General features: G+C 69.3%; 54 protein-coding genes and 1 riboswitch (1 of these 55 running past the window's edge). Of the genes, 22 read left to right on the top strand and 32 right to left on the bottom strand.

The window, feature by feature from the left end; genetic code table 11:
• Positions 1-195, top strand: partial view of an aldo/keto reductase gene (locus tag B141_RS0125850; RefSeq protein WP_020578090.1) — the 3' portion only. Its footprint begins 774 nt before the window's first position; 195 of the gene's 969 nt are visible here — the last part of the coding sequence; its start codon lies beyond the left edge, outside the window; its stop codon occupies positions 193-195.
• Entirely contained in the window at positions 192-911 is a 720-nt protein-coding gene (locus tag B141_RS0125845) for a 3-keto-5-aminohexanoate cleavage protein (protein WP_020578089.1), read from the top strand. The genes B141_RS0125850 and B141_RS0125845 overlap by 4 nt, the downstream gene beginning before the upstream one ends.
• 188 nt (positions 912-1,099) lie before the next feature.
• Here B141_RS0125845 and B141_RS42750 read toward each other — a convergent pair whose 3' ends face one another.
• Positions 1,100-1,435, bottom strand: a complete 336-nt coding sequence (locus B141_RS42750; RefSeq protein ID WP_051114185.1) for a helix-turn-helix domain-containing protein — start codon at positions 1,433-1,435, stop codon at positions 1,100-1,102.
• Positions 1,436-1,586: 151 nt separating this feature from the next.
• Between B141_RS42750 and map the strand changes: the two genes are divergently transcribed.
• Together map and B141_RS0125830 are read left to right on the top strand one after the other, a co-directional pair.
• Positions 1,587-2,354, top strand: a complete 768-nt coding sequence (gene map / locus B141_RS0125835; RefSeq protein ID WP_020578087.1) for a type I methionyl aminopeptidase — start codon at positions 1,587-1,589, stop codon at positions 2,352-2,354.
• A 267-nt stretch (positions 2,355-2,621) separates the two neighbouring features.
• Positions 2,622-3,365 carry an SDR family NAD(P)-dependent oxidoreductase gene (locus B141_RS0125830; protein WP_020578086.1) on the top strand — a complete coding sequence of 248 codons (744 nt, stop codon included), beginning with the start codon at positions 2,622-2,624 and terminating at the stop codon, positions 3,363-3,365.
• A 69-nt stretch (positions 3,366-3,434) separates the two neighbouring features.
• Here B141_RS0125830 and B141_RS0125825 read toward each other — a convergent pair whose 3' ends face one another.
• The 3 genes from B141_RS0125825 to B141_RS0125810 all read right to left on the bottom strand — a co-directional run bounded on the left by B141_RS0125825 (position 3,435) and on the right by B141_RS0125810 (position 6,116).
• Complete coding sequence (locus B141_RS0125825; protein ID WP_026257586.1) at positions 3,435-4,964, bottom strand: molybdopterin-dependent oxidoreductase; 1,530 nt, start codon at positions 4,962-4,964, stop codon at positions 3,435-3,437.
• A gap of 234 nt (positions 4,965-5,198) precedes the next feature.
• Entirely contained in the window at positions 5,199-5,858 is a 660-nt protein-coding gene (locus B141_RS0125815) for a TetR/AcrR family transcriptional regulator (RefSeq protein ID WP_020578083.1), read from the bottom strand.
• Positions 5,859-5,918: 60 nt separating this feature from the next.
• Positions 5,919-6,116, bottom strand: coding sequence for a hypothetical protein (locus tag B141_RS0125810; RefSeq protein WP_020578082.1), 198 nt, complete (start codon positions 6,114-6,116; stop codon positions 5,919-5,921).
• 200 nt (positions 6,117-6,316) lie between these two features.
• On the opposite strand from B141_RS0125810, the gene B141_RS0125805 reads away from it, so the two are divergent.
• Positions 6,317-7,051, top strand: a complete 735-nt coding sequence (locus B141_RS0125805; RefSeq protein ID WP_020578081.1) for a MerR family transcriptional regulator — start codon at positions 6,317-6,319, stop codon at positions 7,049-7,051.
• A gap of 5 nt (positions 7,052-7,056) precedes the next feature.
• Here the strand turns inward: B141_RS0125805 and thpR are convergent, their stop codons facing one another.
• The 5 genes from thpR to B141_RS0125780 all read right to left on the bottom strand — a co-directional run bounded on the left by thpR (position 7,057) and on the right by B141_RS0125780 (position 12,703).
• On the bottom strand, positions 7,057-7,680 hold the full coding sequence (gene thpR / locus B141_RS0125800; RefSeq protein ID WP_020578080.1) for an RNA 2',3'-cyclic phosphodiesterase: 624 nt from the start codon (positions 7,678-7,680) through the stop codon (positions 7,057-7,059).
• A gap of 19 nt (positions 7,681-7,699) precedes the next feature.
• The gene (locus tag B141_RS42745; protein ID WP_084678518.1) at positions 7,700-9,397 is read right to left on the bottom strand and encodes an MFS transporter; all 1,698 of its coding nucleotides are present in this window, start codon (positions 9,395-9,397) and stop codon (positions 7,700-7,702) included.
• Between the two features lie 5 nt (positions 9,398-9,402).
• Entirely contained in the window at positions 9,403-9,783 is a 381-nt protein-coding gene (locus B141_RS51690) for a MarR family winged helix-turn-helix transcriptional regulator (RefSeq protein WP_272944107.1), read from the bottom strand.
• A gap of 626 nt (positions 9,784-10,409) precedes the next feature.
• On the bottom strand, positions 10,410-11,216 hold the full coding sequence (locus B141_RS0125785) for an SDR family NAD(P)-dependent oxidoreductase (RefSeq protein ID WP_020578077.1): 807 nt from the start codon (positions 11,214-11,216) through the stop codon (positions 10,410-10,412).
• A gap of 11 nt (positions 11,217-11,227) precedes the next feature.
• On the bottom strand, positions 11,228-12,703 hold the full coding sequence (locus B141_RS0125780; RefSeq protein WP_051114187.1) for an NCS2 family permease: 1,476 nt from the start codon (positions 12,701-12,703) through the stop codon (positions 11,228-11,230).
• 204 nt (positions 12,704-12,907) lie between these two features.
• Between B141_RS0125780 and B141_RS0125775 the strand changes: the two genes are divergently transcribed.
• A complete protein-coding gene (locus B141_RS0125775; RefSeq protein ID WP_237742805.1) occupies positions 12,908-13,174 on the top strand; it encodes a DUF2530 domain-containing protein in 267 nt (88 codons plus the stop codon).
• A gap of 27 nt (positions 13,175-13,201) precedes the next feature.
• Here the strand turns inward: B141_RS0125775 and B141_RS42740 are convergent, their stop codons facing one another.
• Positions 13,202-14,002: a DUF3027 domain-containing protein gene (locus B141_RS42740; protein WP_237742804.1), complete on the bottom strand. Its 801-nt coding sequence runs from the start codon at positions 14,000-14,002 to the stop codon at positions 13,202-13,204.
• Between the two features lie 273 nt (positions 14,003-14,275).
• Between B141_RS42740 and B141_RS0125765 the strand changes: the two genes are divergently transcribed.
• Positions 14,276-15,952 carry an MFS transporter gene (locus tag B141_RS0125765; protein WP_202805913.1) on the top strand — a complete coding sequence of 559 codons (1,677 nt, stop codon included), beginning with the start codon at positions 14,276-14,278 and terminating at the stop codon, positions 15,950-15,952.
• A 112-nt stretch (positions 15,953-16,064) separates the two neighbouring features.
• On the opposite strand, the gene B141_RS0125760 is transcribed toward B141_RS0125765, so the two are convergent.
• The 3 genes from B141_RS0125760 to B141_RS0125750 all read right to left on the bottom strand — a co-directional run bounded on the left by B141_RS0125760 (position 16,065) and on the right by B141_RS0125750 (position 19,188).
• Positions 16,065-16,448 carry a cold-shock protein gene (locus tag B141_RS0125760; RefSeq protein ID WP_020578072.1) on the bottom strand — a complete coding sequence of 128 codons (384 nt, stop codon included), beginning with the start codon at positions 16,446-16,448 and terminating at the stop codon, positions 16,065-16,067.
• Between the two features lie 166 nt (positions 16,449-16,614).
• The gene (gene larE, locus B141_RS0125755; protein WP_026257582.1) at positions 16,615-18,057 is read right to left on the bottom strand and encodes an ATP-dependent sacrificial sulfur transferase LarE; all 1,443 of its coding nucleotides are present in this window, start codon (positions 18,055-18,057) and stop codon (positions 16,615-16,617) included.
• A gap of 102 nt (positions 18,058-18,159) precedes the next feature.
• Positions 18,160-19,188 carry a helix-turn-helix domain-containing protein gene (locus B141_RS0125750; RefSeq protein WP_020578070.1) on the bottom strand — a complete coding sequence of 343 codons (1,029 nt, stop codon included), beginning with the start codon at positions 19,186-19,188 and terminating at the stop codon, positions 18,160-18,162.
• Positions 19,189-19,294: 106 nt separating this feature from the next.
• Here B141_RS0125750 and B141_RS0125745 point away from each other — a divergent pair, with 106 nt between their 5' ends.
• A complete protein-coding gene (locus B141_RS0125745; protein WP_020578069.1) occupies positions 19,295-23,188 on the top strand; it encodes a S8 family serine peptidase in 3,894 nt (1,297 codons plus the stop codon).
• Here B141_RS0125745 and B141_RS42735 read toward each other — a convergent pair.
• From B141_RS42735 to B141_RS46090, 4 genes are all read right to left on the bottom strand, one after another.
• Positions 23,152-23,874, bottom strand: a complete 723-nt coding sequence (locus tag B141_RS42735; RefSeq protein ID WP_169512972.1) for an META domain-containing protein — start codon at positions 23,872-23,874, stop codon at positions 23,152-23,154. The genes B141_RS0125745 and B141_RS42735 overlap by 37 nt on opposite strands.
• A 346-nt stretch (positions 23,875-24,220) precedes the next feature.
• On the bottom strand, positions 24,221-24,727 hold the full coding sequence (locus B141_RS0125735) for a type 1 glutamine amidotransferase domain-containing protein (RefSeq protein WP_020578067.1): 507 nt from the start codon (positions 24,725-24,727) through the stop codon (positions 24,221-24,223).
• A 136-nt stretch (positions 24,728-24,863) separates the two neighbouring features.
• The gene (locus B141_RS0125730) at positions 24,864-26,039 is read right to left on the bottom strand and encodes a lysylphosphatidylglycerol synthase transmembrane domain-containing protein (protein ID WP_020578066.1); all 1,176 of its coding nucleotides are present in this window, start codon (positions 26,037-26,039) and stop codon (positions 24,864-24,866) included.
• Positions 26,036-26,815: a DedA family protein gene (locus B141_RS46090; protein ID WP_157181277.1), complete on the bottom strand. Its 780-nt coding sequence runs from the start codon at positions 26,813-26,815 to the stop codon at positions 26,036-26,038. Before B141_RS46090 ends, B141_RS0125730 begins: the two co-directional genes overlap by 4 nt.
• A gap of 214 nt (positions 26,816-27,029) precedes the next feature.
• On the opposite strand from B141_RS46090, the gene B141_RS0125720 reads away from it, so the two are divergent.
• Together B141_RS0125720 and B141_RS46860 are read left to right on the top strand one after the other, a co-directional pair.
• Entirely contained in the window at positions 27,030-29,279 is a 2,250-nt protein-coding gene (locus tag B141_RS0125720; RefSeq protein WP_020578064.1) for a helicase-associated domain-containing protein, read from the top strand.
• A gap of 49 nt (positions 29,280-29,328) precedes the next feature.
• Positions 29,329-30,204: a DUF3152 domain-containing protein gene (locus B141_RS46860; RefSeq protein WP_020578063.1), complete on the top strand. Its 876-nt coding sequence runs from the start codon at positions 29,329-29,331 to the stop codon at positions 30,202-30,204.
• Between the two features lie 496 nt (positions 30,205-30,700).
• Here the strand turns inward: B141_RS46860 and B141_RS0125710 are convergent, their stop codons facing one another.
• The 3 genes from B141_RS0125710 to B141_RS0125700 form a co-directional block, all read right to left on the bottom strand.
• Positions 30,701-31,495: an HAD-IIA family hydrolase gene (locus B141_RS0125710; RefSeq protein ID WP_020578062.1), complete on the bottom strand. Its 795-nt coding sequence runs from the start codon at positions 31,493-31,495 to the stop codon at positions 30,701-30,703.
• A gap of 114 nt (positions 31,496-31,609) precedes the next feature.
• Positions 31,610-32,893 (bottom strand): ArsB/NhaD family transporter, encoded by a 1,284-nt coding sequence (locus tag B141_RS0125705; protein WP_020578061.1) that lies wholly within the window; start codon positions 32,891-32,893, stop codon positions 31,610-31,612.
• Positions 32,890-33,336 carry a CBS domain-containing protein gene (locus B141_RS0125700; protein WP_020578060.1) on the bottom strand — a complete coding sequence of 149 codons (447 nt, stop codon included), beginning with the start codon at positions 33,334-33,336 and terminating at the stop codon, positions 32,890-32,892. Before B141_RS0125700 ends, B141_RS0125705 begins: the two co-directional genes overlap by 4 nt.
• A gap of 99 nt (positions 33,337-33,435) precedes the next feature.
• Between B141_RS0125700 and B141_RS0125695 the strand changes: the two genes are divergently transcribed.
• The 4 genes from B141_RS0125695 to B141_RS0125680 all read left to right on the top strand — a co-directional run bounded on the left by B141_RS0125695 (position 33,436) and on the right by B141_RS0125680 (position 36,630).
• A complete protein-coding gene (locus B141_RS0125695) occupies positions 33,436-33,819 on the top strand; it encodes an ArsR/SmtB family transcription factor (protein WP_020578059.1) in 384 nt (127 codons plus the stop codon).
• Positions 33,812-34,261 (top strand): SRPBCC family protein, encoded by a 450-nt coding sequence (locus B141_RS0125690; protein ID WP_020578058.1) that lies wholly within the window; start codon positions 33,812-33,814, stop codon positions 34,259-34,261. Before B141_RS0125695 ends, B141_RS0125690 begins: the two co-directional genes overlap by 8 nt.
• Positions 34,262-34,300: 39 nt before the next feature.
• Positions 34,301-34,726 (top strand): YybH family protein, encoded by a 426-nt coding sequence (locus tag B141_RS42720; protein ID WP_020578057.1) that lies wholly within the window; start codon positions 34,301-34,303, stop codon positions 34,724-34,726.
• A gap of 242 nt (positions 34,727-34,968) precedes the next feature.
• Positions 34,969-36,630, top strand: coding sequence for a DNA repair helicase XPB (locus B141_RS0125680; RefSeq protein ID WP_020578056.1), 1,662 nt, complete (start codon positions 34,969-34,971; stop codon positions 36,628-36,630).
• A 69-nt stretch (positions 36,631-36,699) separates the two neighbouring features.
• Here the strand turns inward: B141_RS0125680 and B141_RS42715 are convergent, their stop codons facing one another.
• A complete protein-coding gene (locus tag B141_RS42715) occupies positions 36,700-38,586 on the bottom strand; it encodes a glycoside hydrolase domain-containing protein (RefSeq protein WP_084678513.1) in 1,887 nt (628 codons plus the stop codon).
• Between the two features lie 375 nt (positions 38,587-38,961).
• Between B141_RS42715 and B141_RS0125670 the strand changes: the two genes are divergently transcribed.
• From B141_RS0125670 to B141_RS0125655, 4 genes are all read left to right on the top strand, one after another.
• A complete protein-coding gene (locus B141_RS0125670) occupies positions 38,962-41,136 on the top strand; it encodes a HelD family protein (RefSeq protein ID WP_020578054.1) in 2,175 nt (724 codons plus the stop codon).
• Positions 41,137-41,209: 73 nt separating this feature from the next.
• The gene (locus B141_RS0125665) at positions 41,210-41,899 is read left to right on the top strand and encodes a maleylpyruvate isomerase N-terminal domain-containing protein (RefSeq protein WP_040422299.1); all 690 of its coding nucleotides are present in this window, start codon (positions 41,210-41,212) and stop codon (positions 41,897-41,899) included.
• Positions 41,900-41,985: 86 nt separating this feature from the next.
• Complete coding sequence (locus tag B141_RS0125660) at positions 41,986-42,660, top strand: HD domain-containing protein (RefSeq protein ID WP_020578052.1); 675 nt, start codon at positions 41,986-41,988, stop codon at positions 42,658-42,660.
• A 170-nt stretch (positions 42,661-42,830) separates the two neighbouring features.
• Positions 42,831-44,381, top strand: coding sequence for a beta-N-acetylhexosaminidase (locus B141_RS0125655; RefSeq protein ID WP_020578051.1), 1,551 nt, complete (start codon positions 42,831-42,833; stop codon positions 44,379-44,381).
• 113 nt (positions 44,382-44,494) lie between these two features.
• Here the strand turns inward: B141_RS0125655 and B141_RS0125650 are convergent, their stop codons facing one another.
• Positions 44,495-44,758, bottom strand: coding sequence for a DUF4031 domain-containing protein (locus B141_RS0125650; protein ID WP_020578050.1), 264 nt, complete (start codon positions 44,756-44,758; stop codon positions 44,495-44,497).
• Between the two features lie 7 nt (positions 44,759-44,765).
• Positions 44,766-45,491, bottom strand: a complete 726-nt coding sequence (locus B141_RS0125645) for a copper homeostasis protein CutC (RefSeq protein ID WP_020578049.1) — start codon at positions 45,489-45,491, stop codon at positions 44,766-44,768.
• Between the two features lie 101 nt (positions 45,492-45,592).
• Between B141_RS0125645 and B141_RS0125640 the strand changes: the two genes are divergently transcribed.
• From B141_RS0125640 to B141_RS0125630, 3 genes are read left to right on the top strand one after another with little or no spacing between them, the layout of a single operon-like run.
• Positions 45,593-45,928 (top strand): hypothetical protein, encoded by a 336-nt coding sequence (locus B141_RS0125640; protein WP_026257579.1) that lies wholly within the window; start codon positions 45,593-45,595, stop codon positions 45,926-45,928.
• Positions 45,929-45,988: 60 nt separating this feature from the next.
• The gene (locus B141_RS42710) at positions 45,989-46,423 is read left to right on the top strand and encodes a helix-turn-helix domain-containing protein (RefSeq protein ID WP_020578047.1); all 435 of its coding nucleotides are present in this window, start codon (positions 45,989-45,991) and stop codon (positions 46,421-46,423) included.
• Between the two features lie 10 nt (positions 46,424-46,433).
• On the top strand, positions 46,434-46,943 hold the full coding sequence (locus B141_RS0125630; protein ID WP_020578046.1) for a VOC family protein: 510 nt from the start codon (positions 46,434-46,436) through the stop codon (positions 46,941-46,943).
• A 63-nt stretch (positions 46,944-47,006) separates the two neighbouring features.
• On the opposite strand, the gene B141_RS0125625 is transcribed toward B141_RS0125630, so the two are convergent.
• The 9 genes from B141_RS0125625 to B141_RS0125585 form a co-directional block, all read right to left on the bottom strand.
• A complete protein-coding gene (locus B141_RS0125625; RefSeq protein WP_020578045.1) occupies positions 47,007-48,203 on the bottom strand; it encodes a dipeptidase in 1,197 nt (398 codons plus the stop codon).
• Positions 48,204-48,303: 100 nt separating this feature from the next.
• Positions 48,304-49,929, bottom strand: a complete 1,626-nt coding sequence (gene groL / locus B141_RS0125620; RefSeq protein ID WP_020578044.1) for a chaperonin GroEL — start codon at positions 49,927-49,929, stop codon at positions 48,304-48,306.
• A 323-nt stretch (positions 49,930-50,252) separates the two neighbouring features.
• Positions 50,253-50,453, bottom strand: a complete 201-nt coding sequence (locus B141_RS0125615; protein WP_020578043.1) for a cold-shock protein — start codon at positions 50,451-50,453, stop codon at positions 50,253-50,255.
• A 728-nt stretch (positions 50,454-51,181) separates the two neighbouring features.
• Positions 51,182-52,675, bottom strand: coding sequence for an alpha-amylase family protein (locus B141_RS0125610; RefSeq protein ID WP_020578042.1), 1,494 nt, complete (start codon positions 52,673-52,675; stop codon positions 51,182-51,184).
• A gap of 101 nt (positions 52,676-52,776) precedes the next feature.
• On the bottom strand, positions 52,777-53,052 hold the full coding sequence (locus B141_RS0125605) for a MoaD/ThiS family protein (RefSeq protein WP_020578041.1): 276 nt from the start codon (positions 53,050-53,052) through the stop codon (positions 52,777-52,779).
• Between the two features lie 43 nt (positions 53,053-53,095).
• The gene (gene thrC / locus B141_RS0125600; RefSeq protein WP_020578040.1) at positions 53,096-54,376 is read right to left on the bottom strand and encodes a threonine synthase; all 1,281 of its coding nucleotides are present in this window, start codon (positions 54,374-54,376) and stop codon (positions 53,096-53,098) included.
• Positions 54,377-54,387: 11 nt separating this feature from the next.
• Positions 54,388-54,566: riboswitch (SAM riboswitch) on the bottom strand.
• 39 nt (positions 54,567-54,605) lie between these two features.
• Entirely contained in the window at positions 54,606-55,856 is a 1,251-nt protein-coding gene (locus tag B141_RS42705; RefSeq protein ID WP_020578039.1) for a serine hydrolase domain-containing protein, read from the bottom strand.
• Between the two features lie 57 nt (positions 55,857-55,913).
• Positions 55,914-56,324: a DUF2178 domain-containing protein gene (locus tag B141_RS0125590; RefSeq protein WP_084678512.1), complete on the bottom strand. Its 411-nt coding sequence runs from the start codon at positions 56,322-56,324 to the stop codon at positions 55,914-55,916.
• On the bottom strand, positions 56,308-56,505 hold the full coding sequence (locus B141_RS0125585; protein WP_020578037.1) for a helix-turn-helix transcriptional regulator: 198 nt from the start codon (positions 56,503-56,505) through the stop codon (positions 56,308-56,310). The genes B141_RS0125590 and B141_RS0125585 overlap by 17 nt, the downstream gene beginning before the upstream one ends.
• A gap of 276 nt (positions 56,506-56,781) precedes the next feature.
• Here B141_RS0125585 and B141_RS42700 point away from each other — a divergent pair.
• Positions 56,782-57,272: DUF222 domain-containing protein (locus tag B141_RS42700; RefSeq protein ID WP_020578036.1), on the top strand; the 491-nt coding region annotated here is incomplete at its 3' end.

The following is a 57,272-nucleotide window of genomic DNA, read 5'->3' as shown; positions in this document are numbered from 1 at the left end:
CCCGCGAACCTCGCGCTCGCCTGGCTTCTCCATCAACCCGGGGTGACGGCGCCGATCATCGGGCCGCGAACGATGGACCAGCTCACCGGCGCCCTCGCGGCAGTCGACCTCACCCTCGACGAGAAGGTTCTCGAACGTCTCGACGAGTTGTTCCCGGGCCCGGGTGGCCCAGCCCCTGAGGCGTACGCCTGGTGACGCGGCTCCTGGTCGCCGCACTCAACGGCGGGCACTCCAATGTCGTGTACGCCAGTGTGCCCGTCACCCCGGCCGAGCTGGCCGGAGAGACCGCGCGGGTGGTCGCCGCAGGTGCCACTGAGGTGCACGTCCACCCGCGGCGCGGCGACGGCGAGGAGTCCCTCGAACCCGCCGACGTCGCCGCTGCCATCGAGGCGATTCGGGCGTCGGTGCCCGGCGCTCCGATCAGCGTCACGACCGGTGCGTGGATCGAGCCGGACCCGCACCGGCGGGCCGTCACCATCTCCCGCTGGCGGGTACTCCCCAACTCCGCCTCGGTGAACGCCCACGAGGACGGCGCGCTCGACGTGGCCCGCGTGCTGCGGGATCGCGGCGTCGCCGTCGAGGTCGGGTTGTTCACCATCACAGCGGCGGAGGAGTTCGTCCGCGGACCACTGCGAACGCTGGCCGCCCGCATCCTCATCGAACCCATCGACCGGCCGAGCATGCTCGCGTTGTACGACGCCCGCAGCATCCTCGAACTCCTCGACCGCCACGGTGTCGACCAGCCGCGCCTGCTGCACGGCGACGGTGCCAACACCTGGCCGGTCCTACGCCGGGCCCGCCAGTTGGGTATCTCCTGCCGGGTGGGGTTCGAGGACACCTTCCACCTCCCCGACGGCACGCCCGCGCCGCACAACGCGGCCCTCATCCAGGCCGCCCAGTCGGCGTCCTGACAACCAGGGCGCCTCGACAGGCCAGGCTCGCGCTTCGCCGCGATCAGCTGGCGACTTCTTCCCTTCTGCATCGGGCGTCGACCACGCTGCGACCGCCTTGTCGAGATGCACGGCGTATTCCTCCGCCCATCCCGCCGTGGCGGTGAAGTCGAAGGAGAGTAGGGATTCGCCTGTCAAGGAGCAACCAGTCAGCTGGTACGCCGTAAAGCAGCGGGTACAGCACTGGCGGCCGCGCCGACATCGGCTCCGGCGTCGGCGCCCACGTCCGGCCGGCCCTCGACGTCGTCGGCGACGATCCGGCACAGCTCGGAGACCGGGAGCCCGACGGCGTCGGCCAGCGCCACGACGGTGAAGAACGCCGGGGTCGGCACCCGACCGCGTTCGATCTTGCGGACGGTCTCGACCGAGATCCCGGCCCGCGCGGCGACCTCAACCATGCTGCGCCGACCGCGCGCGTCCCGTAGCGCGGCGCCCAGCCTGAGGCCACGCTGCCGGTCGGCCGGCCCCAAGGGTTGTCGGACCATGACCGTGATACTAATACCGGTATAACTATTGGCGCAGCGGCCGCGCGACGACGCGGGCTTCCGCCCGCAGGGAAACCAAGGGCCCGAACGCCACCGACCCATCCAGAACAAACTGAACCAGAACCCACCAGAACCGACGAGGAGTGCCGGCATGGTCGAGCTCAAGACGGCCAACGAGATCATGGCCATGCGGGAGGCCGGACGCATCGTCGCCCAGGCTCTCGACGCCTGCGCGAAGCATGCTCGCATCGGCACCTCGCTGCGTGAGCTGGACGAACTGGCGCACACGATCATCAGGGACGCCGGGGCGCGGTCGTCGTTCCTCCACTACCACCCGCGGTTCGCTCCGACGCCGTTCCCAGCGGTGATCTGCGCGTCGGTCAACGACGTCGTCGTCCACGGGATCCCTGACGACTACCGGCTCCAGGACGGCGACCTGCTCAGCATCGACTGCGGCGCGCAGATCGGCGGCTTCCACGGTGATTCGGCGATCAGCCTGATCGTCGGCACACCCGATCCCGCCGACGAACAGCTGATCAGCATCACCCAGGAGGCGCTCGACGCGGGCATCGCCGCCGCTCGACCAGGCGGCCGGCTCAGCGACATCTCCCACGCCGTCGGCGCGATCGGTCGGCGCGCCGGCTACGGCATACCGGCCGACTTCGGCGGTCACGGAATCGGGCGGAAGATGCACGAGGATCCCTCCGTTCCCAACACCGGCAAGCCGGGTCGGGGGTTCCCGTTGAAGCCGGGACTGGTGATCGCGATCGAGCCGATGTTCATGGCCGGCGGGCGGGACAAGTATGTCGTCGCCGACGATGGCTGGGCGCTCCGCACCAGCGACGGCAGCCGCGCCGCCCACGTCGAACACAGTGTCGCCATCACTGAGGGCGGCCCGCTGGTGCTCACCGCGCTCTGATCTTGACCTGCGTCGAGAGTTGCTCGCTCTGCGAGATCGCCTCCCGAAGTTGCGATGAAGTGGCGGAGAAGTTTCGGCAAAGAAGCCGCGACACCTCCACCAACGCGGCTCCCGCTCCCCTTCACGATGCCGCGATCTGTCGGCGTGAGGGGTTTCGAATAGGCCTCATCCCGCCCCGTACCCCGTCCCCCGACCGGGCGCTCGGCGCTGCGCGGCGTACGCCAGACTGGCGACGGCACCCGCAGTCTGGCAGGAGGAGGACAGGGCATGAGCGAGCGAGCGGTTCTTGTCACCGGCGCGTCACGGGGCATCGGGGCAGCGGTAGCGGCGGCGTTCGCGGCGGCGGGTGACCGGGTGGCGCTCCACTACCGCGGCTCAACGGAACTCGCCGAGAAGGTCCGCGCCGCGCTGCCCGGCGACGGTCACCTGACTGTGCAGGGCGACCTCGCCGACCCGACGGCCGTCGCGTCGATCATCGAGACGGTGGTGAAGGAGTTCGGGCGGATCGACGTCCTCGTCAACAACGCCGGCATCTACGTCGAGCACCGGATCGAGGACGTGTCGTACGACGAGTGGCAGGAGAGTTGGCAGCGGACGCTCGCGGTCAACCTGCTCGGCCCGGCCAACCTGGCCTGGTGCGCGGTGCGGCACATGCCGCGCGGCGGGCGGATCGTCAACGTGTCGTCGCGGGGCGCCTTCCGCGGTGAGCCACGCCAACCGGCGTACGGCGCCAGCAAGGCGGGCCTCAACTCCCTCGGACAGTCGCTGGCCCGAGCGCTCGGCCCGCGCGGCATCGCGGTCTCGACGGTGGCACCTGGATACGTCGAGACCGACATGGCCGCCGACGTCCTGGCCGGGCCGCAGGGAGACACGATCCGCGCCCAGAGTCCGCTCGGCCGGGTCGCCACACCCGCGGATGTGGCCGCGGCGGTGCTCTATCTCGCGTCCGCCCAGGCCGAACTCGCCAGCGGCACCATCATCGACCTCAACGGCGCCTCCCACCTGCGCTGACCTGCCGTACGCCCCCTCGGCGGCGCCGCCGGAAGGCGCGAACCCCGGCCGCACGGGTCAGCCGATCGACTAGCTGACCTGGACGTCGATGGTGTGCCAGCCGGTGGCGCCGTTGGGTACGGGGTCCGCCAGCCGGCCGGTCTGGGTCACCCCGGTCCCGTCGGTCGCGCGTACCTGCAACTCGTGAGCGCCCGGCGTCGCGTCCCACGTCCACACCCACTGCCGCCAGGAGTCCTTGGTGGGCTCACCACCGAGCCGCGCGACCTGCCAGGGTCCGCGGTCGACCCGCACCTCCACCCGGGTGATGCCGCGATGCTGCGCCCACGCGACCCCCGCGACCGCGACCCGACCTGTACGCACCGTCGCACCAGTCAGGGGTACGTCGATCCGCGAGGCGGTCTTGACCGGCGCCTTTTCGGCCCAGCCGCGGGTCGTCCAGTACGCCGTGAAGCGGTCGAACCGGGTCACCTCGATGTCGACGACCCACTTGGTCGCCGAGACGTAGCCGTAGAGCCCGGGAACCACCATCCGGACCGGGAAGCCGTGCTCGAACGGCAGCGGCGCGCCGTTCATCCCGAACGCCAGCAACGACGGCCGGCCGTCGGTGAGCGCCGACAGCGGCGTGCCGCAGGTCCAGCCGTCGTCGGACGTCGACTGCACCGCGTCCGCGTCGCGGTGGACACCCGCCTCGGCCAGGATGTCCGCGATCGGGACCCCGGTCCACAGGGCGTTCCCGGCGAGGTCGCCACCAACCACGTTGCTCACGCAGGTCAGCGTCACCCACCGGTAGACGATCCGGCGGCGTAGCAGGTCGCCGAACGTCAGCTCCAGCGGCCGGTCCACCATCCCGTGGACGCGCAGCCGCCACTCCGCCGGATCAATCATCGGCACCGAGAGCGCGGTGTCGATCCGATAGAAGACGTCGTTCGGTGTCTGCCATGGAGTGATGCCCGGGATGGGGAGGTTCGCGCGGGCGGGTGGCGCGGTCGTGGGTGGCTCAGGTATCCGGAGGGCCGAGCGCGCCTGCTCCGCCGCGAGCCGGCGACCGGCGAAGGCCCGGCCGACACCCACGGCGAGGAGCGAGCCGACCACGACGAGCCCGCCGGTCCACAGCAGGTTCCGCCGCGTGACCCGGCGCTCCGCCTCCGCCTCGCGCCCGGCCCCCACGGCGTACATCCGCAGGAGCCACAGAAGGACGCAGACGGCGACCAGCCACGCCACCACGGACGGGATCGCCGCGCCCGGTCCAGCGCCCGGCCGGGTGACGGCCGCGACCACCCCGACCAGGGCCAGTACGCCGAGGAGCGCGACTCCCACACCGCGTACGCGGGCCGCCACCATCCCGACCAGAGCGCCGAACGCGGCGAGAACCACCAGGATGCCGGTGATCAGGACCGGCTTGTCGGCCGTGCCGAGGAGCGTGATCCCGAACTCCCGCAGCCCCGACGGGATGACGTCGATGAACGCCGCGCCGACCGTGACCACTGGGGACTGCGCACCACCGACCACTCCGGCGACCAACTCCGCGGCCGCGAGTCCGGCACCCGTCGCGAGCACGCCCGCGAGCGCGGCCCGCGAACGGGAGATCGAGGTAGGCACCTCTGCATCTTCGCCCCATTCAACGGACATTGGTATCGGTCGAGCCCGACCGTCACAGATCCGTCATCGGCTGCTTTGTAAGGGCGTGCTGGTCGGGGCGTGCTGGTCGGCGCGTACTGGTCAGGGCGTGCCGGTCAGGGCCGCAGGAGCGCCGCAACGACGACGATCAGCAGCAGGAGTCCGAGAACGCCGGGAATGACGAGCCGGCGGTACCTGGGATTCACGTCCAGGAGGCTACCCGGCCGGCGAACCTTCGGTGGTCGAGCCTTCGGCGGTCTGCCCGTCCGGCCGAGCCGACTGGCCGAAGATGACGTCGAGTTGCGCGTCGAGGACCGCCAGAGCGGCGTCCGGGGAGTGGTATCCCACCAGGACCTGCATGGAGAGCCCCTCGACGAGCGCGAGCAGCCCCGTCGCCGCGTGGTCGGGGTCAATGCGGTCCGTGTCGTCGACCGTCGCCCGCGCGACGCGCACCTGGTCGGCGATGAATGCCCGCATCAGCCGGGAGTTCGCCCGCAGGTCCGCCGCGATCGCCGGCTTGACGGCGGAGTAGGCGTGAAAGGCCAGCGCCACGTGTCCCTCGAGCAGGCGGGGCTCGTCCAGCGGCAACAACTGGACGACCAGCGCGCGAACGACGGCCCGCGGTGCCCGCTCCTCCGGTAGGCCGGCCGCGTCGGCTTCGAGCCGGGCCTGGACCTTGTCGCTCACCGCGTCCAGGGCGAAGGTCATCATCTGATCCTTCGTGTGGAAGTAGTGCTGCACCATGCCGGTCGACACCCCGGCCTCAGCGGCGACATGGCGCAGGCTGACCGCCTGGAGCCCGTGGGTGGCGGCGACCCTCATCAGAGCGTCGGCGATCTGCGTACGCCGCGCGTGATGGTCGACCTTCTTGGGCACCGCGTCATCCTTGCACAGTGCGGCGTTTTTACAATGCGGCCGTATTGCCAGGCCAGCGGCCTAGGTCTCGCTGGTCGCGACGAGGCGCCACTGACCCACCTCGCGATAGTCCGAGTCGTAGATGGCCGAACCATCACCGGACTTGAAGGGGTAGTGGCCAAGATTCCCACCCCAATAGCGCAGGATCCGGCCCAGCTCGCGGGTGGCGTCCTCTGCCGTCCACCCATCGTCGACGTTGACCTCGAGAAGGAACTTCACGTTCGCCGCCTCCCAGTTTCAGCTTTCAGTGGTGCCGGCACCACGGCTCGGCATCAATACATCAATTGTTTCATTCAATTGCTATGGGAGACTTTCTTCGCCTCGGAGGCTAAGCAGGTCGGCGATATGCCCTAAAAGTCTCAATCACCATGAAAGGGCTACGGTGGGTGCGGCCGGCACACGACGGATGGGGAGGCGATGTGAACGACCGACTGCGGGCGATCGACCTCGCACGGGCGGCCGGCGTTTCGGTGCAGCAGGTCCGCAACTACGTGGAGGCAGGGCTGCTCCCGCCGGTCGAACGCACGGCCAGCGGCTACCGCATCTTCACCAGCGCACACGCCGAGGCCTTGGCGACAGCACGAGAGGTAGCCGCCGGCCACGGCTGGCCGACCGCCCGCGTCGTCATGCCTGCCGTCCACGCCGGCGACCTCGAGGCCGCACTGGCGGCGCTCGACGCGAGCCATGCCCGGCTGGACCGGGAACGCCGTGAGCTGGCCGCCGTACACGAGGCGCTCGGCACCATCCTGGCGGCGCACACCACCCTGTCGGCGCCCACGGCCTCGCCAGCCAACGCACCTCAGGGCACGCGCATCGGCCAGGTCGCCCGCTCCGTGGGCGTACGACCACCGGTACTCCGGCTATGGGAGACCCATGGCCTCCTGAAGCCAGACCGCGAACCCAGCACGGGATATCGCAACTACAGCCGCGCAGAGCTGGACACGGCGCGGGTCATCGCGCTTCTACGCCGGGGCAACCACCCGCTCGCGACGATCAACGCGGTCGTGAACGAACTGCGCTCGACGAGCAACCCCGACCGCGTCCTTGACGAGCTCACCAACCGCGCACGGGAACTCCACCGCAGTAGCCTGCGGCGACTGAAGGCCTCGGCCGTCCTCCACGCCTACCTGCGGTATCTCGGACAGGCCGCGTGACCGGTCTAATCGCCTGAACGCCCGAACGGCCAGGCCCGGATTGTTTCGTACTGCGACCGGCGTCCCTCGGCCTGCCCCAGGTGAGACTGGACGAGTTCGAGTCGGCGCGCGACCCAGGCCGGACCGGCGTAGCTTGCCATCCACTCCACGAGCCGTCGTACGTCAGAGGGCTCTCGCAGCCGCGCGAGCGTCAGATGGGCGCGGAACCTGCCTTCTGGTACGTCGAGGCCGGACCGCCGGCACGCGGCCCCGACCGACCGGGCCAGCTGCCGCAGCGGCTCGACGTCCCCGTCGATCCCGGTCCAGAGCACCCGCGCCCGCCGGGCTGACCCGAACCCGCCACCGCCCCGCACCAGCAACCGCAGCGGGTCAGAGCCTTCGGCGGCGCGGGCCAGCCGGCGTTCGAGCTCCGGCAGCACCTCCTCGGAAACGTCACCGAGGAACGCCAGCGTGAGGTGCCACTGGGCCGGCAGCGTCCAGCGGAACCGCTCGTCGACCCCCGGCAGCGCGCGCAGCCGCTCCACCATCTCCGCCACGTCATCGAGGACCCGGGCGGGGGGTACGACGGCGACGAACAACCGCATCCTGGCACCGACCGCGACTACCGCGAGGCACGCGCCGGTCGGCACCAGGACCCGGCCACCGGGGTCAGGACGTCTTCGACGGCCCAGCCTCCGTGCGACGGGATCGGCGCGTCGCGGCCCTTCGCCGCCACGCCAACGTGTCGTGCGGCGTCGGCCGCGCGCAGCGAGCGGTAGCGGGTGAGTTCCATGACGACACCTTCTCACCGGCCGCCGACACCGCGTCCCGCTTCGGTGCAACGCCGACCTCAGACGGAGCGCCGTCGGCCCGGCTGGTCACCGCGACCGGCTCACCTGCCGGATCCAGCTCCCCGTCGGAGTCCGGCCCCAGCGACCGAGCGTCCGTCGTACCAGCGCCCGCCCGCGCTGGCCGCCGCTCGGACTCGAGTTCGGACAGGTCCACACCGGGCGGGCTGTCCGGCCGGGGCACTTCGGCCACCTCCGCCGTCGCGGCCTCGCTCTCCAACTCGAGGACCACGTCCGCTTCCGTCGCCCTGGACGGCGCGGGCTCGACGAAGTCCTTGGCAGACCACACGTGCATGTGCGGGCGTGGCCGGAGATGGGCCCGGAGCACCAGTCCCTGGCGACGCAGCAGGATCGAACCGACCACGATCGTGCCGATCAGGCTCACCAGGCCGCCACCGATCAACGTCCACCGGGCGCCGAAGACCTGACCGATCCAGCCGATGATCGGCGAGCCGAGCGGAGTGCTCCCGATGAACACCATGCTGTAGAGGGAGATCACCCGGCCGCGCATGTCGGGGACCACCGTCAACTGCATCATCGCGTTGGCCGCGGTAATCATGGTGAGCTGAGCGAATCCGAGCAGCGGGAGCATCGCGGCGTACGAACTGTACGTCGGCATCAACCCGACGAAGATCTCCAGGATCCCGAAGATCACCGCCGCCCCAACCACCGTGCGCAGCCGCGGCACACCGCGCCGCGCGGCACCCAACGCCCCAACCACCGCGCCGACCGCCATGATCGAGCTGAGCATGCCGAACTCCCCGGCCCCCTTACCGAAGACCTGGGTGGCCATGAGCGCACTGGTCATCTGGAAGTTGAGGCCGAAACAGCCGACGAAGAAGACGACCCAGAGCACCAGCATCAGGTCGGGTCGCCCCCGCACGTAGCGCAGACCGTCCCGGACCATGCCGGGCTTACGCGGAACGGGTTCGGTGGTGTGGAGTTCTGACGGGCGCATCTTGGCGATCGCCCAGATCGTCGCGGCGTACGTCACCGCGTTGATGAGAATGACCCAACCGGTGCCTACAAAGACGATGAGGAACCCGGCCACCGCGGGCCCGATCACCCGCGCGCCGTTGAAGGACGCGGAATTGAGGCCGACCGCATTCGGTAGGTCGTCCCTGCCCACCATTTCGACGACGAACGACTGCCGGGCGGGATTGTCAATGGCGCTTGCCATCCCGAAGAGGAACGCCAGCAGATAGACGTGCCACACCTGCACGACGCCGGTCAGGTCGAGCACCGCCAGCGCCGCCGCGGTGATCCCCATGCTGACCTGCGTGCACTGCAGCACTCTGCGCTTGGAGAACCGGTCGGCGATCACGCCGCCGAACGGCGCGATGAGAAGGAACGGCAGGAACTGCAACCCGGTGGTGATTCCGAGCGCGATGCCACTGCCAGCGGTGAGTTGCAGGATCAGCCAGTCCTGGGCAACCCGCTGAAGCCACGTTCCGATATTCGAAACGGCTGAGCCAGCGGCGAAGAGACGGTAGTTGCGGTTCCGGAGTGATCGGAACATCGTGCTCACGCCGCGGCCAACCTCTCCAAGATCGGCGCCGCCGAGCGCAGAATCTCTTTCTCTGTAGGGGAAAGTTCGTGAAGGCGCTGCGCGAGCCAGGCGTCGCGACGCTTGCGGTCCTCGGCGAGGATCCGGCGCCCGGTCTCGGCCAACCGGACGACAACCTGGCGGCGATCGGTCGGGTGCGCTTCGCGCACGACCAGACCGAGATCTTCAAGAGAGGTGACCGTCCGGGTGGTCGATGGCGGCCGCACCTTTTCGAAGGCGGCGATTTCGCCGATCGTCAACGACCCGTGACTGTGAAGCGTCGACATGACGCCGAGTTGGTTGGCTGAGAGTTGGTGATCGGCGGCCCGCTGGCTGCGAAGGCGGCGGGCCAACCGCATGACGGAGATCCGAAGCGTACTCGCGAGGCCCGCGTCAGACCTCGCGGGCATAGTTGATGATGGCATGTCGTTAGCGTACCTCATTACCTTTGCTAACGATCTGGCGCCGCTCATATTCCGGAAAACGCTCGCCGGTTCTGGTCGCTCGGTCGTGGCCGGCCTGCTGCTTGTACGCGGGGAAATGCGTTCAACGGTGTCGAACTCGAGCCGCCTTCGCGGCAGATGCCCGAATCGCGAACCATTGATCAACCTCGCGGCGATCCGCGTACCAGGCGCCCGGATTGTGAGACCGTTCCCACCTCATCCGGAAAGCAACACCCCGGGCGTCCCGCCTCTCGGCCCCAGGTCAAGATCGCTCACTATGCGAGACCGCGCCGGCGTCACCCTGACGTGGCGGAGGAGTCTCGCCAAAGAAGCCGACGCATCCCCGCCATGCGTTCGACGCGCGGGCTTCTTCAGATCTGTCCGCGCTATGAGACAGGGTCCCGGAGGCTGCCGGGTTGTCATAGGTATCTCGGCTAAGAGACCGAGAAACCTATGACAACTCGGGGTTGGCGCCTGGCTTCTCAGCATCCGAAACCGTTGGGTGTACGCGATGTGAGACGGGCCCGACCGCGCGACCGCCGCTAGAAGACCGAGAAGCCGCCGTCGACGAAGATCAGCTGACCGGTGACGTACGCCGAGGCGTCACTGGCAAGGAAGATCGCAACGCCCATGAAATCCGCGGGCTGGCCGTTGCGACCCGCCATCGTGCGGGCGGCGAGCGCCTCCTCCCGAGCCGGGTCGGTGAAGACCGCTTCGGTGAGCGGCGTCCGCACGAAGCCGGGCGCGATCGCGTTGCAGCACACGCCACGAGCCGACCACGCCTCCGCCTGCGAACGCGCCAGCGCGGCCACCGCCGCTTTGGATACGCCGTACGCCCCGCTGTTGCCAAACGCCCGGATCGACTGCTGCGAACCGATCGTGATGATCCGTCCCCAGCCGCGTTCGGCCATGCCGGGGCCGAAGCGTTGCCCGAGCAGGAACGCCGCGTCCAGGTTGAGAGCCATGGTCAGGTCCCAGTCCTGGACGGTCAGGTCGGCCAGCGGCGGGCGGAGGTTGATCCCGGCCGCGTGGACGAGGATGTCCGGCTCGCCGAACACCGCGGCCGCCTCGTCGCCCGCCCGCTCCACCTCCGCCCGCTCGCCAAGGTCAGCACTCACGAAGGCGGCACGGTGACCGCCGGCGCGAATCCCGTCGACGGTTTCCCGAAGCGCCGCCTCGCCGCGGGCGACCACCACGACGTCGGCGCCGGCCTGCGCCAGCGACTCGGCGATCGCCCGCCCGATCCCAGAACTCCCGCCGGTGACGATGGCGACCCGCCCGTTGAGCGCGAAGAGGCCGTCCAGGAAGGCCGAGCCGTGGATCGCCCGCCCCGAGTCCGTCTCGTCCATCGAGCCTCCTCTCACGAAATGTTGAGGAGCTGTTTGATCGGGTCGATCGCGAAGTAGACGACGAACAACGCTGCCACCACCCAGAGCAGCGGGTGGACCTCGCGCGCCTTGCCGCGGGCGGCCCGCAGCACGACGTACGTCACGAATCCCGCGCCGATACCAACACTGATCGAATAGGTGAACGGCATCAGGACAATGGTGAGGAACGCCGGCAGCGCGACATCCAGCTTGTCCCAGGAAATCTCGGTGACCTGCGTCATCATGAGGAAGCCGACGATGATCAGCGCGGGGGTCGCGGCCTCGTAGGGAATGATCTCGACGATCGGGGCGAAGACGGTCGCCAGGAGGAAACAGATTCCGGTGACGACGCTGGCGAGACCGGTCCGGGCGCCCTCGCCAATACCCGCCGCGGATTCGATGTACGACGTGTTCGAGGAGACCGAGGCGGCTCCACCGGCGGCGGCCGCGATCGAGTCGACCACGAGAATCCGCTGCGTGTGCGGCGGTTTGCCGGTGCTGTCGAGCAGACCGGCCTCCGAGCCCAGAGCGGTCATCGTGCCCATCGTGTCGAAGAAGTCGGCGAGCATCAGGGTGAAGATCAGCAGGGCCGCGGCGACCAGGCCGATGCGTTCGAAGGAGCCGAACAGGTTGAACTTCCCCAGCAGCGAAAAGTCGGGAACGCCAATCCAACTCTCCGGCATCCGCGGGACGTTGAGGCCCCATCCCTTGGGGTTCTCAGGTCCGCCCACGCCCACCTTCGCGATCGCCTCCACGATCACGGCGAGAACGGTCGCGCCGAGAATGCCGTAGAGAATCGCGCCCTTGACCTTCCGCAACAGCATGACCGCGATGGCAATGAGTCCGACGACGAACACCACGACCGGCCATCCGGAGAGGAAACCGTTGACGCCGAGCTGGACCGGCACCGGTGGATTGTCTGTACGGCGTACGAATCCGGCGTCGACGAACCCGATCAGTGTGATGAAAAGACCGATACCGACGCTGATCGCGGTCTTGAGCTCGCGGGGTACGGCATGGAAGACGGCGGTGCGGAATCCGGTGAGGACCAGCAGCAGAATGATGAGGCCCTCGAGCACGATGAGCCCCATCGCGTCAGCCCACGTCATCTGGGTCGCCACACCGAATGCCACGAAGGCGTTCAGGCCCAGACCGGTCGCCAGCGCCAGCGGGAAGTTGGCGACGACCCCCATGAGGATCGTGACGACACCGGCGACCAGGGCCGTCGCCGCCGCGATCATGGCGATGTTGGGTTCGCCTCCGCCACCGAGAAACTGCCCGTTGACGTCCTTGGCGGTGCCGAGGATCAGCGGGTTGAGCGCAATGATGTAGGCCATCGCGAAGAAGGTCACGAAACCGCCGCGGATCTCCCGGCCGATCGTCGAGCCCCGCTCGGTGATCTTGAAATACCTGTCGAGCCTGTTGATGGAACTCTTAACCGCCACGGAACCTGTCGCCGAGCCGGCCATCACGGATCCTTTCGCCTTGTCGAAGAAACCCACACTGTCGCGCCCGGTTGACGTGCCGCCGTCGACAGTCCCGGCGGCAGGATGCCAGAGCCGGTGCGCAGCCACGAAATCGCCTGCACCGCCAGTCCCCGTGGTCGCCTCATATCAGGACGGCACGCCGAGATGATGGCGTACTCGCGCAACGGGCGCGTTACGCTCGACAACGTGAGCCGGGACGACAGACCTCATCCGCGCCTCCTCGAGCAGGCCCATATCGAGCCGGCCGACGTCGACGGCGTACGCGCCGTCACGGTCGGGACGATCGCGTGGGCGGTGGCCTTCCTCGCGCTGCTGCCGTTCGCGGGACGCCTGCGCGACGCGGGGGCCGACTGGTGGCTGTGGACCTGCCTCACCGGCGCCGGGCTCGGGGTGATCGGCAGCATCTACTGCCGCCGTCGCCGTGCCCGACTGCGCCGCCCGGACGCGGACTGAGGTCCGGTCGCGGGGCCGCGCGACCTCTTACTCCACGTCGTCGTAGCGCAGCGTGTCGAGCACGTGGGTGTGCTCCACCGTGGCACCTGGTGCTTGCCCCTCGGCCGGCGCCGCCGGGACCGCCGGGACCGCCTCAGAGTGCGCGCCGCAGCCGTGGTCGAACGCGACCACGTGCCCATCGCTCGGGGAGAACTCGTTGGCGCAGACTCCGAACGCAGTGCCCAGCCCACCGGCCATCCTGACCAGGAAGGCGCAGGTCGAGCACCGCGCAGGCGCGGCCTGAGCGATCGGGTCGTCGGGACCCGCGGGTCCGGCGTACCAACGTTCGGCCGCTTCGTCGCGCCCCTCCACCGAGAGCACCCGCACCCGGCCGAGACCCAATTCGTCTGAGAGGGAACGGAACGCCACGGCATCGGGTGCTTCGTCCGCGCCGGTATAGCCCGGGACGAGCCGCCGGTCGTCGGGTGGCGTGGGCAGCAGATCACCTGGGCCGAGGTCTCCGGCGCGTACCCGCTCAGACCACGGCACCCACCGCGGAGCCAGGATCGCGTCAGGGCCGGGCAGGAGGGCAACCTCGTCCACCGTCACCGCCCGCGAACGCGACGCCCTCGTCACCGTGACAGACCACCGCCAGCCGACATAGCCGGGGTTGGTACAGGCGAAGGAATGCGTGACCACGCGTTCGTCGTCGGCGACAGCACCGAGGTGGGCACCCAGATCGTCGGCACCCGCCACCTCCAGGGCAGCGGCGCGCGCGGCCTCGACCGCGTCGGCGCACACAGCGTCGATCCGCACTGCTCGGGACGATCGCCGGGTGATGGTACTCACGAAGGCTGATTCTCGCATGGCGCCGGCACGCACCGGGGAGGAGCGCCCCTCGAACCCTCCGGGCACGAGCCGAGCCGGGGACTGCCACACCTGAATGATCACGTATACGTGGTCATTGCCTGCCTCACATGGCGTCGACACCACGTGAATCCGGTAGTGACCACGTATACGTGATCATTCAGGCCACCCTGGTCGGGCGGGCACTACGGGACCTGGTCGGAGAGTTCCAGGGGAGAAGGAGACGGCAGGACCGGACACAGGCAGGATGAAGCGGTGGAGCCACACGACCCCGGACAGCGACCGCCGGCCGCCAGCGCCGGCGAATCCCGCCCGCAGCGGCGGCCGCTTGGCCCTCCGGGGCGCCGGGCGGCCGCTCGTCATGCTGCTGACGACGTTCCCACGATCGCCCATCCGACGAACCCCCGCCCGGAGCCACCGGCCCTCGCCCGCACCCGCCCCCTCGAACCCACCTCAGACCGCGCGACTCCCCCGCCGGCTCCGCCCGCACCATCGGTCGCCGATTCCGAACCACCGAAACCCGTGCCCGCTCCACCGAATGCCGTGCCCGCGCCTCCAGCGGCCGGTTCCCCAGCACCCGAAGGTCGGCTCGCTCGCACGGGCCAGGCGCTCAGAGCCGGCGGCTCTGGCGCGGGACGGGCGACGTCTCGCGCCACGACCGCTGTCGTACGCCGGATCCGCCGGCTCACCCACGCCCAGGGCATGGGTGAGTCCGGGCTCGCCAAGTTGATCGAACTCAACGCCTTCCACGTCGGCGGCGACGCGGCGATGGCGATCGGGCTCGCCGGCACGCTCTTCTTCGCCGTACCCTCCGGCGAGGCGCGCGGCCGGGTGGCGCTCTACCTCCTGATCACGATGGCGCCGTTCGTGGTGGTGGCGCCGCTGATCGGGCCGTTCCTCGACCGGTTCCGCCGTGGCCGCCGGTGGGCGATCGGCTCGACGATGGCGATGCGCGCGTTCTTCTGCTGGGTGATGGCGGGCGGCGTGGCGACCGGCGAGCTGTGGCTCTATCCGCTGGTGTTCGGGTGCCTCATCGCGTCCAAGGCGCACAACGTCACCCGGGCGGCGGCGGTCCCACGGCTGCTGCCCGACAACGTCGCGCTCGTCACCGCCAACTCCCGCATCTCCCTGGCGGGCAGTATCGGCGCCGGGATCGCCGCGGCGGGCGCGGCCGGAATGGCGTACTTCGGGCCAGGCTGGGCGTTGCGGTTCGCCTTCGTGATCTTCACGGCGGGGACGATCCTGGCCATCCTGCTCCCGAGCCGCGTCGACTCCTCCGAGGGCGAGGAGGACGTCCGTATCGGCGATATCGGAGCGAGCCTGCGGGGCGTGCCCACCCGCATTGCGCTGGCGCTCCGCGCGAACGCCGCGTTCCGGGCGCTGTCCGGCTTCCTGCTGATGTTCATGGCGTTCCTTCTACGCGAGGTGCCCTTCACGGGGTACTCCACGAGCCTGCAGGTCGGCATCGTGGTCGGCGCGGCCGGCGCGGGGAACCTGGTGGGTACGGCGCTCGGCGCGCTCGCTCGGGCCCGTCGACCCGAAGTGGTCATCCAGGTACTGATCGCCAGCGCCGCGATCCTCGCGGCGGTGGCCGCGCTCTTCTACGGGTTGGTCACGGTGGCGGCGCTGGCCTTCGCCGCGGGCTTCGCGCAGCAGGCAGGCAAGCTCTCGCTCGACGCACTGATCCAGCACGAGGTCCGCGAGGACGTACGTACGAGTGTCTTTGCCCGCTCCGAGACCCTGCTGCAGCTGGCCTGGGTGATCGGCGGCGGAATCGGGATCGTGCTCCCGCTGATCCCGCAACTCGGCCTCGGCCTCTGCGCGGCGGGCATGGCCGCGGGGTTCGTCGTCGTCCTACGCGCCCGGACCCGCGCCGGTGGGACCCGGCCGGCGCCGGTGCCCACCGGAGCCGTGGACGGGGGTACGCACTGATCGCCCCGGCATCACCCGTACGCCGGGAATTTCCCCGAGCCCTGGCTGGCTTCGCGATCCGCGCGGCCTCTAGACGCCGCGCAGCCCGCGACTTCCCTGTCCGCGCGGCCGCTCAGAGCTCCAGCTCGTCGGCCAGGGCGCGAAGGACCGTCGACACCTGCTTGGAGGTGCGGGGGTCGGGGTGTCGTTCGCGGCGATAAGTGCCCTCGAGCCCGTCGAGGAGCTTGATGAGGTCCTCGACGATGACGACCATCTCGTCGGGCTTCTTGCGCATCGCCTTCGACACGCTGGGCGGCGGCTCCAGCAGGCGCACCGACAGTGCCTGGTCGCCCTTCCGTCCCGCGACAATGCCGAACTCCACCCGCTGCCCGGCCTTGAGTGAGGTCACGCCCGAGGGCAGCGCGGACGCCCGGACGTAGACGTCGCCTCCGTCATCCTTGGTGAGGAAGCCGAAGCCCTTCTCCGCGTCGTACCACTTCACCTTGCCTGCCGGCACATCGACCTCGCTCGCGTGAACACGTGTTTGTCGTTGGGGTCGGCGGGAGCGGCGCCCCCGCGTCTCATGACACAGCCCCCGACTCAACGGGGGCCGATCCCAGGGTAGACGCCCGGACCTGCGGCGTTCTACTCCTTAGTGCACTGCACTGCCTCCGAACAGACGGTCAGCGGTAGCGCTCGGGATCGCGAAGGAGCTCGTTCATCGCACCCGACCGGAATCCACGCGGATCGACCTCGGCCACCTCGAACCCCGCCGCGAGGACCGCCTCGACCACCTCTTCCAGCTCGGCTACGGCGGCCGCGATGTCTGAGTCGACCTCGATGCGTGCGGTGTCGCCAAGGTCGCGTACCCGCAGGTTGCGGACCACCATGCCGGCCTCGGTGAGCACCGCGCGCAGCGCGACCTCCGCGTGCTCGACCCGTGCCAGCCGGGCCGGGGTGACGGTGATGCCGTACGCGATCCGGCTGGACAGGCACGCCGCGGCCGGCTTGTCCCAGGTCGGGAGCCCCCAGCGTCGCGACACCTCGCGGATCTGCTCCTTGGTGAACCCCGCGTCCTTCAGCGGCGTCACCGCTCCCCGCTCCGAGGCCGCGCGGATGCCCGGCCGGAACCCGGCCCGCGCGTCGTCGGCGTTCGTACCCGTCGCGACGTGGAGGATGCCGAGCTCACCGGCGACCGGCGTGAGGACGTCGAGGAGCTCTGCCTTGCAGAAGTAGCAGCGGTCCCCGGCGTTCGCGCGGTAGCCCTCGCGGGCCATCTCGTCGGTGTGTGGCGTGAAGTGGCGTACGCCCAGCGACTCCGCGAACTCCCGGGCCGGCGCGAGTTCGGCGTCCGGGAGTGAGGGCGAGATGGCGGTCGCCGCCGCGACGTTGTCGGCTCCGAGCGCACGGACGGCGGCGGCGAGCACGAACGCGGAGTCGGCGCCACCGGAGAACGCGACCATCACCGAGCCCAGCTCGGCGAGTCCGGCGTCCAGGGCGGCCAGCCGACCTTCGAGGACGTGCTCGTCAAGCCAGTACGGGAAGTCCGCGAGGTCGGCGAGTACGACGTCGGCGCCGCCAGCGCGCAGCTCCTCGGCCGGGATGGGCCCAGAAGCCACCCCCAGTGCGAAGGCCCCGGCCGCCCGGGCTCCGAGGACGTCGCCGAGGTGATCGCCGACGTAGATCGTGGCAGCGTGCTCGCGCAGGACCTCGCCCTTCTGCTCGGCCCAGACGCCGCCGATGACCTCGTCGACCTCCAGCCCGAGATAGTCGAGGTGGAGCTTGGCGTGCGGTTGGTTCTTGGCGGTCACGACGAGCACCCGGCCACCGTGCCGGCGTACGGCGGCGATCGCCTCCGCCGCGCCCGGCATCAGCTCGGCGGCTTCGACCGCGAGGTCGGGATACAACTCGCGGTAGAGCGCGACCGCGCCCGCCACCTGTTCAGGGGGGAACCAATGTGCCGCTTCGTGCTCGAGCGGCGGGCCGAGCCGGCTCACCACGAGCTCGCTGTCGATGGGAACGCCGGTGCGTGCCGACACCGCGTCCCATACCGCCGCGATCCCGGGACGGGAGTCGATCAGGGTCATATCCAGGTCGAATCCGACGACCAGCACATCTGAGGCCACCCCTTGACCCTACGGTGCTCGCACAGTGCGACCGATTCACTACTGACGGACGTCCTGATCCGGACGCCCGTGGGGCTGGGGTCAGGGCCGGTCCGGCCGCGCTCAGATCCAGCTGTGGCGGGCGGCGTACCAGCCAAGCTGCAGCCGGGTACGCGTACCCGACAGGTCCATCAGGACGCGGAGCCGGCGCTGCATGGTCCGGGTCGAGATGTCGAGCTGCTTCGCGACCGCCTGATCGGTGAAGCCGGCGAGCAGGAGTGCGAGGATCCGGCCGTCGAGGTCGGTGACCCCGGTGAGCCCGGTGAGCCCGTCGCCCACCCGGTCCGGCGGGTCGTCTCGCCGCGCCACGTCCGCGCCCAGGCGTAGCGGCGCGGCCCGCTCCCACGCCCCCTCGAACAACGCGATCAACCCGTCGAGCAGGCCGCTCTCGTGCACCATGACGGCCCCATGCTGGACCCGGTGGTCCGCCGTTCCGTCGACAGTCATCAGCGGCACCAGGGCCAGCGACCGGTCGGCGATGAGCAGCTTGATCGGGAGCGCGTCGACGACCCGGATCTCCTCGCCGTTCTGGATGGACCGCTCCGCCTCCGCCAACGCACCCGGCTCCTCCAGCAGGGCGCGTTCGATGACCACCTTCATCTCCACGCCGCGCGCGACGGCGGCGTCTTCGGCGGCGTTCTCAGACCAGTGGACGAGGAACGTCGGCGCCGCGACGAACGCCAGCAACTCCCTCCGCGCGCTGTGCTGCAACTGGATGAACCGGTGCCGGACCGCCTCGGCTCCCGCGACCACCTCGACGAGGTCGGCGACCGACCGGGCACGGGCCGCCGTTCGATGCTGCTCGGCGAGGGCGGCCGCCGCCTGCTCGGCCCGCCGTAGCTCCTCGCGGGCCAGCGTCACCAGGGCGCCGAGCGCCACCGTCGGCGACGCCGCGACGTACCGTCCACCATCGGGTCCCACCGTCGGCCGGGACGCGAGGCCACGGATCTCGAGCCGGCGGAGGAAACCGCCGACCTTCGCCGGGGTGAGACCCAGCGCTGGCGCCAACTCGTCGGCGGAGGCGGAGGGCAGGGGCACGAGCGCGAGATAGACGCGTTCTTCGTCGCCGTCCAGTCCGAGTGCCTCGAACATCGCTGCCTCCTCCCACCCCAAGGGCACTGGCAAGTATCAGCCATGTCGGAAACTTGACGCCTGGTACGTATTCAGGCCGCCCTGCCACTTCTGTGATCGTGACGTCATGCACGTCACGCCCGTCACGCGCCGCGCCAACCCGTTCACCGCTCGCCCGTTCCGCCTGGCCACCGCGGTCGCCGCCGTGTCGGCGGTACTCGCCGCTGCCGCGTCTCCCGTCGTCGCGGGCACGGGCCAGGGCAATGGACTGACCTACGGCGGCAGTACCGCCGTCATCGGTTCGGCGAAACCCGCGGCCACGGCGACCGTCACACTCATCACCGGCGACCGGGTCGAGGTCCGTACCGAACCAGACGGACGGCGTTCGGCCGTCGTCCTTTCGGAGGAACGCGATCCGGCCGGTTACCTCACCCGCCGGGTGGGCGAGGACCTGTACGTCGTTCCGGGTTCGGCGGCGAGCCTTCTCGCGCAAGGTCGGCTTGACGAACGGCTCTTCAATGTCACGGGGCTGATCGAGCAGGGGTACGACGACGCGCGCGGCCAGGAGCTGCCGCTGATCGCGACCTACCGCGACGCCCGGACCAGTGCACCGACGCCCGCCGGCACCCGGCGTACCCGATTGCTGTCCTCGATCGGCGCGGCCGCCCTCACCGCGGACAAGCGGAAGGCGGCCGACCTCTGGCGGGACCTCAGAAGCCCGCGCAGCCGTTCGGCGACGTCGATCCGCAAACTGTGGCTTGACGCCAGGGTGCAACCCACCCTTGACAGGAGTGTCCGGCAGATCGGGGCGACGCACGCCTGGGCGGCGGGATACGACGGCACCGGGACGAAGGTCGCGATCCTCGACACCGGATACGACCCGGAGCACCCCGACCTGAAGGGCAGAGTGACGGCGGCCGCCGACTTCACCGACGGCACCGACGGCACCGACGGCACCGACGGCACCGACGCCAGCGACGAGGACGGGCACGGTACCCACGTCGCGTCGATCGTGGGCGGCAGTGGTGCGGCAGCGGGCGGTAGCCGCAAGGGTGTGGCGCCGGGTGCCGACCTGCTGGTCGGGCGGGTCCTTGGACCCTGGGGCGGCCAGGAGTCGTGGATCGTCGCCGGCATGGAGTGGGCCGTCGAGCAGGGCGCCGACGTCGTGAACATGAGCCTGGGTTCGTCGGAGCCCGGCGACTGCACCGATCCGCTCGCCGAAGCCACGAAGCGCCTCACCGCCCAGACCCGGACGCTGTTCGTGATCGCGGCTGGCAACTCCGGCCTGCGCGAAGGGATCGCCTCGCCCGGCTGCGCACCAGGCGCGCTGACCGTCGCGGCGGTCGACCGGTCGGGAGAGACGGCCGGCTTCTCCGCGCGCGGTCCTGTGCTCAACGCCCACACTGTCAAGCCGGACTTGGCAGCGCCCGGCGTGGGCATCATGGCGGCGGCACTGGGTAGCCGGGGCGACAACCACTACGCCGCGATGTCGGGGACGTCGATGGCGGCCCCGCACGTCGCCGGCGCCGCGGCGATCCTCGCACAACGCCGCCCGGAGCTGTCAGCCCAACAACGCAAGGGACTCCTGGTCTCGGCGGCCACCCCCGGAGCGACCAGAAGCGTGTACGCACAGGGATCCGGGGTCGTCGACGTGCCGCGCGCGCTGCGCCAGACCGTGCTGAGCCAGGGCCCCGTCGATCTCGCGACGTTCTCCTGGCCACACGCCAACACCAAGCCAATCACCCGACCGGTGACGTTCGAGAACGTCGGATCCCAGGCCGTCACCCTCGACCTCGACCTCGCGGTCACTGGGCAGGACGGTCGCCCGGCACCGCGCGGCATGGTGTCGCTCGGCGCCTCGAAGCTGACGGTTCCGGCGCGCGGCAGTGCGAGCGTCCAGGTCAGCGTCGACCCGCGGGTGAAGGTGGCCGCGGCGGCGTACGGCGAGTTCGGCGGCCGCCTCGTCGCGCGCGCCGCTGACGGCACCGTCATCACGACTCCGGTCGGCTTCTGGCTGGAGCCGAAAACGGTGAACCTCACAGTGCGCGCGACCGACCGCCAGGGAACGCCGGCCCGCGGCGGGTTCCTCGACGTCCTCAGCGTCGACGTACCCTCCGGCTGGCGGGGCTACCTCGACGGGCAGGACGTGACCTACCGGGTTCGGGCGGGCGCCTACTCTGTCGCCGCCATGGTGCCGAGCCGCGACCCCGGCACGACACTGGAAACCGGCGGCCTCGTCCAGTCAGTGACGTACGCTGGCCGGACCGAACTCACCGTCGACAAGGACATGACGCTCGTCCTCGATGCCCGCAAGGGCCGGCGGGTCAGCGTCAGCGGCGACCGCCCGATCGAACCCAGCGGCGGGTCGCTCGTGTACGGCCGCTGGGGCACCGACTGGGTGGTGTCCGGCGGATACATGACGGGCAGCCTGGTCGAGGATCTCTACGTCGTACCCGACGACACCCGCGTGCGGCGCGGGCACTTCGAACTCGGCACCTACCTGCGGATGTACGCCCCCGACCTCGCGATGCGGGTGGCGGGACCGCGGGGCCCGGCAGTTGATCCCATCGCCATGGAGTGGGGCGAACCGCTTGACGGGGTTGGCGAAACGCCGGTGGTCGACGTCGGAGACGGTACGCCGGAGGCGCTGGCCGCGGCCGACGTTCGCGGGAAGTTCGCGCTGATCCACATCGCTGATCCGTCCGCCGACCGCAACCGCATCCCGCAACTCCTCCGCGACGCCGCGGCGGCGGGTGCCCGTGCCGTGCTCGTCGGCCGGGACGCGCCGGGCCGCTGGAGCTGGACGGTCCGGCCGACGTTCTCCGCCGGCCTCCGAGTGCCCGCGGCACCTGGGCTCACGCTGACCCCAGAAGACGAGCAGATGCTGCGGAAACGCCTCGCCGCCGGACCGGTCCGCCTCTCCTGGACGGCGGTGGCCGACAGCCCGTACGTCTACAACCTGGCGTTCTTCGACAAGGACGAGGTGCGCGGCAACCAGAACCACAAGGTGAGTGCGAAGGACCTCGGCCGCGTCCGCGAAACGTGGTACGCCCCGGGGACGGATGCGCTGGGGTACGCCGACATGCCGGTCGCCTACCGTCCCTGGGACGGGGGAACGGCAGCTCTGGTCGGCGACATCAACCGCGTACGCACGCCGCAGAGCCGCGACATGTACTACACCCCGGGCGACACCGGGTGGCGGCAGATCACCTCCGCCAATCCCATCTGGGGCGCGTCGATGTACGACCCGGTGCGGTCCTTCAAGCCCGGCCAGTCCCTGACGACCAGGTGGTTCAAACACCCCATGCAGACCGGGGTACGCATGGACCGGACCGGCACGCCCCTGCACGTGGCCGAACGCCAGGGCAACCTGATGGGCTTCGAGTTCCCGCACTGGCAGGACTCCGAGCCCGACCACTTCGGTCCCAGGGCCGGCTTCGGTGACATCGCGGGCCTGAAGCTCTACCGCAACGGCGAGCTGATCGGGGAGGGCGACTGGGGTGCGTACGGGCAAGCCGTGGTTGACGAGCCGGCCGCCGACTACCAGGTGATGGTGCGGACGGAACGGATGTTCGCGGGGACGAGCAGCTACCCCGACTGGCGGCTGTCGCTCAGCACCGAAACGACGTTCAGCTTTCGTTCCGGGCGTCCTGCCGGTGAAGACACGGTCGCACTGCCGATCCTCCTGCCTGACTACGACGTCGGGGTCGACGAGTTCAACCTGGCGCCGGCGAAGCCGGACTTCCCAGTGACGCTGACCTTTGCCGGGCAGGCCGACTACGAACCCGGACCGGTCAGCGACGTCAGGGCCTGGTCGTCGTACGACGACGGCGCCACCTGGGTGGAGGCGCCGGCGTCAACCGGACCTGGCGGGTCATGGGTGGCGAAGGTCGACAACCGCCCGGCCAGCGGTGGGTATGTCACGCTGAAGGTGTCCGCCAAGGACAGCAACGACAACGGCGTCGAGCAGGTCGTGGAACGCGCCTATGGCGTGAGCACGAGTCCCTTACCACCAGGGTGATCGAGCCGCAGCCGGTCAGAGTCGATGCTGAACTGCACAGTGCCGTCAAGCACCGCGAGGACGATCTGCTCCAGCCGCGCAACGTCGGGTTGACAGGCCCTCTTGGTGGTGACGATCGGGCCGAACTCGATCGTCTTGCCGACAACGGCGGCCGGCCCGCTGAGCTGGTTGCACCCGGTGGAACCGGTGACCTTGCCATCGGAAAAAACAAGGAACGCCTTGGTCGTGCCGGGAACCGACGATGCCGTCTCACCATCGATGAGCGTGTCGACCTGCCAGCGGGTCTTCTCCAGTGGCAGGTCAGGCCGAACGACCTTACGGTCCAGAAGGGCGATCCGGGTGTTGCCCGATGTCAAGGTCAGCTTGTCACCCTCGAGCCGCCAGCGGGGCTTGGCTTCCAGGAACGACGCCAGCCAGGAATCCTGATCGTGGCGGAAAGGCGGATTGCAGGCCATCTCGGTGGTCAATAGGTCCTCGACGACGAGCGTGCCGCCGGCAAGTTTCACCGGGCTCTGCATGGTGTTGCAGCCGGCGTTGGCGACCAGCCGGCCGTCGTCGGCGAACCACAAGGAGATGCGGGTGCTGCTGACGAGGCGCCACTCCTTGCCGGATTCCGTGACCTGTGTGGAAAGGAATGTCCGGCCGCGTACCAGATCCTCACCTGCGCCGCCATCCGAACCAGTCATCACACTCGCCTGCTCCCCACAACCGACCATTGCGCCAAGGAGAAGGACCAAGGCGAGGCGACCCATCAAGGCGCGCGTTCTCATACCCGTGTCGACGGTTTCGCGCCCGGGATGGTTGCCCGGGTGCGGCCGCATCAGTGGCACCAACCGCTGGCATGACCAGCGGCCCCACATCCGGAGCGGAGGCCGCGAGGAGACTCCCGGACTGGGGCCGCTGATCGATTTCGGGGAGGGGATGGTCCCCGGCAGCAAGTCACGTAGGGCAGTGTGGTTCCGGCCCCGCTCGGGCTTCGCCCGTCGGGCCCGCCCCCACCACTGAGACCGAGCTGTGATGAGGCCCGCCTGTTCAGGCGAGCCGCTTGGTCAACGCATCGCAGAACGCCGGCAGATCGTCCGGCGTACGGGAGGTGATGAGGTTGCCGTCCTCGACGACCTCCTTGTCGACCCATTTCGCGCCGGCGTTCGTCATGTCGGTCTTGATCGAGTGGTACGACGTCATCGTCCGTCCACGCACGATGTCGGCCTCGGCGAGCACCCACCCGGCATGGCAGATCGCGGCGACAGGCTTACCCGCTTCGTGCATCTGCCGGGTGAATCCGACCATCTTCTGGTCGGTGCGTACCTTGTCGGGTGAGTAACCACCCGGAATCACCACCGCGTCGAATTCCTCGGCCCGCACGTCACCTGACGTGCTCTCCACCTTGATCTTCATGCCCTTCTTGCCGGTCAGCTTCTTGCCCGGCGCCATGCCGACAATGACGGCTTCGTGACCGGCGTTCTTGATTGCCTCATAGGGCACCTGGAATTCGGAGTCCTCGAACATCTCGTCGACGAGGAACGCGACTTTCGCCATCGTTGCTCCCTCCCTCAGGCGACAGGCCCTTGCCGAAGCACTTACCCGGGCCAGTGCCACCCATGCGCCGCCACCCCAGCGTCGAGCCCTGCGCAGATGACGAGTAGACCGAGAAACCTCTGACAACCCAGCAAGCTCAGAGCGCGCCGCGACGGCGCAGCATCCCCACGCTCACCAACCCGGCCGGCAGCAACAGCCACAGCGTCACCAGCCGGAACAACGCGACCGCGGGCAACGCCACCCCCAGGCCGACGCCAGTGGCGGTCAGCGCAGCGACCAGGGCGGCGTCGACCGACCCGAGTCCACCCGGCACCGGGATCGCGTTACCCGCCGTACTCCCGAGCAGGAGGACACCCGCGACCGGCAGCAGCCCCAACGTCCCACCGAAAGCGTGCACGGAGGCCCACAGCGCGGTGATGAGTCCGGCCGAGATGAGGGCGGCACCGGCGACGCTCACCGCCGCGCGGCTCGGGCGAGTGGCCATCGCCCGGACCGAGCGGGTGAGCTCCCCGAGCAGGACCCGCACCCGCGCCTCGAGCAGGGCGGATCGGCGTACGACAACGAAACCGGCCACGACCAGCAGTACCGCGCCGCCCACCGCCGCGAGGGCGATCACCGCGCCGTTGCCGTTCAGCACCACCAGGTTGGCACCGGCGGCGAACGCGACCGGCGGGAGCAGGATCAGGGCCAGCAGGAGTTGCACGGTCTGGGCCACCGAGACGGTGCCGATCGACGCCGCGCTTCCGACGCCGGCCCGCCGCAGATACTGCACGTTGACGGCCGCCGCGCCAACGGCCGCTGGCGAGACGATACGGACCAGGCTGCCGGCCACCTGCGCGGCGAACGTACGCCAGAACCGCAGCCGGACGGGGCTCGCCCCCATCAGGTTCAACGCGTTCCCGACAAGGGTGATACCTACCCCGGCGAAGGCGAGCGCCGCCCAACCGGGACGCAGCTGCTCACGCCACAGTCGCAGGTCGATCGCGTCGCGGTTCGCGTACGCGAGCAGGCCGACAAGCGCGGTCACCGCGACCAGCACGAGGACGTGTCGCGGTCGCCACGACAGCCGTACGCCACCAGGTCCGCTCTGCCGGGCGGCGGTCGCGCCGTCGCGGTCGGCCGGTGTGGTGGGGTCCGGGGTGGTGGGGTCCGGGGTGGTGAGGTCTGGTGTGGTGAGGTTCGGTGTGGTGAGGTTCGGCACTGAACTGTCGGTCGGCGCTGAGACGGTCGCCGACCCGGCGGGCATGGTGCGGCCCGGCACGCCAGTGGGTCGCGCGGCCCGCTGCCGCGGCGTCGAAGCCAGTATGGTCACCGGTCACCTCCCATCCCGATCGCACTACTTCCGACAACACTGCTGCTGACAACACTTCCGGCGACTCGCATGTCGATCCGATGCCCCCGTGGCGACGGCAGTCGCGTCGGGGGCAGTCGCGTCGCCGCCGGCGAGGGCCGCCCGCGCGCTCGCTGTGCCGTACGCCGCCTCCGCACCGCGAGCCTGACGAGCTTCACGGCGAGGAGGACGCCGACCCCGAGGACGACTGCGTACCCCACCAGCCCGAGCGAGCCCCTGATCTGATCAAGCTGGGTGCCGGCCAGGGCACCCGCGCCAGCGTACAAAGCGGACCATCCGACCCCGGCGACGGTGCACCAACGGATGAACCGGCCGAACGGGTACCGCATGGTGCCGGCGATCACCGGCAGCATCGCGTGGACGAACGGCACGAACCGCGCGACCAGGATCGCCCGGCCTCCCAGACGTTCGAGCGTCTCCGCGGCCTTCACCCAGCGGTGCTCACCGAGCCGCTGTCCGAGCCGGCTGGAGCGCAGCCGCCCGCCGAACCTCCGTCCGAGCGCATAACCGATCGACTCTCCCAGCAGGGAGCCCACGAGACCGGCCAGCAGGATGGCGACGAAGCGCCCCGGCGTGGTGGCGGTGGTCCCGGCGACCAGCAGCACCAAATCACCCGGAATGACCAACCCGATGAAGAGCGAGGTTTCGAGGGCGACGGCGAGAAGGGTGAGGCCGACCAGGACGGCAGGGTGGAGATCCATCAGCATGCCGTGGAGTTCAGTCAAGGTGCCGGCCACCGGCATGCGTCTCCCCGTTCATTCGGTCGGACCGGGTGGTACCGGTCCCTCTTTCATGTCCGTACTCACCGTGCCGGTTCCCGCCAGCCGGGCACATCGGGGAACGGCCGGTGATCGACCCTGGCCGCTCCTCGGGGTTGTCCGGGGTTTCCCCGAGCCCGGCTGCGCAGTGCCGCATTTCACCCGGCTTGCGCGCCGCTCTACGGTGGAAGGGATGCCCAGAAACGGCCCCGAGCCCACGACTCTTCCTGACCTGCTCCGCGCGCTCACCGACGACGAGCTCGTGGAGCTGTTCCGTGCCCGGCCGGACCTCGTGACGCCGTTGCCGTCCGACATCGACCAGCTCGCCGTCCGGTCGGAGACCCGCAGCTCTGTGGCCCGGGTACTCGACCGCCTTGACCGGGCCGCGCTCGCGGTGATCGAAGGACTGGCCGTCCTGCCGAAGCCGGTGACGTCCGCCACCCTGAAAGCGCTGCTCGGGTTCACCGAGACCCGGCTGCGCGCTGCCCTCCGCGACCTTCGCGCGCTCGCCCTCGTGTGGGGCGCAAAGGACTCACTCGCCATCCCGCCGGTCGTGACCGAACTCCTCGGCCCGCATCCGGCCGGTCTGGGTCCACCGGCCCGCGACCCCGAGCTCACCGATCCGGGCACCATCGCCAAACTCCTCGACGAGGCGGGTCCGGAAGCGCGGTCGGTCGCCGAGCGGCTCGCCGCCGGACCGCCGGTCGGCATCGTCTCCGACGCCGACCGTCCCGTCACCGTCGAGTCCGCCCGCAGCCCGGTCGAGAAGCTCCTCGCCCGCGGGCTGCTCGTCGCGATCGACGCGCGCACCGTCGTACTCCCCCGCGAGATCGGCCTCCACCTGCGGGGCCGGCTCTATCCGCAGTCCGAGCTGGCCCCGCCACCCCTCACGGGCACCACCCGGGATCCGGCTCTGATCGACCGGACCGCCGCCGGCACCACCCTTGAGGCGGTACGCCGGATCGAGCAGCTGCTCGACGCATGGGGCGCCGATCCGCCGTCCCTGCTCCGCGCCGGTGGCCTCGGTGTCCGGGACCTCCGCCGCGCGGCCACCACGTTGGACGCGGACGAGGCCACCGCCGCGTTCTTCCTCGAATGTGCCTTCGCCGCCGGGATGCTCGCCGCCGCGGAGGACGACACCTGGCTGCCGACTCCCGCGTACGACCTGTGGCTCGCTCTCGATCCCGCCAAGCGGTGGGCGCGCCTGGCCGAGACCTGGCTGACGATGACGCGGGTGCCCCACCTGATCGGCACCCGGGACGAGCGCGACCGGCCGCGGTCCGCGTTGGCGCCGGAGACCGACCGGTCCGTCGCACCGAAGGTTCGCCGGCTGGTCCTGGCCGCGCTCGACGAGGCCCCGCCCGGCACCGCTCCGACCGTCGACGCGGTGCTGGCCTGGGTAGGCTGGCGGCGCCCCCGCCGGATGACGGCGTTCGTCCGCGACCTGGTCCAGGCCACGCTGAGCGAGGCCGCTCTCCTCGGGGTGACGGGGTTGGGCGCGCTCGCGAGCCACGGGCGGGCCCTCCGTCTCGGCGAGGACGCCGCCGCCGCACTCGGACCACATCTGCCCGAGCCCGTCGACCACGTACTCCTCCAGGCCGACCTCACGGCAGTGGCGCCCGGCCCGCTCCAACCCGACCTGGCCCGCTCCCTGGCGGCGATGGCCGACGTCGAGTCCCACGGTGGCGCGACCGTCTACCGCTTCAGCCCGGTGTCGGTACGCCGGGCGCTGGACGCGGGCCGCACCGCCGCCGAACTCCACGACCTGCTCGCCCGGCATTCGGCGACGCCAGTACCCCAGCCACTGTCGTACCTCATTGACGACGTGGCCCGCCGGCACGGCCACCTTCGCGCGGGCACCGCCACCGCCTACCTTCGCTGCGACGACGAGTCCATCCTCGAGGCGATCCTGGTCGACCGGCGTACCACCCCGCTCGGACTGCGCCGGATCGCTCCGACCGTCGTCGTGTCCCGCCAGCCGTTGCGCGCGGTCGTCGACGAGCTGCGGGCGCTCGGCTACAGCCCGGTCCCGGAGACACCCGACGGAGCTTTGTTGCTGTCAGAGAAGCGGGTCGGGCGTACCACCGAAATCCCGCAACGGGCGACTGCGAGTGGGCCACGCGAACCCGAGCCCGAGGTACTCGCCGCGGCTGTGCGAGCCGTCCGCGCTGGCGATCGGGCCCGCGCGAGCAGGCCTGAAGGCGTGGTGATCGGGCAGCTTCGTCGGACCGCATCGGCGGAAGCGATCGAAGTTCTTCGGGCGGCGCTGGCAGGTGGATGGTCGGTCTGGATGGGGTACGTAGACCAGCAGGGGGGCGTACGTGACCGCATCGTCGATCCGGTACGGATCGACGGAGGTTGGCTCACTGCGTATGACCATGCCGCGGGCGAGGCCAGGACGTTCGCTCTCCACCGCATTACCGGAGCCGCGCCGGTCGACTAGGGTGTCTGCGGGCCTGCGTCGGCCGAACTGGAGGAGGCCTGAGTCGGGCATGGCAAAGCGCAATGCACAGGGAACCACGCTCGGCCGCCGCCTCGGGCGGGCCTTCGTGGTGATGCTGTCGACGGCGACCCTTGGAATGGCTGTGCTCGCCGGATGGTTCGGGCTCGGCGACCAGGCCACCTCGGTCACCAGCTCGACCGCCGCCACATCGCAGGCGTCCGACGGCACCTCCGACGACCAGACCCGCCCGCCCACAAATCGCGCGTCCCGTAGCAAGGACCGCCCGCCTGTCTCGACCGCCTCACCCACGCCGACGGTTCAGGCCACCTCGGCCACCCCGCAGGCGACACCTGAGGTCACACCAAAAGTCACGCCCGTCGTCATCAAGGAGCGGGGTTCGGGCAAGCTGGCTGTCGCGGCCGGGCATACCGCACGCTTCGGCCGGGGCGACCTGGTGCGCTACCGCGTCGAAGTCGAAGAAGGCCTGCCGTTCGACACCGCCGAGGTCGCCAGCTTCGTCGACAAAACCCTCAGCGACCCAAGGAGTTGGGCGGCCGCCGGCATGGCGACGTTCGAACGCGTCGACAGCGGGAACGTCGACCTGTCGATCGTCATCGCCAGCCCGGCGACGACCGACAAGATGTGCCTGCCCCTCGACACCATGGGCGAACTCTCCTGCCGGATGGGCGACCACGTCGCGATCAACGCCAAGCGGTGGGCCAACGGCGCGGCGGCGTTCGGCGATGACGTGACCAACTACCGGCATTACGTCGTCAACCACGAGGTCGGCCACGCGCTCGGCAAAGGACACCTCGGCTGCCCGTCACCAGACAAGCTGGCGCCGGTGATGATGCAGCAGACCAAGGGCGTCGGGCGCTGCCAGGCGAACCCCTGGCCCCTGCCATCCGAACTCCCCAGCCACTGAGGCTCGCTCCGGCGGGCAAGACCCGGCGCGTCGAGGGTGGCATGCGTCGTCTCACATTCGTGGAGATTCCGGGGTGCAATTACACCCCGGAGTTTCCACGGTCTTACTGAAGTCCAGCGGATGTAAGACCAGTTCGCGTCCTCGCGCGCCAGGTCCTCAGGTCCCCGCGAGCCAAGTCGTCACCAGGCAAGGCGAATCCAGCGTGCGTCCTCGGGAGATACCGCGAGGCCTATTCAAATGCCCTCGCCAGCGCATGGTTATTCCGGATCGTCGGAACGAAGTTGATCAGCGGCGGGCTATTCGGCCGCCGGCAGCGGCGAGCAACCGGATCCGGGACCGTTGATCAACTTCGCCGGACCGGTGGACCATGATCATGAAGACTTTTCGTCGCTATATGACCAAAATCCTTCATGATCCTCGAAGGCGCGGCCTCATGTCTCACGTACCGGACGGTCGGCCGTTCGCACCTCACGCGCCAACTCCCCACCTCACGGCGTCAGGTGAGCTGACCTGCGACGAGGGCGGGGAGTTCGGCGATGCTCTCGATCACGTACGTCGGAGGGTGGTCGAGGTCCGCAACCATGTCGCGGCTGGTGACGCCGGTGAGGACGAGCGCGGTCGCGACGCCGCCGCGACGGCCCAGCTCGATGTCCGTACCCACCCGGTCCCCCACGATCACAACCTCCCGCTCCGAGCAGCCGAGCGCCTCCAACGCGGCAGCCAGCATGAGCGAGGACGGCTTCCCCGCGACCGCCTCGACGCTGTGCCCAGTGGTGGCTTCCAGCGCCGCGATGATGCCGCCACAGTCGGGTACCTCACCGCCTTCCACTGGACAGGTCGGATCGGGGTTCGTGGCGACGAAGCGGGCGCCCGCGCGGATCGCCCGGAACGCCTCCAGCCAGGTGGCGTACCTGAACGTCCGGTCGAACGACGCGACGACGACCTCCGCCTCCTCACCGCGGTCGACGATGTTCGCGCCAGCGGAAGTGAGCTCGGTACGGAGGCTGTCCTCCCCGAGGAGCAGCACCCGGGCGCCGGGTGTGTGCGCGCGAAGCCAGCGGGCCATGACCGCTCCCGACGTGAGGATGTCGGTCGGCTCCGTCGGAATGCCGAGTTTCGAGAGGCGTTCGGCGTAGGACGCGGCGTCGCGGAGCGGATTGTTGGACACGAACAGGACGCGTACCCCGGCCGCCCGGACCCGGGCGAGCGCATCGACCGCGCCGGGGAAGGGGACGCCGGAGCGGTACACCGTGCCGTCCAGGTCACAGATCACCGCACGGTAGCCCGTCACGCCGCCACCCCTCGTCGTACCTCGCGCACGCGAATGCTCCCCTCACGGACGGCCAGTCTTGGCCAGGGCAACCAACAAGGCCAGTTGGACAGTCAACACATCCGGAGCAGAAGGTTAGAGGTAGCGGATCAGGAGGTACGGCAGGGCCAGCACAACCGTGGTCGCCGCGACCACCGAGCCGTACTTGGTGAACTCCCAGAAGCTGATGGGAACGCCGTTGCGCTTGGCGATCCCGAGGACCACCACGTTGGCGCTCGCGCCGACGGCCGTCGCGTTGCCGCCAAGGTCCGCGCCCAGCGCGAGCGCCCACCACAGCACCGTGTAGCCGGCCAGCGGCGCTCCGGGTGCCACCAGCTGCGCCACGACCGGGCTCATCGTTGCCACGAACGGGATGTTGTCGACCACGGCCGAGAGGATCGCCGACCCGAACAACAGGACCGTGACCGCGAGCGCCGGCCGGTCACCGGTCACGTCGGCGAGCCAGCCCGCGATGCTGTCGATGACGCCGACCTTCACCAGGGCGCCGACCATGACGAACAGCCCCATGAAGAAGACGAGCGTCTCCCACTCGACGTCCTCCAGGTAGGAGCCGGCGCTGAGTCCGCTCACGACGACGAGTAGCCCGGCGCCCAGGAGCGCCACGATGGACGGCTCCACGTGCAGCACCGAGTGCAGGACGAAGCCCGCGAGTACCAGTCCCGTCACCACCAGGCTGCGACGGAGCAGGCGTACGTCGGTGATCGCCTCCCGCTCGGACAGCGCCATCACCTGCGCCACCCGGTCGGGGTCGGCAACGAACGCCCGCCGGAACAACACCCGGCAGAGCCCGACGAAGATCACCAGAATCACCACGATGAACGGCGCCAGGTTGACGAGGAAGTCGTTGAACGACAGGTCGCCGCGGCTGGCGATGATGATGTTCGGCGGGTCACCGACGAGGGTCGCCGTACCCCCGATGTTCGCGGCGAGCACCTCCGCGATGAGGTACGGCTCCGGGCGTACGCCGAGACGCTGGCAGACGAGCAGCGTCACCGGCGCGACCAGCAGCACGGTCGTGACGTTGTCGAGGAGGGACGACGCGCCCGCGGTGAGCAGGCAGAGCAGGACGAGCACTCGGAACGGGTTTCCGCCGGCCCGCTTGGCCGCCCAGATCGCGAGGTACTCGAAGATGCCCGTCTGGCGGAGCACTCCGACGATGACCATCATGCCGAGCAGCAGGAAGATGACGTTCCAGTCGATCCCGGTGTGCTCGGAGAAGAAGATGTCCTCGGCGCCGACCACGCCGAGCGCCAGGACGATGGCCGCGCCACCCAGGGCGGCGGCGAGCCTGGGAATGCGTTCGGTGGCGATGAAGATGTACGCCCCAACGAAGACCGCGACCGCGATCCACAGGGTCATGTGTCGTGGAGCGCCAGCTCCAGCAGCCGGGACGCCGTCACCACCCCGGTGAGGTGACCGTCGTCCACGATCGCGACCAGCGGGCTGCGCAAGCGCGCCATGACGGCCGCGAGTTCGAGCACGGTGTCGTCAGCGTGGAGGACGGGCAGCTCTGATCGGCGTTCGGGTAGCAGGTCACCCACTCTGAGACCGCTGAGCTCGTGGACGATCCGGTCGGAAGCCTTCTCGTCGATCACCCTCGCCAGCGACGGGTCGTCCTGGATGTACTTCGGGATCACGAACCTCACCACCTGGGAGGCCGGGAGCACCGCGATGGGCCGCCGGTCCTCGGCGGTCACAACCAGGCCCGGTAGGCGGTGCCGGCCGAGCAGCTGCGCGGCTTCAAGAGCGTCGGCGTCGACGCTCACCGCCGGATAGTCCTCCACCAGGTCTCGAGCGAGCATGACGGCACGGTACCTCTCAGAGCGGACATCGGAACGCCTTGACCTCCTCTGGTCACGCGGCGTACGGTACTAATTAGTTCCGGAACTTGGAGGTTCCCAATGGCCCGTGACAGGCTCAGCGCGGCGTTCGCGGCACTCGCCGACCCGACGCGGCGCGCGATCCTTGAACGCCTTCTGAGCGGAGACGTGTCGGTCGCGGAGCTCGCCGAACCCTTCGCCATGACGCCTCGTGCGGTGTCGAAGCACGTGGCCGTCCTGGAGGCGGCCGGACTCGTGAGCCGTAGCCGGGACGCGCAGCGCCGACCCAGCCAGATCAAGGCCGATCCGCTCGCCGACATCGACAACTGGCTGCACACCTACCGGCATCTCTGGCACGACCGCTTCGACCAGTTGGAGGAGCGACTCGCCCAGCAGCAGACGGAGAACGCAGACATGGAAAAGAAGTCCGAACTCGAGAAGAAGAACGGAAAGCGCGATGACTGACGCCACGGAGACGATTTCGATCGTCCGGATCTTCGACGCTCCGCGCGACCTTGTCTTTCAAAACTGGGTGCGCACCGAGGACATCAGTACGTGTTTCGCCCCCAAAGGATTCACCGTCAACGCCTGCGAGGTCGACGCCCGCCCGGGCCAGCGCTGGTGGGTGGAGTTCCGGTCTCCCACCGGGGAGGTGCATCGCGAGTTCGGGGAGTTCCGGGAAATCAAGGAGCCCGAAAAGCTGATCTTCACGCTCACCCAGCAGGACAGCCACGGCAATACCGGGCCGCAGACCCTGGTGACCGTCACCCTGGCCGAACAGGGCTCCAAGACCGAGATGACCTTCCTCCAGACCGGCTACGAAGCCGCGACGATGCGCGACGGCAACGCCGAAGGCTGGACGGAATGCTTCGACAAACTCGACGTCCACGTCGCGGCCCGCCGATAAGCCGCGCAACCGATAAACAACAACAAGGAGCGCCCATTCATGACCGAGAACGCCGAGAAGGAAATCCGTGACCTGTTCGCGGAGTGGCTCGCGGACGCGAGCGCCAAGGATATCGACGCCGTGATGACGAAGATCGCCGACGACGCGGTGTCGTACGAACATGAGGCGCCGATGATCTATCGGGGTGCCGACGCGATCCGCAAGGTCTGCCAAGGTGGCTTTGACGCCGCCAAGGGCGACTTCAGCTGGGATATCCCCGATCTGCAGGTGATCGTCCGCGACGACATCGCGATCACGTGGGGGCTCAACCAGATGGTCGTGCGCGAACCCGGCAAGGAGGTGGCCGAATCCTGGTCACGCGGCACGCGTGTGTTCCAGAAGACCGACGGCACCTGGAAGCTGATCCACCAGCACGTGTCGTTCCCCTATGACCTGCAGACCGGCAGCATCGTGACCGAACGCTGACCGACGGTGCCTGGCGCCCCCTTGGGCAATTGAGCCGCCCAGGGCCGAAATGATCACGTATACGTGGTCATTGCCTGCCTCACACGGTGTCGGTGCCATGTGAAGTAGGTACGCGCCACGTATACGTGGTCATTTGAACAACCGCGCGGCGGGCGAACCTGGCAGGCTCTGACCTACCGGAACACCCACGGCTTGCCCGTGGTTGCGACACTGGAGTTCCCGACGAACGTCACGGAGATCGCGTGAACGACGGCCCCCTCATCGTCCAGTCCGACAAGACCCTGCTCCTCGAGGTTGGACATCCCGCCTCAGACGACGCCCGCAAGGCGATCGCCCCCTTCGCCGAGCTCGAGCGCGCCCCCGAGCATGTCCACACGTACCGCCTGACCCCTCTCGGTCTCTGGAACGCCCGAGCCGCGGGTCACGACGCCGAGCAGGTAGTCGACACGCTGCTGCGGTTCAGCAGGTACGCCGTCCCGCATGCCCTGCTCGTCGACGTCGCCGACACGATGGACCGCTATGGCCGGCTTCGTCTGGAGAACGACCCGACGCACGGGCTCGTCCTTGTCACGACGGACCGGCCGGTCCTGGAGGAGGTGCTACGCAGCGCCAAGCTCAAGCCGGTGCTGGGTCAGCGGATCGACAGCGACACCGTCGCCGTCCACCCCTCCGAGCGCGGTCATGTGAAGCAGGCGCTGCTCAAGCTCGGCTGGCCGGCCGAGGATGTCGCGGGGTACGTCGACGGCGAGGCGCACGCGATCGACCTCGTCGAAGACGGCTGGGCGCTACGTCCCTACCAGCAGCAGGCGGCCGAGGCGTTCTGGCACGGGGGTTCCGGCGTCGTCGTCCTCCCGTGCGGCGCGGGCAAGACGCTGGTCGGCGCCGCTGCGATGGCCCACGCGAAGGCCACCACTCTGATCCTCGTCACCAACACCGTCTCAGCGCGGCAGTGGAAGGACGAGCTGGTCCGGCGTACGTCCCTCACCGAGGACGAGATCGGCGAATACTCCGGTTCCCGCAAGGAGATCCGGCCGGTCACCATCGCGACGTACCAAGTGATGACCTCCCGCCGTAAGGGCGCCTACACCCATCTCGAACTCTTCGGCGCCCGCGACTGGGGCCTCGTCCTCTACGACGAGGTGCACCTGCTGCCCGCCCCGATCTTCCGGATGACCGCCGACCTGCAGGCCAGGCGCAGGCTCGGGTTGACAGCGACGCTGGTGCGCGAGGACGGCCGTGAGGGCGACGTGTTCTCGCTGATCGGGCCGAAGCGGTACGACGCACCGTGGAAGGACATCGAGGCGCAGGGCTGGATCGCGCCGGCCGACTGCGTCGAGGTGCGGGTCACGCTGACCGAGAGCGAACGCCTCACGTACGCCACCGCCGAGACCGACGAGCGCTACCGCCTGGCGTCCACGACCGACACCAAGGCCCGCGTCGTCGAACGCCTCGCCGCCCAGCACCGCGGTGAGCCCACCCTCGTGATCGGTCAATACATCGACCAACTCGACGACCTCGCGGCCCGCCTGGACGCGCCGATCATCAAGGGCGAGACGACGGTCCGCGAACGCCAGCGGCTCTTCGAAGCGTTCCGCTCGGGCGAGATCTCCCTGCTCGTGGTGTCGAAGGTGGCGAACTTCTCGATCGACCTCCCGGAAGCGGCCGTGGCGATCCAGGTCTCGGGGACGTTCGGGTCCCGGCAGGAGGAGGCCCAACGGTTGGGCCGGTTGCTGCGCCCGAAGCACGACGGCCGGGCCGCGAGGTTCTATGCGGTGGTGTCGCGTGACACGGTTGACCAGGACTTCGCCGCCCACCGTCAACGCTTCCTTGCGGAGCAGGGGTACGCCTACCGGATCGTGGACGCCGATGACGTCCTCTCCGGATCCGGCGAACCCCCGCTCTGATCCCGCTCATGGCGTGTCAGAGGTTTCTCGGTCTCTTAGCCGAGAAACCTCTGACACACCATGGCACCCTTACGGGCAACGCGGGATCGGCTTGGTGAAGCCAGGCCGCCCACCCGTCATGGTGTACCAATCGGCAACCCAGCCGCCGTTGTCGAGCTTGTCCCACACGGAGCTGTCCCCAGCCTTCGGGCCAACCCTCTGGCAGACGATGTAGGCCATGCCGCCGTAGGGGATCTGGCCGATCACGGAGTACGACGTACCCGGCCCGGACCGCACCGTCAGCGCATCGGTCCACACAGTGAAGGGATAGCGGCACTGGGGAATGGGCGCGGAGTAGCCCTTCTTGCTCGGCGTACTCACGTAGTTGTCGCTGACATAACCGCCATCGGCGAGCTTGTCCCAAACCGGGGTGGACGCGACCCTACCTCCCGTGGTCTGGCAAACGACGTGCAAGCGTGCGCCGGCCGGCCAGCTACGGACCACGGGGTATCCCGTACCCGGACCTGACCGTGCCCGCAGGGCAGCGTTCGCGCGCACCGAGTAGGTGTAGGTTGCCGATCCGATCAGCGCATCGACCCGGTTGCTGTCGATCTCGATCCGCCGGCCACCCCAGGTTTCGGTGTGCGGGCCCCGATACTGCTTGATCCGCTGGTGGTTGTTCCACTGAACGCCTGGCGCATACCGCTCGCCCCAGACCGTCGCCTTGCCGTCCCAGCGGGCGAACCAGATCGCGTCGGGACGCACGTAGGTGTTGGAGACATAGACCTTCGACAGATCCCGAATTCCGGAGGACGCACTCGAGTAGACACCCGAGAGATAGCCAGAGTCGTGCAATCGTTGGGTCCACGCGCTGAGGAATGTCAAGACGACCTTGCTGCAGCCGCTGTCGCTGGTGTCGTACCCTTCCATGTCGTAGTAGATGGCGCTGCCGGCGGGGAGGCCGAATCCCTGCGCCCGTTTGATCGCGTCGACCGCGGCATCCCTTCCCTGCTTGACGACGTTCGTACGCCGGATCGGGCCCAGGTCACGCTGGAACGCACACGGCGCCTGCCGACCCACGTAGATCGGGATGGTCCGCCAACCATCTTTCGCGATCGACCGGACCCATGAGGCCGAGAGGTTGCCGTCGGGGCAGGCGCGGTTCACACCACCGATGTAGATGCCGACCGCGCGGTACGGCGACGCCAACCATGCCCGCATGGTGCGCGCCGACGGAGCGCTGCAGGTGTCGAATCCCTTACCACGAAGGCGAGTGGTCGCCGAACCGCCAGGGAGACTTGGCCGGTCGCTGAGGCCCTGAGGCGAGTTTGTCGGTGTCGCACGTTTGGGCCCGGTGTACGTCGCGCGTTCGATGATGGCGTCGACGAGTTCGGGACGGTCGGCGTACGCCGCGGTCACCACGAGACCGGTCCCCGCCCACCCGAAACTCGCCTCCTGGCCCGCCCCGCCAGCAGCGGCCACGGAAGGGCTCCGGCCGACCGTAAGAGTCGCCGGTGACCTCCCCGCGGCCGGGAGGCGGACGGCGTTGCGGGCGGTGGCGGGTTGGACGAGGAGCGCTTCGGTACGCCCGAACGCGCGGGCCGGACAGTCCTGATCCGCGCCCGGTGTTCCGAGATAGACGGCCGGCCGGTCGAACCGCACGCAGGTCGAGGGCTTGGCCGCGAGGTCATGGACCTTCCAACTCGCCGGAACGTCCAGCCGCAGGCCGCGGTAGGTGACCCGCCTCGTCGCGCCAGGGGCGGCGAGCCGGGGCTTTCCGTCAGCTTGATCGGCTTCGGCCCCGTCAGCGGTCGAGGCGGGCTCGCCCGCCGACGTGCGCACCACCGGCTCCCGTGCCGGCGCGGCGTTACCTTCGGGAGATCGGGCGAACGTCGCCACCAGGGTGGTGATCACAGCGAGGACGGCGAGGCCGGACAACCGTCGACCTGACGTACGGGTGAGTGGAGTAAACACCATCCGCCTCCCGAGCGAAGCCTGATCTGAGCCCGATCCCTGCGCCTGGGCGACGTTCTCCTGGCTGGGCACGACTGGTCCCACCCCGGCGCCAGTCCCACCCGACGCTGGATTGCGACTGAACCCGACGCCTCAGACGCGAGTACGACCACTGTCAGCACCAAGAACGCGACCCAGTGTCACATAGCGGATCACATCCACACCAGGGGTCCACATGGGCAACATTTGTAACCAGACTTGTGTAATTCGCGCCGAACAGTGTTCCTAGCCCATCGCCGGCGAAAGCCAGTAGCCCCAGGTGGCCGGACGTGTTAATGTCCTTGGCCCTTTTGTCCCGCCTTCCCGCGAGCCGCTGGAAACCTGGAGCGGAGATCCGCCATGCCCACGCACGAAACCATCGAGCCCCCGGATACGAGCCTGGACGAACCCGCTCAGGCACAGACACCGCTGGACGGGCAGCAGTCCGACCCCGCGTTGGTCGCGGAGCAAGCCCACCTTGCCGAGTCACGGACGGCGCTGCGCAAGATGCGCGAGCGCACGGAGTCCCTGGAGGCGCAGGGCGGCAACCCCGTCTCGACCGAGTACCTCAAGGCCGCGCTCTACCACCGAGCGAAGGCGCTGGTGGACGACCCGCGGACGCCGTTGTTCTTCGGGCGACTCGATTACACCGCCGGTGAGGGACCGTACGCCGACACCGCCGGCACGCCCGCCACCGCCGGCACCGCCGGCGGTTCCGAGAGCACCCGCGGCACGGTCACGGCCCACGGCGGCGAGCCGTTCTACATCGGGCGGCGCCACGTCACCGACGCCGAGGGCAACCCGATGGTCGTCGACTGGCGGGCACCGGTCTCCCGCCCCTTCTACCGCGCGAGCCGCTCCGCCCCGATGGGTGTCGACCTGCGCCGCCGGTTCGGGTTCTCCCACGGCGACCTGACGGCGTACGAAGACGAACACCTCTCCAACCCGCTCGAAGCCGCCCAGGAAAGCCAGATCCTCGAGGAGGAGATCGAGCGGCCCCGGGTCGGGCCGATGCGCGACATCGTCGCCACCATCCAGCCCGAGCAGGACGACATCGTGCGAGCCGACCTGTCGGGCACGGTGTGTGTCCAGGGCGCGCCCGGCACCGGCAAGACCGCGGTCGGCCTGCACCGCGCGGCGTACCTTCTGTACGCCCATCGGGACCAGCTCCGCCGTCAAGGTGTCCTTGTCGTCGGACCCAACGACTCGTTCCTGCGCTACATCGGAGATGTCCTACCGACGCTGGGTGAGATCGATGCCAGGCAGTCGACGCTCCCAGAACTCGTCGGCCGGATCAGGATCCGGGGCGAGGATCCCGCGGAGGTCGCCACCCTCAAGGGCGACGCGCGGATGGCCGAGGTCGTACGCCGCGCGGTCTGGTCGCATCTGCGCGAACCCTCCGAGGGACTCGTGGTGCCGCGGGGCGCCCGGAGGTTCCGGGTGCCCGGTTACGAAGCCGCGGAGATCCTGCGGGGCATCCAGGCTCGAGGCGTTCGCTACGGCGCCGGACGGTCGATCCTCCCGCAGCGGCTCGCCCACTCGGTCCTGCTGCGGATGGAGGCAGACGGCGACTCACCCGACGACCGGGTGCAGGATGCGGTCGCGCGGAGCAAGCCGGTCCGCGCCTACGCCGACGTACTCTGGCCGGCGGTCGGCCCGGCCCGGCTGGTGTTCCGGTTGTTGTCGGAGCCGGCGTTCCTGGCCGAGCATGCCAACGACGTGTTGACACCGGACGAGCAGGAACGCCTGGTGTGGTCGAAGGCGCCACGCACCGCGGGGTCCGCGCGGTGGTCACTCGCGGACGCCGTACTCATCGACGAGGTAGCCGACCTCGTCGATCGCACACCGAGCCTGGGACACGTCGTCCTTGACGAGGCTCAGGACCTGTCGCCGATGCAGCTTCGCGCGGTCGGGCGGCGGTGTTCGACCGGCTCGGCGACCCTGCTCGGCGACCTCGCCCAGGCGACGACACCGTGGGCGACCCGCGACTGGTCCGAGGCGCTCAGCCACTTCGGCAAGCCGGAGGCCCATGTCGAGGAGCTGACCAAAGGATTCCGCGTACCCGCTGACGTCATCGAGTTCGCCGCCCGCCTCCTACCGTCCATCGCGCCCACGCTCACCGCGCCGTCCTCGGTCCGGCGTACCCGCGGTGACCTGCTCGTCCACGCGACTCCGTCCGTGGCGGAGTGGACGGTCGCATGCGTGCGTACGGCGTTGGACCGGCCGGGCTCGGTGGGCCTGGTCACCGCCGACAGCCGGGTGGGGACACTGCGGGCGGCACTCGACGAGGCCGGGATCGGCTACGCCCTCCTCGGTGACGAGAACGACGTGGACGCCCGGCTGGACGTCGTACCCGCGTCGTTGGCGAAGGGTCTGGAGTTCGACCACGTGGTGCTCGTCGAGCCGGCCGAGATCGTCGCCGCCGAACACGACGAGGTCACCGGCCTGCGCCGCCTGTACGTGTGTCTGACCCGCCCGGTCACCTCGCTGCAGATCGTCCACGACGCACCGCTGCCCGCGGCGCTCCTTGGGTGAAGGCTCGGGGCGGGCGCCACGATCCGTCCGGCGGCCTGTGCACGCCTCGATCGGTCTGATAAGCCTGGACACCATGGACAAACTGCACCACCGGGTCGCGCAGGTCGCGGTCGTCGACGCGTACGCCGAGCTCTCCCGCCTGGTCAGTTCGCTCGGTGGCGCTGACTTCCTCCGGCCGAGCCGATGCGCCGGATGGGCGGTGGGTGACGTCCTCTACCACGTCCTGCTGGACGCCCAACGGGCACTGGTGACGTTCGCGACACCGGCCAAGCGGGCGCCGACGATCGACCACGTGTCGTACTGGCGTAACTGGCAGACCAACCGCAACGACCTGGCGGCCGCGGCGCACGGAAGGTTCGTCCGTATCGCGGCGGCCGCCTATCCGGAGCCGGGGGCGCTCGCCCACCAGTGGCTCGACACGGCGCGGGCCGTGGCGCACGTCGCCTCCGGCATCCCCGGCTCAGACGTCGTCGCCACCCAGAGCCACGCCCTCACGGTGACCGACTTCCTCAGCACCCTCGCGGTCGAGGCGACAGTCCACCACCTCGACATGCTCCTCGAACTCCCCGGCGCACCCGGGCCACGTCCGGGCGCGATCGAGCTCACTGTCGACGTCCTCGACGCGCTGCTGGGCCCGGTGAAGGAGCGACCCGCGTGGGACGACATGACCTGGATCCTCAAAGCCACCGGCCGGCTCCCCCTGACGCCGGCGGAGGAACGCGGGCTCGGACCTCCGGTGTCCCGGTTCCCGCTGATCGGGTAACCCCGCCGTGGGTCGGAGGGTTGGGGGTGGGCCCGGACGGGCGAAGCCCGTGCGGGGCCGGAACATCACCGTCTTGAATAGCTCTCATGGATGAGCGGTCGGCGGACATCGGGGCGGCGCTGCTCGCGAGGTGGCGGGCGATCTTCGAGGGCCGTGCGGGGGCCGAGGGCCGTGCGGGGATCGAGCCCGGCGCGGTCGAGGACACCGGCCGCGGGTTGCTTGCGAGGTACGCCGAGCCGCGGCGCCGCTACCACAACCTGGAGCACCTCGCGGAGGTGCTCGAGGCGATCGACGAACTCGCGGCATCCGCGCGTGACGTCGATGTCGTACGCCTCGCCGGGTGGTTCCACGACGCGGTCTACGACCCGCATCGCTCCGACAACGAGGAGGCCTCCGCCCGGCTCGCGGCGGGGCTCCTGCCGACCTGCGGGGTGAGCGAACCCCGGATCGCCGAGGTGGTTCGGCTGGTCCAGCTCACGGCGGCGCACGATCCGGGTCCGGACGACCCCGACGGGGCGGTGCTCTGCGACGCCGACCTCGCGATCCTGGCCTCCGACCCGGAACGCTACGGCCGGTACGCCTCCGACGTGCGGGCGGAGTACGCGCACGTCGAGGACGAGGCGTTCCGGCGGGGTCGCGCGGCGATCCTCGACGCCCTGCTCGGCCACGACGCCCTCTTCCACACCCCGGCCGCCCACGCCCGTTGGGAAGAACGCGCGCGCCACAACCTCCACACCGAACTCACCCTCCTCCACCCCTAACCCAATTGCCTGCGAGCCTGCGAGCAGTCCGTCGAGGGAGTCCCGAGTCTTGCGGGCGGTAGACCCCGCACCTCGCGGGCAGTAGAGCCCCACACGTTGGGAGACCAGGTGCTCAAAAGTGTGCTGAGCAGTCTGTTGCCGCACACGTTTGGGCATTAGGCTGCCGATTCATGATTCTGCCCAAGCCCTCGCGGTTCGAGCGCCACGACGGCGCCTTCCTCCTCTCCAGCCGTACGACCCTCTCGGCCGACGACGCGTCCGCAGCCGCCGCCAGCGCGGTGCGCCGGGCGTTCGGACCGGCGACGGGTTCAGCGTTCGACGCACCCGAGTCCGGCGCCGCGGCCGGCATCAGCCTGTCGGTCGACAGCGAGCGGCTGGGCCCGGAGGCCTACACCCTGACCGTCACTCCCGAGCGGATCGAGATCGTCGGTGGCGACCCGGCTGGGGTGTTCTACGGCGTCCAGTCGCTGCGCCAGGTCGTACCCGCCGAGGCGCTCTCGGCCAGCACCGCAGGCGACTGGGAGGTCCCGGCGGTCAGCGTCCGCGACCAGCCGAAGTTCGGGTGGCGTGGCACGATGCTCGACGTCGGTCGGCATTTCATGCCGAAGGAGTTCGTCCTCAAGCTTCTGGACCTGCTGGCCCTGCACAAGCTCAACGTCTTCCACTTCCACCTGACCGAGGACCAGGGCTGGCGGCTCGCGATCGAGAAGTACCCCCGGCTCACCGAGGTTGGCGCCTGGCGTCCGGAGACGCTCATCGGGCACGCCAACCGGCCGGCCAGCGAGCACACCTTCGACGGCACCCCGCACGGCGGCTTCTACACCCAGGACGACATCCGCGAGATCGTGGCGTACGCGGCGGAGCGGTTCATCACCGTCGTACCCGAGATCGACATGCCGGGCCACATGCTCGCGGCGATCACGGCATACCCCGAACTCGGCAACGGCATCAAGCCGCCCAAGGTCGGGACCGTCTGGGGCATCTCTGACGAGGTCCTGAACGTCGAGGACTCCACGCTGGACTTCTGCCGAGACGTCCTCGCCGAGGTGTTGGCGCTCTTCCCGAGCCCGTTCGTCCACTGCGGTGGCGACGAGTGCCCGAAGGTGGAGTGGAAGGCGAGCGAGTCCGCTCAGGCACGGATCCGCGAACTCGGGCTCGCCGACGAGGACGCGCTGCAGGCGTGGTTCACCGGTCAGATGGCGAAGTACCTCGCCGAGAACGGCCGGCGGTTCGTGGGCTGGGACGAGGTGCTCGAGGGTGGCGGCCCGGCGAACCTCCCCAGCGACGTCGTGGTCATGTCGTGGCGTAGCGAGGAAGGCGGCATCGAGGCGGCCCGTGGTGGGCTCGACGTGGTGATGGCGCCCTGCCAGTACGTCTACTTCGACTACTACCAGAGCGACAACCACGACACCGAGCCGCTCGCGATCGGCGGTCACGTCCCGCTGTCGAAGGTGTACGGCTACCGCCCGATCCCGGGTGAGCTGGAAGCCGAGGCCGCCCGGCACGTGCTGGGTGCCCAGGCGCAGCTGTGGACGGAGTACGTGCCTAACCAGGAGCACGCGGAGTACATGCTCTTCCCGAGGCTCTGCGCGTTCGCCGAAGCGGTGTGGCGGGACGACGCGAACGGCATCGAGTCGTACGACGCCTTCCTCGAACGCCTGCGCCCGCACCTCGCCCGGCTGGACGCGCTCGGCGTCAACTACCGCAAGCTCGACGACTGAGCCCAACCGGCCCGACATTCCCCACGACGCACGGTGAATTTGCCGTGCATCGTGGGGACCTGCCGAGCAAACGTGATCATTTCCCGCCCGGCCAAGGGGGCTTGGCGAGCTAGCTAGGCCGAACGCTTCCGGCGACGCAGGCCGGCGGCGATGAGCCGGGCCACCAGCTCTCGGCTCGACACCGGAACGGCGCCGGCCGCCACGAGTTCGTCGTACCTCTCCTCCGGCACGTCGTAGTGGTCCCGGTCGAACCCTCGCATCGGCACACCCCACAGCGCCGCGAACGCGTGGAGTTCGGCGTACGACGTGTCGCTCACCAGGTGCGACCAGCGTCGCCCGTGAGCCGGCCACCGCGGCGGGTCGATGAGGATGGCCACGGCACCCTCATCCTTCGCCGGCAGCGACGTCGGCCGCCCGCGCCACCTCGTCGTCGATCACCGTGCGCCAGCTCCTGACGTACGCCGGATCGACGTACGCCTTCCACGACTGGTCGGGCCGGACCGCACTGCCCACATGGAACGCCCGCACCCCCGCCTGCGCGAGCCACGGCACGTGCTCGGCCCGCAGGCCGCCGCCCGCCATGATCCGGCTGGCCGCGAAGCGCTCGCTCCGGGCCCTGGCCGCCAGGTCCTCCATGCCCGCCTCGACCCCACGCGCCGAGCCCGCCGTGAGGACGGTCGTCATCCCGGGCAGGTCGCGCAGTGTCCACCACGCCTTGTCGGTGCCGAGCGCGTGGTCGACGGCGCGGTGGAACGTCCACGGCAGCCCGTCGAGTCCCTCGACCAGGGCGAGGACGGCGGCGACGTCGACCTCCAGGGTCGGTGTCAGGAAGCCGAGGACGAACCCGTCAGCACCCGCCGCGGCGTAGTCCCGTGCCAGCACCCGCAGCCGGGTCAGCTCGGCCGGCGTCGTCGTGAACCCCTCGCTCTCCCGGAGCATCACCCTCATCGGGATGCGAGTGCGCCGCCGGATCGCCTCGACGACCGCGGGATCCGGCGAGAGGCCGTCGGCGTCCATGGACGCCACCAGTTCGATCCGATCAGCCCCGCCATCTTCGGCCGCCACCGCATCGGGTGCGCCGAGCGCGATGATCTCGAGCAGAGGAGCCATCTTCACCTCGCGGAAGCGTCGGGACGTCGAGCACAGAAGGATTCGGTGGGTGCCTTGAAGACCATCTCCATTCGAAGCCTGCCAGGATCGTATGCGTGACCATGGACGACCCGCTCATGAGCGCCCGCGCGCGGGTGCTCCATGACCTGCATGCCTCAGGCAACGATGACCCTCGCGCCGTGTCGATCCTGGAGGACGCGGTGTCGGAACGCCGATGGTGGGTGTCCGAATGGCCGGAGGGCGCGGCGTACGTCGCCGGCCAGATCGCGCAGGACGTTCAGGACGCGTTGCTCGACTCCGTGGGGCGCTGGCCGCTGTGCCGGGCCTGTGACGAGGTGGAGCCTCATGAGCTCCGCATCAATCCCGAACTCGGGCCTGACCCGCGCTGGGTCTGCGAACGCTCCGGCATGGCCGTGGCCCCCCTCGGGGAACTCTGACGGCTCCGGTACGTACGACGTACGGTAACCGTCGGGCGCTCCCTGTTAACGTTCGCAACCATGGGACGCCGACTCATCAACGGGGCCACCGTGACCTGGCTGGAGCAGGCCAGGGAGTTCCTGCGCGAGGCGTCGTCCGGTCCGGTCCTCCTCGACGAGGCCGCGACCGTGGCCTGCCTGTCGCCGTACCACTTCCACCGCACGTTCACGCGGGTTTTCGGTGAGACGCCGCACGCGTTCGTCACCCGGCAGCGGATCGACCGCGCCAAGGCACTGCTCGCGGGCACGGACCTGACGGTGCTCGAGATCTGCCTCGCCGTCGGCTACCAGAGCGTGGGGACGTTCTCGCGCCGGTTCACCGCGCTGGTCGGCCGGAGCCCAACCGACTACCGGCGGGGCGTCCGCCCGCTCCTCCTCGCCGTGCCCGCGACCGCCTCCGATCGCATCTGGACACCGAGGTTCATCCCGGCGTGCTTCACCGCCGGCTGGGCGTGACCTCGAAGCGGTGCTCGTCGACTGTGAGCGCAAGATCGGAGATGCCGTACGCCGCCGGGCACTCCTAGCGTGGATGGCGAACCACGAAACGAAAGGGACCACCATGATCCAGCGGCTCTCGCACGCCAGCATCCTCGTACTCGACCAGGATTCCGCGTACGACTTCTACGTCAACAAGCTCGGCATGGAGGTCCGTACTGACGCGAGCTTCGGCGAGGGCCAGCGCTGGCTCACCGTCGGGCCCAAGGGCCAGCCCGAGCTCGAGTTCACCCTCATGCCCGCCACCGCAGGGCCGCATCTGCCGGCCGAGAAAGTCGAGCTTCTACGCGAGCTCATCGCGTCCCACACGTTCGGCGTCGGCGTCCTGGAGACCGACGACATCCAGAACGAGTACGCGGAACTCACCGCCAAGGGCGTGGAGTTCGTGAGTCCGCCCACCGAACAGTTCTACGGGATCGAGGCGGTGTTCCGCGACGACTCGGGGAACTGGTTCAGCCTCACTCAGCGCACCACGAACTGACCGCCGGCCATACCGCCCCGGCCCAGGCGAGCAGGCCCGCTGACCGGCCGCACGTATCCCCGGTCAGCCCGGGCCGGGGCCGTCGAGATCTGCGTACGTCGCAAGCGACGGCGCCCGGCGCTGCCGCAGGTCGGCGGCAACCGCTTCGGCGTCCCGCAACACGCGAAGCGCGTTCCCGCCGGCCAGCTTGGCGAGGTCGACCTCAGACCAGCCGCGGTCGAGCAGCGCGGCGAAGAGCCGCGGATAGCCCGAGACATCCTCCATCCCGACGGGGAACGTGTCGGTGCCGTCATAGTCGCCGCCGAGCCCCAGATGGTCGATCCCGGCGACCTCGCGGACGTGTTCGACGTGCGCGACCGCGTCTGCGATCGACGCCTGGGGCTTGGGGTGCTCCCGCTGCCACTCCTTGGTGAACTCGAAGAACGCCGACAGGTCGGTCGGCTTCACACCCTGGGCGCGGGCCGCCTCGGCCGCCTCGGCCCGCCATTCGGCACACGCCGGCGTCACGAACTCCGGCACGAACGTCACCATGCACACCCCGCCGTTGTCCGGCAGGGCCGCGAGTACGTCGTCGGGAACGTTGCGTGGCACGTCACACACCGCCCGCGCCGACGAGTGGGAGAAGATCACCGGAGCCTCGCTCACCCGGAGCGCGGCCCGCATCGTGTCTGCTGAGACGTGAGAGAGATCGACGAGCATGCCGAGGTGGTTCATCTCGGCAACGACCTCCTCACCGAACCGCGACAGCCCGCCGAGCCGCGGCTCGTCGGTGGCCGAGTCGGCCCACGGCACGTTGTCGTTGTGCGTGAGCGTCATGTAGCGAACGCCGAGCGCGTACATCGCGCGCAGCGTGGCGAGCGAGCAGTCGATCGAGTGGCCGCCCTCCATGCCCATGAGGGAGGCGATCCGTCCCGACGCGAAGACCCGCTCCACCTCGTCAGCCGTCGTCGCCAGGCCGAAGGTGTCGGAGTATCTGCGTACCATCGCGAGGACGGCGTCGATCTGCTCGAGCGTGGCCGAGACCGCGTGGTCACCCTGCAACCGGCTCGGCACGTACACCGACCAGAACTGCCCGCCGACGCAGCCGGCCTTCAGGCGCGGGATGTCGGTCTGCAGGAGCCGTGGTTGGGGCTCGGCGATGTCAACCTTGTCGAAGTCGTACGACGCGTGCCGGCGCATGGCCTGGGGCAGGTCGTTGTGTCCGTCGACCAGCGGATGGGCGGCGAGTAGAGAGCGCGCGCGAGCGAGGCCAGATTCCACGTCCGCCCATCATTCCGTACGACCGGCGACTTACGCCGAAGGGCGGCCCTGGATCGCTCCAGGACCGCCCTTCGCCGTCTGTGCGGAAAGGAGCGTGGACTCAGAAGTCCATGCCGCCACCGTCGGGCATGCCCGCGGGAGCCTTCTCCTTCTCCGGCTTGTCCGCGACGACCGCCTCCGTGGTGAGGAAGAGGCCGGCGATGGACGCAGCGTTCTGCAGCGCGGAACGGACGACCTTGGCCGGGTCGGGAACCCCCGCCGCCAGCATGTCGCCGTACTCGCCGGTCGCGGCGTTCAGGCCGTGACCCTCGGGCAGGCCGCGGACCTTCTCCGCGACGACCCCGCCCTCGAGACCGGCGTTGATCGCGATCCGCTTCAACGGAGCCTCGAGCGCCACCTTGACGATGTTGGCGCCAGTCGCCTCGTCACCGTCGAGGTCGAGCTTGTCGAACGCGTGCTTGCCCGCCTGGACGAGGGCGACGCCACCACCGGCGACGATGCCCTCCTCGACCGAGGCCTTGGCCGCGCGAACGGCATCCTCGATGCGGTGCTTGCGCTCCTTGAGCTCCACCTCAGTGGCCGCGCCGACCTTGATCACCGCGACGCCGCCGGCAAGCTTGGCCAGCCGCTCCTGAAGCTTCTCGCGGTCGTAGTCGGAGTCGCTGCGCTCGATCTCGGCCCGGATCTGGTTGACCCGGCCCTGGATCTGCTCCGTGTCGCCAGCACCCTCGACGATCGTCGTCTCGTCCTTGGTGACGACGACCTTGCGGGCGCGGCCGAGCAGGTCGGGGGTGGCGTTCTCGAGCTTGAGACCGACCTCCTCCGAGATGACCTGGCCACCGGTCAGGATGGCGATGTCGACGAGCATGGCCTTGCGGCGGTCACCGAAGCCGGGAGCCTTGACGGCGACCGACTTGAAGGTGCCACGGACCTTGTTGACGACGAGCGTGGCGAGCGCCTCGCCCTCGACGTCCTCGGCGACGATCAGCAGCGGCTTGCCGGACTGCATGACCTTCTCGAGGATCGGGAGGAGGTCCTTGACCGCGGAGATCTTGGAGTTGACGATCAGGATGTACGGGTCGTCGAGGACGGCCTCCATACGCTCCATGTCGGTGGCGAAGTAGGCCGAGATGTAGCCCTTGTCGAAGCGCATACCCTCGGTGAGCTCAAGCTCGAGCCCGAAGGTGTTGCTCTCCTCGACGGTGATGACGCCTTCCTTGCCGACCTTGTCCATCGCCTCGGCGATGATCTCGCCGACGCTGTTGTCACCGCCGGCGGAGACAGCCGCCACAGAGGCGATCTGCTCCTTGGTCTCGACGTCCTTCGCCGCCTGGGCGAGCTGCTCGGTGACGCTCGCGACAGCCGCTTCGATACCGCGCTTGAGGCCCATCGGGTTGGCCCCGGCGGCGACGTTGCGCAGACCCTCGCGGACCAGCGCCTGCGCCAGCACGGTCGCGGTCGTGGTGCCGTCACCGGCCACGTCGTCGGTCTTCTTGGCTACTTCCTTGACGAGCTCGGCCCCGATCTTCTCCCACGGGTCTTCGAGCTCGATTTCCTTAGCGATGGAGACACCGTCGTTGGTGATCGTCGGCGCGCCCCACTTTTTCTCGAGGACGACGTTACGACCCTTGGGACCAAGGGTCACCTTGACAGCATCGGCAAGGGTGTTCATACCCCGCTCGAGGCCGCGACGGGCTTCCTCGTTGAACGAGATGATCTTGGGCATCTAGCTGGATCCTCCCCCAGTCGGGTGGATGTCGTGTGGCCGGCCCGACGCCCGCGACGGACGGCCCCCAAGCCATACCGGGAGCCTCGCCGAACCAACCCTGCAGCGGATTGTCACTCGCGACCTTCGAGTGCTAAGGACGTGTTTAGCACTCGACCAGGGAGAGTGCAAGCTGACCGCCCGTCGTCCGAGCCACCTCCGGACGCAATCCGAGCGCCGCCCGGGACCCCGGGCACCCCCGGACACGCCCGAGGCCCGGGTGGGGGCAACACCCGGGCCTCGGATCAAAGACGTCCCCACTCAGGGGGCTATGGCCATCAAGCTCAGAGAGGGGTGACCTCGTGCGCCTCGAGACCCTTCGGCCCCTCGACGACCTCGAACTCGACTGACTGACCATCAGTGAGCGACTTGTACCCGTCCATGTTGATCTTGGAGTAGTGGACGAATACGTCGTTGCCGCCCTCTACGGCGATGAAGCCGTAGCCCTTCTCAGAGTTGAACCACTTCACGGTGCCCTGCGTCATTGACCTCTCCTCAGGCCGAGGGGGTGTCAGACCCGCCCGGCGCGGGCCTGGGTCGTCCTCACCGCACCCGCTCCCCCAAGGGGAGGTGTTGCGATCGATCCGCGCGAATTTCCCCACCGCTGTCGGTCGAGCGACTTACGCACGATCATGCCGACCACGCCCGACCTTAGCTGAACGTCGCTCCTGTGGGGAGATGTCCGTCAGCCTCCTTTCGACCGAGATCGGTCCGGTAAGCGAGCTGAAGATTGCTCTCAGTAACAAGTCATTGGGTCGAACTACTGCTCGTATCGGGAAGCCTTATTCGTCCCGCCACGCGGGACGAATAAGGCGCTTCACGCGGGGGGTTCACAGCGCTCGGAATCCCAACTCCACAAGCCAGCTGGATTGTTGCATTCTTCGGTCCGGCGGACCGGTGGGTGATCCGGCCCATGGGAAGTGCCGCTGCGGAACGCGCTCTCCGGACCGTGCCTATTACCAGAAAGTGAAGCTATTTGGGGCCGTCGTTCCCCAGCGAATTATCGGCCGGAATAGGGCTTCCGAATACTACGGCGGCCAAGGCGGCGCGGCCGCCCGCCCGCCGATCCCCGAGCCCCGCCATCCAGCCCTTCCATCCGAGCCCGACCATCCCACCCGCCGGCCCCATCCCGTGATCATGAAGGCTTTCGGTACGTGGGGCCCCTTCCGGCTTCATGATCACGATCATGATCACGGGATGGCGGCGGGCGTACCTAGATCGGGAGGACCGGGGCACCGAACGGCTCGCTCCATTGGTAGGTGCGGGTTCCCTCGCTGGTCCGCCACCGCTCCGGCGTGGTCGTGTGCAGCCAGTCGAGCGGCTCGACGCCGCCGGGGTCGCCGCCGTCGAGCGCCAGCTTGACCGCGACCCGCAGGTCGGCGTCGGTCTGCGGCGTGCGGGCGTTCGGGTCGACCGAGACGAAGAGCGCGGTGCCCGACCGGGCCACCAGATCGAGGAACTGGCGGTTCTTGTCCCACGGCGTCTGCGGCGTACACGGCACGCAGTCCGCGTCCGCCACGAAGAACGACTGGTGCTGCGCGAGCCGGAAGGCGAGGGTGTTGACCCCCATCCGGCGGGTGCGTTCCCACCGGCGCCCGGACGTGTCGTCGCCGATGCGTTGGACCTCGACCAGCCCGGCGGCCAGGTGGCCCACCGTGTTGCAGCCGATCACCACCGCGTCGCCGGCGCCCGCGCGGATCACCTCGTAGAGCCGCAGCAGGATCTCGGCGTTGGTCTGGCCGCGGTCGGCGAAGTGCCACCCCGCGTCGGTCATCGCGGCCCCCATCGCGGGCGCGAACCGACCGAACGCGTCGAACGTCGAGAAGTCATGCTTGATGAGCTCGAACCCCCAGCCGACCAGGCGGGCCACATCGGCGCGGATCCCGTCAAGGTTGTCTTGCAGGGTGAGGTCGAGCGGTTGTTCACGCACGGGACGCGGACCGGGTCGCAACCGCGCCGGATCGTCGACGTACGACAGAGCGGCCGGCCGCATCCAGATCCCGGGCCGCGCCCCGCGGGCGGCGATGTCGGCGGCGAACCCCGGCATGTCGTCGAAGGTTCCGGGAAGACCGGCGGTCCAGGGGCCACCAGGACAGGCGCCACCGGGACTCCAGCCAGCATCCACCACGCAGTAGGGCTTCACCGGATGACCGTCGGCGTACTCCACGATCGTCTCGGCGTCGCGGATGATCTGCGCGGGCCCGAAGTTGAACCCGTAGGCGTAGTACCAGTTGTTACAACCAACGACAGGACCCCTTGCGGGCAAGGGATCTGAGCACATCGAGGCCGTCAACGCGGTCTGGACGTCGTACGCCGACTCGCCCTCGACGGCCACCAGGGTCGCCGCGTCGAGCACCCGATCGCCAAGCAGGACAGGCGATCCACCGTTGCGGACATCAAGCCACAAGGAAATACCGGCGGAGTCGAGGGTCCAGGAGCAGAAGGCGTTCGGGCGTACCCGCACACCCATCCCGCTCGTCGTGTTGGTCGCCGGGTCGTGCGCGAGCCACGACCACGGCAGCAGGCGTTCGGGCTGGAGATGCCGCCACTGGAGGTCGCCGTACGAACGCTCCCACGCGTCGCCCAGCACGAGCGCGGACGCCGGCACCGGCGCGGCCCACCTGAGCACGACCCGCGAGAGTCCGCGCCGCGGGCAGGCGACCTCGACCCCGAGACCTTCGGGGAGCTCGCGAAAACCGATCTCCACCTCAGGAGTGGTGAATCGGCCCCCGTCAAGACTCGCTTGACGGGGGCCGTCGTTGTCTTCGTGGACGACGAACGCCGCGTCCGGAAGCTGGAGGATCAGGGTCAGCCTCCGGCCACCGCGGGAATCACCGACACCTGCGTGCCGTCAGGCGTTGGCGTCTCCAGGCCGGACGCGAACCGCACGTCCTCCTCGCCAACATAGACGTTGACGAACCTGCGAAGCTTGCCGGCGTCGTCGAGGACCCGCGCGCGAATTCCGGGGAAGTTCGCCTCGAGCGAGTCAAGCACCTCGGCCAGGGTGCCACCATCCGCGGCCACCTCCGAAGCTCCGCCCGTATAGGTACGCAGGATCGTCGGGATCCGCACCTTGACACCCATGGTTACTGCCTCCGTGTTTCGGTGAATGCGGGCAGCCGCGCGCTCAGGCGAGCCCGGCCTCGGTGAACGCGTCGTACGTCGGACGGATGGTCGCCTTCGGCCCCACCTTGCCAGCGATGGCGTCGAGGGTCTTCAGGCCGTCACCGGAGTTGATGATCACGGTTTCGGCGTCGGGGTCGAGCTGACCGGTCTCGACCAGCTTCTTCAGGGTCGCGACCGTGACACCGCCCGCCGTCTCACCGAAGATCCCTTCGGTGCGGGCCAACAGCTCGATACCGGCGAGCACCTCGTCGTCGCTGACGTCCTCGACCACGCCACCGGTGCGCCGGCAGACGTCGAGCACGTACGGCCCGTCAGCGGGGTTACCGATCGCCAGCGACTTCGCGATCGTGTCCGGCTTGACCGGCTGCACCACGTCATGGCCGGCCTTGAATGCCGCGGACACCGGGGAGCACCCGGTCGCCTGTGCACCGAAGATCTTGTACGGAGCGTCCTCGACCAGGCCAAGCTCGACGAACTCCCGCAGCCCCTTGTCGATCTTGACCAACTGCGCGCCCGAGGCGATCGGGACCACGACCTGCTGCGGCAGCCGCCAGCCGAGCTGCTCGGCGATCTCGAACCCAAGCGTCTTGGAACCCTCGGCGTAATAGGGCCGGACGTTGACGTTGACGAACGCCCAGCCTTCCTCCTCACCGGCGATCTCGCTGGCGAGCCGGTTGACGTCGTCGTAGGTGCCCTCGACGGCGACGAGCGTGCCGCCGTACACCGCGGTGGTGAGGATCTTCTGCTGCTCGAGGTTGTGCGGCACCATCACGACGCTGCGGATCCCGGCGCGGGACGCGGCGGCCGCTACCGCGTTGGCGAGGTTGCCGGTCGAGGGGCACGCGAGCACCTGGAAGCCCAGCTCGCGGGCAGCGGCGAGCGCCACCGCCACGACGCGGTCCTTGAACGAATGGGTGGGATTGCCGGAATCGTCCTTGACCCAGAGCCGCCGCAGCCCGAGTGCGGCGGCGAGCCGGTCGGCACGGACGAGCCGGGTGAGGCCGGGTTCGGTGTTGGGGAACGACGCGATGTCGGCCGGCACCGGCAGCAGGGACTGATAGCGCCAGATGTTTGGAGGGCCGGAGGTGATCTGCTCGCGGGTGATCGAGGGGAGGTCGTAGTCGACCTCAAGCGGACCGAAACAGTCTGAACACGCGTAGTGCGCGCCGAGCGGGGTGGTGGCACCGCACTCGCGACATCGCAGCGTGGTCGCGTTGCCAAAAGCTCCAGGGCGAATGGTGTGGGCGTCGCGCGTGATGTCAGCGCCGGCGTACGTCGTCATCGAGGCTTCCTTCCTCATCTTTCCCACGCACGTCCACCCAGGGCTTGCTCCCTGTCTGGCGAGACGTCGTAGGCCGGAGTTGGCACCGTGTCCGCCGCGGGGCCTCTGATGCATGCGAGACACACGCGTCGGCGGTCGGCCGGTTGCCGGGGCTTCGTCGGGCCGGTCCCTCTGCCCCTCTGGATGAGATTCCTTCTTCAGTTGTCCCGCCGAGCCTAACTGACCGGTCTCACAGATCGTCCGCGCTGCCCAGGATGCGAGACAACCTGGCCGCGGGTGCCGGGGGTCCGTCGACGCCGGCAAGGCTGGCGGCCGGCTCGTCGCACAGCGCGGCGGCCGCGGCCCGCACGACGAGCGGGTTGAGGTTGCCGGACTCGTCGATGAGCCAGGTGTTGGCCCCGATGCTGGCCTGGCGAGCGCCGTCCGGCGTACTGAACACCGCGGTCTGGTAGCCGAAGACCACGCCGTCGTGGCCCCACGCGACCCCACCGGGCACGCACGACACCGGGAAGGGGAAGAGCCCCAGGCCGTACCCGAACTCCTCGGCGTCCATCATCACGTCGAGCAGCGGCTTGGGTAGCAGCCGGCCCGTGAAGAGCGCCCGCAGGAAGGTCATCTGGTCCCGCGTCGTCGAGATGACCGCACCCGCCGTCCAGGCCCAGCTCATGGAATAGGTCGTCACGTCGTCCATCGGTTGGCCGGGCTCGCCCGGCAGGTAGCCGCGCAGGTGCCGGCCGCTGACGAACGGGCTGCGCTCGGGGAACGACGTGTCCCGCATCCCCAGTGGCCCGAAGAGCCGGCGGGTGAGTTCGGCGCGTACCGGATGGCCCGTGACCTTCTCGATCAGCATGCCGGCGAGGACGTAGTTGGTGTTGGAGTACTGCCACGTCGTTCCTGGCGCCGGCCTTGACTCCTGGTTGGTCAGGGCGATCTCGATCAGCTCGGCCGGACGGAAGTACCGGAACCGGTTGCTCTCGTAGGAGCGCGGCGGCGCGAAGACCCCCGTGTCCGTGCGGAATCCGCTGGTCTGCTGGAGCACATGGCGTACGGTGATCCGCTCGTCGATCCCGAGGTCGGGCAGCCGCTCCGCCACCCGGTCGTCGAGTTGAAGCCGTCCTTCGGCCACCAGTTGCAGGACCAGCACCGCCACCATGGTCTTGGTGATGCTGCCGATGCGGTGCCTGTCGTCCGGCCGGGCGGGACGCTGGGTCCGCAGGTCCGCGACTCCCCGCGCGATCGCGGTGGTCCCGTCCTCGGGCGTACGCCGGGCCAGCACCACGCCCGGCGCCCCTTCGTCGATCACCAGGTCGGCCAGGCCCTCCAGCCCGCTCGAGGTGGACGCGGCCACCTTCTGCGGCGCGTACATCTCGCGAGTCGAGGCGCCCGCGGGCGGTGCGCAGAAGGTCGCACTCGCCGCGACCAGGGTGGGTCCAAGGACTACGAGCGCGAGCCTGTGCGCCAACCAGTGTTCAGGCAGCATGAGCTAAACCCCCAATGTGAACAAGGATGGATCGAGAGAGGAGCGCGGGTTTGTCGCTCAGCCGCGGCGGCTGAGCACGAGCAGGGAGACCACGTAGACAAGCCCGCCGACGAACCCCAGGAACGCCCACGAACCCCCGTCCCGGCCCCGGGCGAGGTCGACGATCGCCCCGCCCACGATGACGAACGCCAGGATGTTGAGCGTGTAGAGCGCGGCCCGTTGGTGGATGTGCGCGTGGCGTTCGTCGTGCACGTCGTCCCCCAGGAGAGCGACCGTGTCGCTGAAGCGGGACGCGATCACGATGAACGCGGTGAACACGAGCACGATGCCGAGCATCGACAGGCCCAGGCCGACCCGTCCCGTCGCCATCGCCGCGACACACATGCCCACACCCAGCAGCACTCCGACCACCGCCGCCGGCATGGAGATCCGCCTCCCCGCCCGGCCACGCTTAGTCGTCGTCGACATGGAAGACCTCCTCGACTGAACGCCCGAAGAATCGGGCAACTTTGATGGCCAGCGGCAGCGACGGGCTGTACCGGCCGGTCTCGATGGCGTTGACCGTCTGACGAGAGACGCTGAGCGCCTCACCGAGCTCCCCCTGAGAGAGGTCACTGGCGAGTCGCAGCGCCCGCACGTCGTTCCGCATGGTGTCAAGGATGCTTTACATTCGCGGCAGGTGTCAAGCAAGCTTTACAGCCCCCTTCGGGCCACAAGCTTTCCTTGAGCACCCGCTTCCGTGATCATGTTCGTTGTGGTGAAGGGTTTCGGGACGTATAGCCCTTTCTGCCTTCATGATCATGGACGCAGGTGCCGGTGGATCTCTGAGCTGGTACAGACGGGGTCGGTCTTGGTCGCGGTATGGCCTTGTTTTGTTGGGCTTTCAGGATCGGTGGTTGTCGGTGGTCGCCGCTAGTGTTTGGGTATGGATTCGACCTCGGCGGATGCGGGCCGGCACCGGCTTACGGTGTTGGCGAAGCGGATACGTGCCCGTCTCGCTGAGGAGTCCGGTGCGCTGTTGTGGTCGGTTCCCGGGGACGAACTCATCGACCTGCTCATCAGTCTGGAAGCTCTCTCGGCGCAGCTCGAGGCGGTCCAGCTGCAGGTGATCCGCGAGGCAGACCGCCGGGACCTGGGCGCCAGCGTCGGTGCGACGGGTACGGCGGCGTTGTTGTCGTCGCTGCTGCGGATGCGCCCCGAACAGGCGCGTTCGGCGGTGAGGTTGGCGATCGACCTGGACACCGCGTTGCCGCTTGTGCAGTTGGCGTTGAACGCTGGTGAGATCAGCGTCGACCACGCTCGGGTGATCGCGAANGCGATCCGCGACCTGCCCAAAGAGGCCGGCCAGGAGACCCGCGCCGAGGCCGAACAGGTGCTGGTCGAGCACGCCCGGGTCTTTGACCCGAAAGACCTTGC

It is taken from the genome of Actinopolymorpha alba DSM 45243 (assembly GCF_000373925.1).
Classification (GTDB): Bacteria; Actinomycetota; Actinomycetes; order Propionibacteriales; family Actinopolymorphaceae; genus Actinopolymorpha; species Actinopolymorpha alba.
Note: the sequence above shows the minus strand (reverse complement) of the source record. Positions and strands in the feature narration are given on the sequence as shown.

What these genes read in the sequence shown, in the direction of transcription:
- B141_RS42750 (WP_051114185.1), bottom strand. Translation starts at nt 1,435, where the DNA reads ATGGTCCGACAACCCTTGGGGCCGGCCGACCGGCAGCGTGGCCTCAGG.
- map (WP_020578087.1), top strand. Translation starts at nt 1,587, where the DNA reads ATGGTCGAGCTCAAGACGGCCAACGAGATCATGGCCATGCGGGAGGCC.
- B141_RS0125830 (WP_020578086.1), top strand. Translation starts at nt 2,622, where the DNA reads ATGAGCGAGCGAGCGGTTCTTGTCACCGGCGCGTCACGGGGCATCGGG.
- B141_RS42745 (WP_084678518.1), bottom strand. Translation starts at nt 9,397, where the DNA reads ATGTTCCGATCACTCCGGAACCGCAACTACCGTCTCTTCGCCGCTGGC.
- B141_RS51690 (WP_272944107.1), bottom strand. Translation starts at nt 9,783, where the DNA reads ATGCGGTTGGCCCGCCGCCTTCGCAGCCAGCGGGCCGCCGATCACCAA.
- B141_RS0125785 (WP_020578077.1), bottom strand. Translation starts at nt 11,216, where the DNA reads ATGGACGAGACGGACTCGGGGCGGGCGATCCACGGCTCGGCCTTCCTG.
- B141_RS0125780 (WP_051114187.1), bottom strand. Translation starts at nt 12,703, where the DNA reads ATGGCCGGCTCGGCGACAGGTTCCGTGGCGGTTAAGAGTTCCATCAAC.
- B141_RS0125750 (WP_020578070.1), bottom strand. Translation starts at nt 19,188, where the DNA reads ATGTTCGAGGCACTCGGACTGGACGGCGACGAAGAACGCGTCTATCTC.
- B141_RS0125745 (WP_020578069.1), top strand. Translation starts at nt 19,295, where the DNA reads ATGCACGTCACGCCCGTCACGCGCCGCGCCAACCCGTTCACCGCTCGC.
- B141_RS42735 (WP_169512972.1), bottom strand. Translation starts at nt 23,874, where the DNA reads ATGACTGGTTCGGATGGCGGCGCAGGTGAGGATCTGGTACGCGGCCGG.
- B141_RS0125735 (WP_020578067.1), bottom strand. Translation starts at nt 24,727, where the DNA reads ATGGCGAAAGTCGCGTTCCTCGTCGACGAGATGTTCGAGGACTCCGAA.
- B141_RS0125720 (WP_020578064.1), top strand. Translation starts at nt 27,030, where the DNA reads ATGCCCAGAAACGGCCCCGAGCCCACGACTCTTCCTGACCTGCTCCGC.
- B141_RS46860 (WP_020578063.1), top strand. Translation starts at nt 29,329, where the DNA reads ATGGCAAAGCGCAATGCACAGGGAACCACGCTCGGCCGCCGCCTCGGG.
- B141_RS0125705 (WP_020578061.1), bottom strand. Translation starts at nt 32,893, where the DNA reads ATGACCCTGTGGATCGCGGTCGCGGTCTTCGTTGGGGCGTACATCTTC.
- B141_RS0125700 (WP_020578060.1), bottom strand. Translation starts at nt 33,336, where the DNA reads ATGCTCGCTCGAGACCTGGTGGAGGACTATCCGGCGGTGAGCGTCGAC.
- B141_RS0125695 (WP_020578059.1), top strand. Translation starts at nt 33,436, where the DNA reads ATGGCCCGTGACAGGCTCAGCGCGGCGTTCGCGGCACTCGCCGACCCG.
- B141_RS0125690 (WP_020578058.1), top strand. Translation starts at nt 33,812, where the DNA reads ATGACTGACGCCACGGAGACGATTTCGATCGTCCGGATCTTCGACGCT.
- B141_RS42720 (WP_020578057.1), top strand. Translation starts at nt 34,301, where the DNA reads ATGACCGAGAACGCCGAGAAGGAAATCCGTGACCTGTTCGCGGAGTGG.
- B141_RS42715 (WP_084678513.1), bottom strand. Translation starts at nt 38,586, where the DNA reads ATGGTGTTTACTCCACTCACCCGTACGTCAGGTCGACGGTTGTCCGGC.
- B141_RS0125670 (WP_020578054.1), top strand. Translation starts at nt 38,962, where the DNA reads ATGCCCACGCACGAAACCATCGAGCCCCCGGATACGAGCCTGGACGAA.
- B141_RS0125665 (WP_040422299.1), top strand. Translation starts at nt 41,210, where the DNA reads ATGGACAAACTGCACCACCGGGTCGCGCAGGTCGCGGTCGTCGACGCG.
- B141_RS0125660 (WP_020578052.1), top strand. Translation starts at nt 41,986, where the DNA reads ATGGATGAGCGGTCGGCGGACATCGGGGCGGCGCTGCTCGCGAGGTGG.
- B141_RS0125655 (WP_020578051.1), top strand. Translation starts at nt 42,831, where the DNA reads ATGATTCTGCCCAAGCCCTCGCGGTTCGAGCGCCACGACGGCGCCTTC.
- B141_RS0125645 (WP_020578049.1), bottom strand. Translation starts at nt 45,491, where the DNA reads ATGGCTCCTCTGCTCGAGATCATCGCGCTCGGCGCACCCGATGCGGTG.
- B141_RS0125640 (WP_026257579.1), top strand. Translation starts at nt 45,593, where the DNA reads ATGGACGACCCGCTCATGAGCGCCCGCGCGCGGGTGCTCCATGACCTG.
- B141_RS42710 (WP_020578047.1), top strand. Translation starts at nt 45,989, where the DNA reads ATGGGACGCCGACTCATCAACGGGGCCACCGTGACCTGGCTGGAGCAG.
- groL (WP_020578044.1), bottom strand. Translation starts at nt 49,929, where the DNA reads ATGCCCAAGATCATCTCGTTCAACGAGGAAGCCCGTCGCGGCCTCGAG.
- B141_RS0125615 (WP_020578043.1), bottom strand. Translation starts at nt 50,453, where the DNA reads ATGACGCAGGGCACCGTGAAGTGGTTCAACTCTGAGAAGGGCTACGGC.
- B141_RS0125605 (WP_020578041.1), bottom strand. Translation starts at nt 53,052, where the DNA reads ATGGGTGTCAAGGTGCGGATCCCGACGATCCTGCGTACCTATACGGGC.
- thrC (WP_020578040.1), bottom strand. Translation starts at nt 54,376, where the DNA reads ATGACGACGTACGCCGGCGCTGACATCACGCGCGACGCCCACACCATT.
- B141_RS42705 (WP_020578039.1), bottom strand. Translation starts at nt 55,856, where the DNA reads ATGCTGCCTGAACACTGGTTGGCGCACAGGCTCGCGCTCGTAGTCCTT.
- B141_RS0125590 (WP_084678512.1), bottom strand. Translation starts at nt 56,324, where the DNA reads ATGTCGACGACGACTAAGCGTGGCCGGGCGGGGAGGCGGATCTCCATG.
- B141_RS0125585 (WP_020578037.1), bottom strand. Translation starts at nt 56,505, where the DNA reads ATGCGGAACGACGTGCGGGCGCTGCGACTCGCCAGTGACCTCTCTCAG.